The following is a 49,090-nucleotide window of genomic DNA, read 5'->3' on the forward strand; positions in this document are numbered from 1 at the left end:
ACCTGACCCCGTTCTAAAGCGAGGCCAGCGCAGCGTTGAGGGTGGCGCTGGGGCGCATCGCCTCGCTGGCCTTGGCCTGGTCCGGGCGGTAGTAGCCGCCGATGTCCACCGGCTTGCCCTGCACCGCCAGCAGCTCGGCCAGGATCGTGGCCTCCTCGTCCAGCAGGCGCTTGGCCAGCGGCGCGAACTTCGCCTTCAGCGCGGCGTCTTCGTCCTGCTCGGCCAGGGCCTTGGCCCAGTACTGCGCCAGGTAGAAGTGGGTGCCGCGGTTGTCGAGCTGGCCGACCTTGCGCGCCGGCGAACGGTTCTCGTCCAGGATGCGGGCGTTGGCTTCGTCCAGGGTCTTGGCCAGCACCGGCGCCTGCGAGTTGAGCCAGCGTTCGCTGACATGGTCGAGCGAGGCCGCCAGGGCCAGGAACTCACCCAGCGAATCCCAGCGCAGGTAGTTTTCAGCGGTGAACTGCTGCACGTGCTTGGGCGCCGAACCACCGGCGCCGGTTTCGAACAGGCCGCCGCCGGCCATCAGCGGCACGATCGACAGCATCTTGGCGCTGGTGCCCAGCTCCATGATCGGGAACAGGTCGGTCAGGTAGTCGCGCAGCACGTTGCCGGTGACCGAGATGGTGTCCTGGCCGGCGCGGATGCGTTCAAGCGACAGCTTCATCGCGTCCACCGGGGCCAGGATGCGGATGTCCAGGCCGTCGGTGTCGTAGTCCTGCAGGTAGCCCTTCACGCGTTCGATCAGCTGGGCGTCATGGGCGCGGTTTTCGTCGAGCCAGAACACCGCCGGGGTGTCGCTCAGGCGGGCGCGGTCGACGGCCAGCTTCACCCAGTCGCGCACCGGCGCGTCCTTGGTCTGGCACATGCGCCAGATGTCGCCGGCCATCACCGGGTGTTCGAAGATCGTGCGGCCGGCCTCGTCGCTGACGCGCACGATGCCGTCGCCGGGGATCTGGAAGGTCTTGTCGTGCGAGCCGTATTCCTCGGCCTTCTGCGCCATCAGGCCGACGTTGGGCACGCTGCCCATGGTGGCCGGGTCGAAGGCGCCGTTGGCCTTGCAGTCGTCGATCACCGCCTGGTAGATGCCGGCGTAGCAGCGGTCGGGGATGACGGCCTTGGTGTCCTGCAGTTCGCCGGCGGCGTTCCACATGCAGCCCGAGTCGCGGATCATCGCCGGCATGGAGGCGTCGACGATGACGTCGCTGGGCACGTGCAGGTTGGTAATGCCCTTGTCGGAGTTCACCATCGCCAGGCCCGGGCGTTCGGCGTAAAGCGCCTCGAGCTCGGAGCGGATCGCCGCCTGCGTGGCTTCGGGCAGTTCGCCCAGGCGCGCGTACAGGTCGCCGATGCCGTTGTTGCGGTCGAAGCCGACCGCCGCCAGCGCCGCCGCGTGGCGGTCCAGCACGTCCTTGTAGAACTCGCCCACGACGATGCCGAACATGATCGGGTCGGAGACCTTCATCATCGTGGCCTTGAGGTGCAGCGAGAACAGCACGCCCTTTGCACGTGCATCGGCGATCTGTCCGGCGACGAAGGCCGCCAGGCGCTGGCGGTTCATCACGGCGGCATCGACGATCTCGTCGTGCTGCACCGGCACCGACTCGCGCAGCACGGTGGTGACGCCGTCGGTGCGCAGCAGCTCGATCTTCAGGCTGCCGTCCTGGCCGATGATCGCCGACTGTTCGCTGCCGTAGAAATCGCCGCCGTCCATGTGCGCCACGTGCGACTTCGAGCTGGCGCTCCACTTGCCCATGCGGTGCGGATGCTTGCGGGCGAAGGCCTTCACCGACTTCGGCGCGCGGCGGTCGGAATTGCCCTCGCGCAGCACCGGGTTCACGGCGCTGCCCTTGGTGCGGTCGTAGCGGGCCTTGATGTCCTTCTCCGCGTCGCTCTTGGGTTCGTCCGGGTAGTCCGGCAGGTCGTAACCCTGCGACTGCAGTTCGGTGATGGCGGCCTTGAGCTGCGGCACCGAGGCGCTGATGTTGGGCAGCTTGATGATGTTGGCTTCGGGCTGGGTGGCCAGCTCGCCGAGCTCGGCGAGGTGGTCGCCGATGCGCTGGTCTTCGCGCAAGCGGTCCGGGAACTGCGCCAGGATGCGGCCCGACAGCGAGATGTCGCGCGTCTCGACGGCGATGCCGGCGGCGCCCGCGAAGGCCTTCACGATCGGCAGCAGCGACTGGGTCGCCAGGAACGGGGCTTCGTCGGTGAGGGTGTAGATGATCTTGGGCGAATCGGACATGGTGGTTTTATCCCGTGAAGTCAGCCCCGCATTGTCGCGGTTACGCGGGGCCGGGGAAAGCGCGCGCCCTACGGGCGCGTACGTGCGCGCCAATCAGGACAGCAGCGGCCCCGCGTCGGGCGAAGGCGGCTCGGCGCCGCAGGCCGGCGGCAGGTCGTCCACCGCCGCCGGAGACGTGGCCGCCACCGGCATCTGGTCCACGGCCGGAACCTGCACCGGAATCATCGCCCAGTCTTCCGGCGTCAGCGGCTTGAGCCCGTGGGCCATGCGGCCCTTGTCGCACTGCGGGCTGTGGCGGCCGAACTCCCAGCTCGGTTCGACCTGCCGGCAGACCGAGGGGCGGTTCGGATAGATGCCGCAATGGCCGTCCACGCCGATGGTGCCGCGCAGGCCGATGCAGCGCGGGTGGCTGCCCTCGGTGCCGCGCATGGCCAGCTCGTGCCGGCGCAGCGGCATCACCAGCTCGGCCGGCGGCCCGTCGGGATTGTCGGGCTGGGCTTCCGACCAGTGGAAGGAAACACGGAAGGTCGCGCAGCAGGCGCCGCAGCGCAGGCAGGGGTGGCTCATGGGCCGCGGAGGCTCGAAGGTGGGTTACTGGATGGTGAAGCTGCGGGTTTCGACGACGCGGTCGTTGATCGCGATTTCCACCTGGTAGGCACCGGCCGGCCAGGGTTCGGGCTGGGTGATGCTGAAGGTGGTGACCGTCGGCACTTCGGGAACCAGGGCCTGGCCGGCCTTGGCGACCTGGCTGCCGTCTTCGAACAGCCAGCGGGCCGACAGCGTCAGGCCGGGGCTGGTGCCGACGCCGACGACGGCGGCGTGGATGGTGTCGACCGTGGTGAAGACGTCCTGGGGGCGGGGCACGCGGCCTTCCTCGTCCAGCTCGGTGCCCAGCTCGACCGCGACCACGCGGAAGTCGCCGCCGGGCAGCGGTGCCTCTTCGGGCACGGCGACGGCTTCGGTGGTTTCGGCGGCAGTCTGGGCAGGCGCCTCGGCTTCGTCGGCCGGCGCAGCCTCTTCATCGCCACCGCAGGCGACCAGCAGCAGGGACAGCAACAGGGCGAGCGGCGTCAGGATCGGGCGCATGGGCGGCTTGTCTGGTGGCGTGCGGTTATTGGCGGTTGGTGCGCGGGTTGCCCGGCAGCGGCAGGCCCGGGGTGGCCCGGAACGGGTTGATGTCCAGGCCGCCGCGGCGCGTGTAACGAGCGTACACCGCCAGGCGGGTCGGCGCGCAGTGCTGCATCAGGTCCATGAAGATGCGTTCGACGCAGCTTTCGTGGAAATCGCTGTGCTGGCGGTAGGACACCAGGTAACGCAGCAGGCCGTCGCGGGCGATGCGCGGGCCGGCGTAGCGGATCTGCACGCTGGCCCAGTCCGGCTGGCCGGTGACCGGGCAGTTGGACTTGAGCAGGTGCGAGACCAGGACTTCGTCGGCCCTGGTTTCGGCGTCGCAGGACAGGAAATCCGGGCGCGGCGGACCGTAGTGGCTGATCTCGATCGGCAGGTCGTCGATGAGGTCGCCTTCGAGGTTTTCGATAAGCGCGACGTTGTTGGAACCGGCCGGCGTCAGCACCACGCTGACCGGCGCACCGGCCGCGGCCGACAGGTCGGCCACCAGCTGCGCGCGCAGGGCATCGGTGTCGGCGAAACGCGCCATCGCATAGCTGCCCAGGTACAGCTTGAGGCTCTTGGATTCGACGATGTTCGGCGACGTCGCCGGCACGCGCAGTTCGGCCAGCGCGACGCGCGGCTTGCCGCGGCCATCGAGCCAGCTCAGTTCGTAGGCATTCCAGAAATCGACGCCGCTGAAGGGCAGGTCGTCGGCCAGGCCCAGGGCCGCGCGCGACTGGGCACGGGTGATCGGGAACAGCAGGGAAGGATCGTAATCACCGCCGTATTCGACGGCTTTGCCCAGGGGGCTCAATTCAGGGGACGTCATGGGGCGCATTGTCTCACGCAGTCGGGCTTCGGGCGTATAAAACGTGGTCCCGGGGGACCGGCGGCCGCGATCGCCGGGCCGCCGGTTCAGGTTCAGAACGCGGCGTCGAAGGCAACGTCGCCCTGCACGCCCACCTGGTAGGAGGAAACGCGACGTTCGAAGAAGTTCGTCAGTTCCTGCACGTCCTGCAGGTCCATGAACGGGAACGGATTGCGGGCGCCGAAGTGTTTGCCCAGGCCGAGCTGCGCCAGCCGCTGGTCGGCGCAATACTCCAGGTACTGGCGCATGTCGCGCGGCGACAGGCCGGCGACGCCGCCGGAAAGCACGTCCTCGGAGAACGCGAACTCGCAGTCCACGGCTTCGGTGAGCATCTGCACGATCTGCGCCTTGAGTTCGTCGTCGAAAAGCCCGGGCTCCTCTTCACGCGCGGTCCGGATGACCTCGAAGGCAAAGGCCATGTGCCCGCTTTCGTCCCGGAACACCCAGTTCGTGCCGCCGGCCAGGCCGTGCAGCAGCCCGCGCGAGCGCAGGTAATACACGTAGGCGAAGGCGCCGAAGAAAAACAGGCCCTCGATGCAGGCCGCGAAACACACCAGGTTGAGCAGGAACCGCCGCCGCTGGGCCTGGGTGCCCAGGCGGCGAAGTTCCTGCACGCTGTCCATCCAGCGGAAACAGAACTCGGCCTTCTTACGGATGGAGGGAATGTTCTCCACGGCCGCGAAGGCGCGCGCCCGGGCCGCCGGGTCCGGCAGGTAGGTGTCGAGCAGGGTCAGGTAGAACTGCACGTGCAGCGCTTCTTCGTACAGCTGGCGCGAGAGGAACATGCGCGCTTCCGGCGCGTTGATGTGCTGGTAGAGGTTGAGCACCAGGTTGTTGGAGACGATCGAGTCGCCGGTGGCGAAAAACGCCACCAGGCGTTCGACCAGGTGCCGTTCGGCCGGCCCCAGCTTGTTCTTCAGGTCGTTGGTGTCGAGCGAGAAATCCACCTCCTCCACCGTCCAGGTGTTGCGGATGGCGTCGCGGTACATCTCGTAGAACTGCGGGTAGCGCATGGGCCGCAGCGTCAGGTCGAAGCCGGGGTCGAGCAGGCGGGCGCTCACTGGCAGGCCTCGCAGGATTCGGGGTTCTCGAGCGAACAGGCGATGGCCGCCGGTGCGTCGACGGTGGCCTTGGCGATGCGGGTGGCCGGGCGTGAACGCAGGTAGTAGGTGGTCTTGATGCCCTGTTTCCAGGCGTGCATGTACATCGACGACAGCGCGCCGATGTTCGGGCTTTCCATGAACAGGTTCAGCGACTGGCTCTGGTCGATGAAGGCGCCGCGCGCGGCGGCCATGTCGATCAGCGAACGCATCGGGATCTCCCAGACGGTGCGATAGACCGCGCGCAGTTCGGCAGGGATCTCGGCGATGCCTTGCACCGAGCCTTCGGCCAGCTTGATGCGGTCGCGCAGCTCCGGCGTCCACAGCCCCAGCTGCTTGAGCTCGCGCACCAGGTGCCGGTTCACCTGCAGGAAATCGCCCGACAGGGTTTCGCGCTTGAACAGGTTGCTGACCTGCGGCTCGATGCATTCGTAGCAGCCGGCAATCGACGCAATAGTGGCCGTGGGCGCGATGGCGACCAGCAGCGAATTGCGCAGGCCGTGTTCGCGGATGCGTTCGCGCAGGGCGTCCCAGCGGGCCGGGTCGGCGGGCGTGATGCCCCAGGCGTCGAACTGCAGCTCGCCGTTCGCGGCGCGGGTGTCCTCGAAGTTCGGGTGGCGGCCGCGCTCCTGGGCCAGTTCGCAGCTGGCCTCCAGCGCATGGAAGTAGATGTGTTCGGCGATACGTGCCGACAGCGCCCGCGCCGCCTCGGAGTCGAAGGGCAGGCGCAGGCGGAAGAACACGTCCTGCAGGCCCATGCAGCCCAGGCCCACCGGCCGCCAGCGCAGGTTGCCGCGCCGGGCGGATTCGATCGGGTAGAAATTCAGGTCGATCACGCGGTCGAGCTGACGCACCGCCAGGCGCACGGTGTCGGCCAGCTTGTCGAAATCGAAGCCGTCTTCGCCCAGGTGCTGGCCCAGGTTGACCGACCCCAGGTTGCAGACCGCGGTTTCCTCGGCGCTGGTGACCTCCAGGATCTCGGTGCACAGGTTCGACAGGTGGATGACGTTGCCGGCCTTCGCGGTCTGGTTGCTGGCGCGGTTGCACTTGTCCTTGAAGGTCATCCAGCCGTTGCCGGTCTGGGCCAGGGTGCGCATCATCTTTGCGTACAGCTCGCGCGCCTTCAGGGTTCGCACGGCCAGGCCGTTTCTCTCGGCCTGTTCGTAGGCGGCGTCGAAGGCTTCGCCGTACAGATCAACCAGGTCCGGTACGGCCTTGGGATCGAACAGCGACCAGGCGCCGTCGGCCTCGACCCGGCGCATGAACAGGTCGGGAATCCAGTTGGCGAGGTTGAGGTTGTGCGTGCGCCGGGCGTCGTCGCCGGTGTTGTCGCGCAGCTCCAGGAATTCCTCGACGTCGGCGTGCCAGGGCTCGAGGTAGACGCAGGCCGCGCCCTTCCTTTTTCCGCCCTGGTTGACTGCGGCCACCGAGGAATCGAGCGTCTTGAGCCAGGGCACGATGCCGTTGGAGTGCCCGTTCGTTGAACGGATAAGCGAGCCGCGCGAACGCACCCGCGTATAGCTGACGCCGATGCCGCCGCTGAACTTGGACAGCTGGGCGATGTCGCCGTAGCGCTGGTAGATCGCTTCGAGGCAATCGCGCGGCGAATCGAGCAGGAAGCAGCTCGAGAGCTGTTCGTGCGTGGTGCCGGCGTTGAACAGGGTCGGCGAACTCGGCAGGTAGTCCAGCCGGGCCATGCGCTGGTACAGCGCCAGCGCCTCGGGCACGTCCTGGCTGAGCGCGCAGGCGATGCGCAGGAAGAACTGCTGCGGGGTTTCGATGATCCTCCGCGCGGTGGGATGGCGCAGCAGGTAGCGGTCGTACAGCGTGCGCAGGCCGAAGTAGTCGAAGCGGCGGTCGAGCGAGGCGTCCAGCGCGTCGTTGAGCTTGCGGGCGTTGGCCTGCACGAAATCCAGCAGGCGCGCGTTCACCAGGCCAAGCTCGTGGCCGCGCGCGACCGACTGCGAAAAGGCGTGGATTTCCTGGCCGGTGACTTCCTTGGTGATGCATTCGGCCAGCAGGCGGGCGGCAAGGCGGCCGTATTCGGGTTCTTCGGCGGTCAGCAGCGCGGCGGTGCGGATCGACAGCTCGTCGAGTTCGCGCGTGCTGGCGCCGTCGTACAGGCCCGAGATGGTGCGCGTGGCCACGCGCATCGGATCGACGGCGTAGAGGTCGTCGCACTGGCGCATCACGGCGCGCACGATCTTGTTCAGGTCCACCGGCTCGCGGCGGCCGTTGCGCTTGGTGACGGTCATGCCCAGCGCGGCGGCGGGCGGGGTGAGGGCGAACTGCGGCACGTCGGCGTCGGCGGGCGCGTCGAGGATCTCGTGGTTCATGGGCTTCTCCGGTGCATGGCGCACGGCCGCCGCCCTTCCCTCGGAGGACGACGCGGGCGTTCAAGGCACCGGGAGAATGGAATACGGGTGTCGCAGGGACCGAGACGCGCCGCCACGACACCGGCGCCGTCTCCCCCCGGAGACCTCTGGGCCGGTCACCGCGCGTCGTGCTTCGCGCGGCTGTCGGCAGGTCTTCGGACTCGTGGACGCGAGGCGGGCGCCTCTCCTACTGGCCGTCGCTTCCCGGGGCCCAAGTCCCCAGTGCTCTATGACGGCGGTCGTTTCCACATACCGCTGCGGGGCAGTGCCGGATTCAAACCGGCTTCCCTATTAACCCAAGCACTTGTGGCGCCCGGGACCGACGGCCACAAGATAGTGTGGCCGGCGTCGCCGGTCAATCAATTGACTTCGTGCAGGTAGTCCAGCGCCACCTGCAGCAGCGTGCGGGTGCCGACCTTCAGCGCCTGCTCGTCCAGGAAGAATTCGGGCGAGTGGTTCGACGGGGCCTTGAGAGGGTCCTGGTCCGCCGGCGTGGCGCCGACGAAGTAGAAGAAGCCGGGCACTTCGTTGGCGTAGTAGCTGAAGTCCTCGGCGCCCATGGTCAGGTCCATCTCGATAACCTTGTCGGCGCCGACCACCTTCTCGAGGCTTGGCACCATGCGCATCGTCAGCGCCGGGTGGTTCACGGTGACCGGGTTGCCCTTGGTGTCGGGCACCTGGGCGACCGCCGTGGCGCCGTGCGCATGCGCGACCGATTCCGACACGTTCCTGAGGTCAGCGAACACCTGCTGGCGCATGTCCTCGTCGAAGGTGCGGATGGTGCCCACCAGCTCCACTTCGTCGGGGATGATGTTGTAGCGGATGCCGCCCTTGATGGCGCCGAAGCTGACCACCACCGGCTGCTTGGAAATGTTCTGGCGCCGGCTGACGATGGTCTGCGCCGTGCCGATCACGTCGGCGGCGGCGACGATCGGGTCGACGCCGCCCCAGGGCCGCGAGCCATGCGTCTGCCGGCCCTTGATGACGATGTTGAAGCGGTCCGACGCCGCCATCAGCGGGCCGCTGCGGTAACCGACCGTGCCGGCGTTGAGCGTGCTGAACACATGCAGGCCGAACACCGCCTCGGGCTTGAAGCGTTCGAAGATGCCCTGTTTCAGCATTTCCTCGGCGCCGCCCGCCTCGCCGTCCGGCGGGCCTTCTTCGGCCGGCTGGAAGATGAAGAGCACTTCGCCGGCCAGTTCGTCCTTCACGGAAGCCAGTGCCTCGGCCACGCCCATCAGGATGCCGGTGTGGGCGTCGTGGCCGCAGGCGTGCATCACCCCGGTGGTCTCGCCGCGGAACGTCGTCGTCACCTTAGACTCGAAAGGCAGGCCGGTGCGTTCGGTCACCGGCAGCGCGTCCATGTCGGCGCGCAGCGCGATGCGCGGACCGGGCTTGCCGCCGCGCAGCACGCCGGTGACGCCGGTGGTGGCGATGCCGGTGCGCACGTCCTCGAAACCCAGCGCCTTCAGGTGCTCGGCGACCAGCGCGGCGGTGCGGGTTTCGCGGTTGCCCAGTTCGGGGTTCTGGTGGATGTCGCGGCGCCAGGCCTGGACCTTGGCGTCCACCGAAGCCGCGAGCGTCTCGACGTCGGGTGCCTGGGCGAAGGCGGGGCCGCAGAAGGCGGCAGCGAGGGCGGAAACAAGCAGCAAACGGCGCATGACGGCTCCCCTGGATGGCCTGCCGGCGATGCTAGCACGCAGCCCGCGCCAGCCCGTGGCATGCTTCGGCCCGCCACTGCGTTCTGACAGACATCGGATCCGGGAGCCCGCCATGCGCCTGAACATGTTTCTGATCGTTCTGCTGATGATTCCCGTGCCCGGCGCGGTCCTGGCCCAGTCGGCGAAGGACAAAACGCAGGTGGAGGCGAAGAAGCCGCCCGCCGCGGCCACGCTGCGCCCCGGCATCGCGCGCCAGGTGAAGGCGCCGGTGACCATGCAGCAGGAAGCGTTCCAGCGCGCGCTCGGCGTGCGCGGCGGGGTGTCCTTCGAGAAGCTGCGGTCGATGCGCCTTCAGGCCGAAGCCGATGCCCAGCGCCGGCGCGCGGCACCGGAAGCCGTGGTGTCGCAGAACGACCGCGACTACCACCGCCAGCCCGCCGACTGCGACGACCGCGACCGCAGCGTGCATCCGGGCCAGGCCGAGGTCTGCAACTTCAAGGACGACAACTGCGACGGCATGGTCGACGAAGGGGTGGCGTGGACGGTCTGGCGCGACCGCGACGGCGACGGCTTCGGCGATCCCGGACAGCCCGTGCAGACCTGCCCCGTCGGCGAGGCGCTGGCCGACGTTTCATTGAACAACCGCGACTGCGACGACAGCGACCGCTCCCGCAATCCCAGCCTGGGGACCTGCCCATGATCCTTTCCATGCCTCGTTTCCTGCTGGCCGGCCTGCTCGCGGCGGCCTGTGTATCGGCCGTCGCCGCGGAGCGCGAAACCGTGAGGGTGCGCGTCGGCGACGGCAGCGGCGCCGTCGTGCGCCCGGCCATCGTGAAGTGCAGCAGCGACGCGCAGTGCGACGACGGCGTCTACTGCAATGGCGCCGAGCGCTGTGCGCCCACGGACCCGCGCGCAGCACGAAGCGGCTGCGTGGCGGGCGCGCCGCCCTGCCGCCTGGGCGAAGATTGCCTGGAGGCCGAAGACCGCTGCCGCCTGGGGTCCTGTGACCGGCCCGATGCCGACGGCGACGGCCACGCCGCCGCCGCGTGCGGCGGCAACGACTGCGACGATTTCGATGCCAACCGCAATCCAAGCCGCACCGAGATCTGTGATGCGGAGGGCATCGACGAGGACTGCGACCCGATCACTGTCGGCGACCGCGACGCGGATGGCGACGGCTACATCGACGCCATGTGCCGCTAAGACTCCCTGCAGACACCGTGGGAGGGACTTCAGTCCCGAGTGTTCGCAGGCCGGAAAGCCATCGGGACTGAAGTCCCTCCCACAGGGGGCGCGAGGCACAGCGGCAGCGCCATCAGGCTGGAGACGACCATCCACGCGAGGTAGCGGAAGTCGGCCGAAGGCGCCAACGGCAGCAGCGGCAGCGCCAGAAGCAGGCCAGAGGCGGCCAAGGTCGCGGCCAGGCCGTCACGGGGTCCGTTTCGACGAATCGCCGTGAGCGCCAGCACGCCGAAGCAAAGCAGCAGGTACACCCAGCCCGCGAACAGTGGCGTGTCCACCAGCGCGTCCAGGCGCGGCTGCACCAGGCGATGCAGCGTGCCCGACGGTGGCGCCACCGCGGGGTTGTCGCGCAGCGGCACGATCGTCGGCTGCAGCACCTGGAAGTCCGGCTGCGCCGACTGGCACAGACCCAGCAGGTAGGCCGAGACCGCGGCGCGGTGGCCGAAGTAGGCGCGCGGATGGTCGAGCGGCAGCGACAGCCAGGCGTGGCGAAGCTCGGCGAACTGCGCCGGCGTGTAGTCGTAGTAGAAGTTCAGCCGCAGCTGTCCGGACTCGAAGCTCGGCACGTTGACGAAGGGCGAAAAATCGCGGCGCAGGTCGTCGACGCTCAGGCCGGGTTCGACCCAGTCCGGCGGGAACAGCACGCGCTCCTCGGCGATCGACACCGCGGCGATGTCCCACATGGCGATCACCGGCCACACCGGCGTGTCGCGCGCGCCGGGCGCGAGGTTGGCAAGCGTCGCCGCAAGATGCAGGCCTGCCGCAAGCGCGAAGGTCGCGACCGTGATCCGCAGCCGGCGCCCGGGCCACTCCCGCCAGGCGACCCAGGCCAGCAGCGGCAGCGCCGCCGGCAGCGCGTTGTGGCGGAACGAACAGCCGGCGGCGAGCAGCAGCAGCGCCGACAAACGCCAGCCTCGGCGCGGCCAGGAAAGATCAGCGGCCAGGCAGGCAACGGCGCCGGCGAACAGCGCCATCATCCACACGTCCTTCCACAGGTGCGGCAGCAGGGCCAGCAGCGGTGGCCAGGCGCCAAGCAGCCAGACGCTGAGCACGCGTCGCCATGCTCCTCCACCCAGCGCATGCGCGAATCCCGCCACCGCCGCCCACCAGGCCAGCGTCTGCACCACCAGCATGCCGCCGGGATCGGGCAGCACAAGCCGCACCGCCTGCCAGACGCGCACCATCACCGGCGGGTGCCCGGGATCGAGTTCACCGTGGCGGGCCTGCCACCACTGCCAGGCCGAATCCCAACTCAGGTAGCCCGGCCAGAACGTCGCCAGCACCAGGCCCAGGCCCAGCGCCGCCGCCAGCCAGGGCGCCAGGCGCCTCACGGGCGGTGTTCGCGGGCCATGTATTCGGCGCTGCGCATCTCGACCAGGCGCGAGGCGGTGCGCTCGAACTCGTGGCGCAGTTTTTCACCGGTATACAGCCACATCGGCTCGGCCGCGGCGCTGAGCAGCAGGTTGACGTTGCGGTCGTAGAGCTCGTCGACCAGGTGCACGAAGCGGCGCGCGGCGTTGTCGGCCATCGTATCCATCACCGGCACGTTCGAAAGCAGCACGGTGTGGAAATTGCGCGCCACCTCGATGTAGTCCGCGGCCGCGCGCGGCCCTTCGCACAGCGCGGAGAACTCGAACCAGGCGATGCCCTCGGCCAGCGCCCGCACCGGGATCGGCCGGCCGTTCACCGCCAGCGGCCCGTCCTCGCGCGGCGCGTCCGCGGCCAGGCGCTCGTAGTGCGCGGACAGCGCGGACTCGGCCTGCGTGCCCAGCGGCGTCAGGTAGGTTTCGGCGCTCGTGAGCTGGCGCAGGCGGTAGTCCTGGCGGCTGTCGAGGTGGTGGATGACGCAGTTTTTTTCCAGCAGCGCGATCGCCGGCAGGAAGCGCGCGCGCTGCAGGCCGTCGCGATACAGGTTCTTCGGCTCGGTGTTCGAGGTCGTGACCAGCACCACCCCGCGTTCGAACAGGCGGTCGAGCAGGCGGCCCAGGATCATCGCGTCGGCGATGTCGGAGACGATGAATTCATCGAGCACCAGCAGGCGCAGCTCTTCGGCCAGCGCATCGGCGACCACGGCGACGGTGTCGGCGGTGTCGTCGGGCAGGGCCTGGATACGCGCGTGCACTTCGACCATGAAGCGGTGGAAGTGCCAGCGGCGGCGCGGCAGGTCGCCGAGCTGGTCGAACATCAGGTCGTTGAGGAAGGTCTTGCCGCGGCCGACGCCGCCCCACAGGTACAGGCCCTGCACGGGTTCGCCGCCGCGGCCGAGCCAGCGTTTCCAGGCGGGGGTGGATTCACGCGCCAACAGGCCGGCGTGGATGCGGTCGAGCTGGGCCAGCGCCGGACGCTGGGCGGGGTCGTCCTGCCAGCGGCCGCTGGCCACGCCGGCGGCATAGGCGGCCGACGGCGGCCGGGCCGCCGATGCTTCAGCCATGGCGCGGCGGCGGCAGGTTCTTGCGCACGCCGTTCTTGACCGCGCCGCGCAGGTCCATCAGCCGGCGATGGAAGAAGTGGCTGGTGTCGGGCATCTTCACCAGCGTCGGCTTTTCATCCAGGCCGTCGATCCACTCGTAGACCTTCTGCGGCTCCACCACCTCGTCGGCGTCGGGCATGATCACCAGCCACGGGCAGGCCGGCGGCTGCACGCCGGAAAAATCGCGGAAGCCGACCGGCGGCGCCAGCGAGATCATCTGCTTCACCGGCAGCTGGCGGGCACCCTGCAGGGCGACCCAGCTGCCGAAGGAAAAGCCGGCCAGCCACAGCGCGTCGTCCGGGCGCGACTTGCGCACCCAATCGGCCACGGCCAGCAGGTCGAGGATCTCACCGCGGCCCTCGTCCCATTCGCCTTCGGACTTGCCGACGCCGCGGAAGTTGAAGCGCACCGCGGCCAGGCCCAGTTCGCTCAGCGCGCGGGCGGTCATCGTGACCACCTTGTTGTGCAGGGTGCCGCCTTCCGGCGGATTGGGGTGGCAGATGATCGCCACGCCCGCCCGCTCCTGCCCTTCCTCGGGCAGGTCCACCATCAGTTCGATCTGGCCGGCGGGGCCTGGGACCAGCAGCGGGCCGGATTCGGTCGGGAAGTCGGGCAGGGCGTCCATGCGCGGATGATAGCCCCTAGCGGGCCAGGTCGAAGCCCAGCAGCAGCGGATCGTGGTCCGAGGCGCGCCAGGCGTCGGTGGCCTTGCCGTTGCGGTAGTCGAAGGCCGGGGCCTCGTCGGCGTTGGCATGCCACTCGGCGGCGCCGCGCAGGCGCGCGGCCAAGCCGGCGTCCACCAGGGCGTGGTCAAGCCGGCCGGACAGGCCCTGGAACACGAACGAATACGGGCGCTCGAGCTTCATCTGCTGGAAGGCGTCCTGCCAGCCCTGCGAGCGCAGCAGGCGCATCGGGTCTTCCTGCGCATAGGCATTGAAGTCGCCGACCAGCAGGTGGCCGGCGGGTTCGGTCCCGGTGGGATCCTTCGCCAGCCAGCCATTGAGCAGCCGCGCCGACTCCACCCGGGTGGCGTTGAAGCAGGCCTGGCCGTCGCGCCGGTCGGCGTCGCCGCCGCTGGCCTCGTCGCAGCCGCCCTTGGACTTGAAGTGGTTGGCCACGACCACGAACACCGGGCCGCTGCCGGCGCGGAAGGCCTGCGCCAGCGGCACGCGGCTGCGGTCGCGGAACGGGCCCTCGCCCAGCACCGCCGGCTTGCCCACCGGCGTCACGCGGCTGGCGCGGTAGATCATGCCCACGCGGATCGGGTTGTCGCCCGGGCCCCGGCCGGCATCGACGAAGCGCCAGTCATCGTGCGGGCCGGCGGCATTGAGCGCGTCCACGAAGCCGGCCAGCGACGATTCCGGGCCATAGCCGTCGTTCTCGAGTTCCATCAGCGCCGCCAGGTCGGGGTCGAGCGCCTGCACGGTGGCCACCAGCTTGGCCTGCTGGCGCACGAAATCGGCCCTGGTCGCCGCCCCGCGCGTGGTCGGGAAGCCGCCGCCGTGACCGTCGCCGTTGAACAGGTTGAGCAGGTTGAAGCCGGCGATGCGGCGATCGCCGGCGACTACGGGAACGGCCGGGCGCGGCGCCTGCTCGATATCGGTGAGCGGTGCGGTGAGCTGCAGCCGGTGGCCGCCGAAGCGCTGGTCGAGCACGCCGGTGACCCCGCGCAGCACGCTGCCCACGCGCAGCGGCTGGCTTGCCTGCAGGCCTTCGCCGGGCAGGAACCACAGCCGGTCCGGATCCCGGGCGCTGCGGCCGTCGTCGATGCGCAGCATCAGGCGCGTGTTCTCGGCGGCGATCGCCTGTGCGGCGGGGCCCGGCGGCGCCAGTTCGGTCGGCGAGAACAGGCGGCCGTCGAAACTCACGCGCAGTTCGCCGAAGCGGGCCAGGTCTTCATTGCCGGTGACCGTCAGCGGGCCCTCCAGCGTGAGCAGCATGCCTTCGTAACGCTCCCAGTCGCCGGCGCTGGCTGGCGCCGCCGTCACCACGAACGGCATGACGGGGGCCCGGCCAAGCTGTTCGACATCGCTGGCCTCCACGGCGGTCAGGGTGGCGCCGTCCTCGCCGATTTCGACCACGGTGCCGGTGATGCGCACGTGGTCGCCGGCTTTCAGCCGCGGCTGCGCGTCGCGGCTGCGCGGCAGGAACAGGCCCTCGGACGTGGCCGGGTCGGCATCGGGCTGCAGCGACTGCACGAATACGCCGCCGAGGCCACCGAACGGCGCCACGACGACCGCCTCCACCACCACCTGGCGACCCTCGAGCGGGCTGCGTTCGCCGCTGCCCTGGATGCGCGACACCGTGGTTTCGCCGCCTTCGGTGGCAAGCACCGTGTCGGGCGCCATCGGGCCGGGCGGGGTGCAGGCCGCCAGCAGCAGCGGGGCGAGAAGACACAGGCGACGGGGCATCGGGGAACTCCGGAAACGAGAACGCCGCCCGGAGGCGGCGTCGTCGCGAAAGGGCATGGCAGCCAAGCTTACTGCAGGTTGTCGACCATCCACTGCACGGCGGCGACGACCTGCTCGTCGCTGAGGTTGGGGTTGCCGCCCTTGGCCGGCATGATGCCCGCCGAACCCTGGTAGCCGTCGATGGCGTGGGTATTGAGCGTGTCCATGCCCTGGGCGATGCGCGCGGCCCACTCGGCGCTGACCAGCTTCGGCGCGCCGCCGGCGCCCGAGGTGTGGCAGGCGCCGCAGAGGTTGTCGTAGATCACCTTGCCGTCGAGCGTGCCGTCGTAGGCCACCTGGCCGGCGGAGGCCGCCGCGGCGGCGGCGGCAGCGGCCGCCTGCGCCGCCGCGCCGGTGGAGCCGGCGTAGACGCCGCCCGCGGGCTGCAGGCGCTGGGCCATGGCGGCTTCGGCCACCGGATTGGGTTCGGGCTCCTGCTGGCCGTTGATGTACAGCCCAAGGAGGATCAGCACGCCGGTGACCGCCACCAGGAAAACGATGACCATCGAGAAGTGCTTGAGGAAGACCAGATCGTGATTGCGCACGGGGTGTCCTGACAGAGGGCCGGGGCCCTGTGGATAAGAAGGCCGGGATTATATCGGCCCTGTCCCGCGCAAGGAAGGCGGCGATGCCGCTGCGGTTCCGACGCCCGCCTCGGGTAGCATGTCGGCAAGCCGGGATCCCGGCGAACAGGGGAAGTCACCAGGCATGGCAGGACGCGCGCTGGCGCTGCTGCAGGACGCCGGGCCGGGCCGGAACGGGCGCTGGGCCCTGCTGGCGCTCGGGGTGTTGGCCACCTGGCTGGCGCTCGAGCAGCTTTCGGCCCAGCTGTGGTTCCTGCCGGCGGGCCTGCGCCTGGCGATGCTCTGGCTCACCCCGACCCGCCGCTGGGGCTGGCTGGGCGCCGCCGAAGTGCTGGCCCAGGCCACCAAGTCGGCGGTGCTGGGCTACCCGCTGTTCACCTTCACCTTCCTGGCGGTCTGCGTGGCCCCGTGGCTGATCTACGCCGCGGTGGTCTACCTGCTGCGCGGATCGAGGCCGGCGCCGGCGCCGGATACGCCGACCCGCATGCTCTTGCTGCTGCTGGCCGGCCTGCTGGGCGCGGCCGGGGTGTCGCCGCTGCTGTGGATGTTCCTGGTCACCTACCCGATGACCACGGCCGATTCGCTGGCCAGCATGTTCGCCTTCATGTACGGCGACCTGATCGGCCAGATCGTGTTCGCCCCGCTGCTGATCGCCCTGCTCCACGGCGGCCTGCGCCGGCGCATGGGCAGTGGCCTGGTCCGGGACCTGGGCATGGTGCTGCTGGGCGCGCTGGGCGTTTTCCTGGTGCTGCAGGCGTATGCCGACCTCGCCATGTACGTGCTGCTGCTGGCGTTCGCGCCGCTCTTCTTCCTGGGTTTCCGGCACGGCTGGGAAGGCGGCGCGCTGGCGACGACCCTGCTGGGCGGGGTCATCCAGGGCCTGGTGCAGCTGGATTTGCTCACCGTGAACGTGACCATGCTGCAGCTGGTGCTGGCCGTGGTCGGCGGCGGCGCGCTGGTGCTGGGCGCGGCCAGTACCGCGCTGCGCCGGAGCCACGAGATCCTCGCCCAGCGCCACCAGGAGCTTGCGTCCAAGACCACCGAGCTCGAGCTGCTGGCCGCCGAACTGGGCCAGGTCGGCCAGCGCCTGGCCCGCCTCGAGGAGCAGGGCCAGCGCGAACTGGCCAGCGAACTCGAATACGAACTCGGCCACGCCATCCATGCCCTGGGCACCCGCATCAGCCTGGCCTTCCGCGACGTGCGCGACGAACAGGGGACCCGCCTGCTCGAGTCCCTGCGCGAACAGGTGCGCGAGATCCAGGACAGCCTGCGCCGCGCGCTGCGCCAGCTGCGGCCGCCCCAGCTCGACACCCACGGCCTGAAGCAGGCGCTGGAAACCGGGCCGCTGCACGAGATGCTCGACGACAGCGGCGTGGTTTTCGAACCGGTGTTCGAGGGCCCGGTGGACGCGCTGGGCGAGGACGCCCGCACCGCCGTCTACCGCATCTGCCAGGCGGCGGTCCGCGAGGCGGTGCGGCTGGAAATGGTCCGCCGCTTCGGCCTGCGGCTCGAGGTCGTTCCGCAGGACGCCGGCACCTTCGCCGTGGCCCTGGCGATGGACCTGGAATTCTCAACCTATGCCCAGCACCTGCCGACCCTGCAGGTGGTGCCGGCGATCAAGGACCGCGTGCTGGCCGTGCAGGGCAGCTACCTGCTTGAGCCGCTGGTGCACGGCCACCGCCACTCAGTGCGTTTCGTCGCCCCCTGAGCCCACCCGGCGCAGCGTCGCCTGCGCATAGTCGGGCAGGATGCGCTGGCCGTCCCAGGTGTAGACCAGGTGCCTGGCCTGCACGCAGGGCGCCACCCGGTCGGGATGGAACACGCCGACGCATTCGCCGCCGGCGTGGCGCACGCTGGGATAGACGACGCCGTCCGAACCTTCGGCCCGCAGGCGTCGCGCCAGCGCCTGCGGCGGGCCGTAGTCTTCCGGGTGCAGCATCTGCGGCCAGCCGCGGCGCAGGTCGTGCAGCCCGGCGCGGATGGCGGTGCGGTAGCAGCGCATCTCGATGCGCATCGCCGGCTCGGCGGTGGCGGCCATGAAGCGTGCGCGGTGGAACATGGTTTCCGCGACCGCCGTGTCCAGGGTCTTCGCGGCATAGAACACGCCGTAGCTGCCGTCGCTGAAGCGGCTGCCGGCGGGATTGAGGTGGGTGAACGCGGCCATCACCGGCTGGGTGCCGGGGCCGCTGATGCGCCGCTCGCGCGGCACCAGCTGCAGCTGCCCCAGCTCTTCGCGCAGGCGCGGGTTGGTCATGGACTCCAGCGCGAACAGCGCTTCCAGATCCTCCGGCCGCGCGATGCGGTCGAACACGCCCTGCGGCGGGAAGCAGCTGGGCACCAGCCGCCAGGCCTCGGCCCAGCTGACCCGGGTGGTGCGCGGCACGTTCACTGCCAGCCGCGCTGCGCGTCGAGGTAGCTGCGCACGACGTAAAGGTCGGCGACGTTGCCCGACAGCATGCGCTCAAGCGCCGATCCGCCGCCGAAGGGCAGCGCGGCGTTGGGCTTGCGCAGCCAGGCGTCGGCGCGGGTGGGGTCGGGGAACAGCACCTGCAGCGCCTTGAAGATGCCCAGCACGTAGCTGATGCGCTCGAGCACGTCGCGCCCCGGGCTGCCGTCCTGCTGCTTCTTCCACTTGTACCAGGTCGATTCCGGCGGATCCCCGAGCAGGCGCCGGGCCTCGGCGTTCTTCAGTCCCCAGGCCCGGGCGATCGCGAAATAGGCGCGCAGCGCGGGGCCGCCCAGGTCGGGCAGCGCCTGGGCGGCGGTGAGGCGGGCGGGACGGGTGGCCATGACGACTCTCCCTGTGGAGTACAAGCCAAAGATACTCCCAAAAAGAAGTAATTGTCTGGCCCGCCGGGGATCGCAGCCAGACGGGTGGCAGCCCGTTCAGGTTACATAAGTAGCTGATTAAATTATGGAACATGGGCAAAACGGCGACTGTTTAACGAAAAAGAAATATTTCCTTCAGTTTCGATTTCGCCGGGCCCGTCCAACCTCGGCCCCACGCTTGACGGCCGTGCTGGTGGATCCCCCGATCCCCCGTCAGCGAGGTCCACCGGACCGCCAACAAATAAGTTCGCAAGGAGAACCCCCATGAACGCCATCAAGTCTTCCCTGATCGCCTCTGCCATCGCCCTGTCCTTCGGCAGCACCGCCGCCTTCGCCGAGCACCATACCGGCGAGGACCACGCCGACAAGGTCAAGGCTCAGAACGACGCCAAGCCTGCCCGCACCGCCGCCCAGGCCACCACCGACGCCGCGATCACCGCCTCGGTGAAGACCCGCCTGTTGGCCGATGAGCGCACCAAGGGCTTCGACATCAACGTCGACACCTACAACGGCGTGGTCAGCCTGACCGGCGGCGCCGACTCGCTGGCCGACAAGATGGCCGCCACGGAAGTGGCCCATGACGCCGACAACGTCGTGCGCGTCGAGAACAAGCTGATCGTCGCCGGCGAAGACACCGAGGCGCGCGAGGACGCCAACACCGCCACCCTGTCCGGCGAAGTCCGCGAGGCCGCCGACGAAACCGGCGACGAAGTCGACGATGCCTGGATCACTTCCAAGGTGAAGACCCAGCTGCTGGCCGACGACCAGGTCCACGGCATGGACATCAACGTCGACACCGAAGACAACGTGGTCACCCTGACCGGCACCGCGCCGACCCTGGCCGCCCGCACCAAGGCGGTCGAGATCGCCCAATCGACCGAGGGCGTGCGCAGCGTGGTGGCGACCAACCTGATCGTTGGTCCGGACGAGGCCATGGACGAAGATGACGTCGAGGACATCAACGACTAAGCAAGAACGCCCATCCATGTCAGAGTGGACGGCAGCGGCCGGGCAGGACGCCCGGCCGTTTCCGTTTGGGCGGGCCCGCCGCCGCCCGGGATGAGCCTGGCCCCAGGGTCACTGGAGACCGAAATGAACGAACAGACCGAAAACCGCAGCGTCTTCGCCGTCGATACCCTTGCCCAGCTGGAGGATGCGCTGACCGCCGCCCGCGAGGCGGGCATCGCCGACGAGGACATGGCCCTGGTCGCACGCCACGACATCGAGCTCGAGCTCGATCCGGACGCCAGCGAACCCGACGAACATGGACGCGTCCGCGGCCTGCTGGCCGGCCTTAGCGCGGTGGCGGTGCCGACCCTGGGCGTCAGCCTGGCCGGTGCCGGCATGCTGAACCTGCTGGGCAGCAACCTCGCCGGCTGGACCGGCCATGCCGCCGGCGACCACGCCAACGACGACGTGCGCGATCGCTACAAGGCGCTGGTCGAGTCGGGCACCCTGCTGGTGGTCGTGCGGGCCGGATCCGCCGAGCGCCACGCCGCCGCCCACGCCGCGATGACCGCCGCCGGTGCCCGCCCGCTGCACGACGGCCAGGACTGAGCCCACCCTGTGGGAGGGACTTCAGTCCCGAAAGGAAACCCCATGCCCCCACGCAACAACAACACCCCGACGCCCTCCGAAGACGCCAAGCACCTCGCCGTCCTGATCGACGCCGACAACGCCCAGCCTTCGGTCATCGAGGGCCTGCTCGCCGAAGTGGCGAAGTTCGGCGTCGCCAGCGTCAAGCGCATCTACGGCGACTTCACCTCGCAGCGGCTGCAGGGCTGGAAGCAGGTGCTCCTGAAGCACTCGATCCACCCGGTGCAGCAGTTCGCCTACACCAGCGGCAAGAACGCCACCGACAGTTCGCTGATCATCGACGCGATGGACCTGATGTACACGGGCCGCTTCGACGGCTTCTGCCTGGTGTCGAGCGACAGCGATTTCACCCGCCTGGCGCAGCGGCTGCGCGAGGCCGGTCTCACGGTGTACGGCTTCGGCGAAAGGAAAACGCCGGATCCTTTCGTGCAGGCCTGCGACAAGTTCACCTACACCGAGGTGCTGCGCCAGGATGCCGCCGAGGCCGAAAAACCGGAGCCGGCGAAGCCGGCCGGGCGCGTGGCGAAAAAGACGGCGACAAAGGCCGCCGCGGCCGAAAAGCCCAGGCAAACCCAGCAATCGCAGCAGGCGCCGCGCAAGCTGCTCAACCAGGCCATCGAGGAAGCCAGCGACGAGGAAGGCTGGGCCCAACTCGGTGCGGTCGGCAGCTATCTCAACAAGCTGCGTTCGGACTTCGACCCGCGGCTGTTCGGCCACCGCAAGCTGAGCGACCTGTTCAAGGCCTATCCGAAGTGGTTCGAGTTCAGGGAGCTCGCCAGTCCGGCGGGCGGCAAGGATCTCTACGTCCGCGCGCGCGGCTGAGATGCCACGTTCGAATTGCCATCCGTAGGAGCGCCTTCAGGCGCGAAGCCCTTCCTTGCCGAAGGCAAAGGCAAAAGATTCGGGCCTGAAGGCCCTCCTACAAGAGCGGGGTCAGCCCTTGGGCGCTTCGGCCGGCCGCCACAGGTCAACGGCGAAGTCGGATTCGTAGGGCGGCACGTTGCACTCGATCACGTCCTCGGGCGCGATCTTCAGCGTAAGGCCGACGATGTCGGCGCGCACCGGCATGCGGTGGCGCTGGCGGTCGACCAGCACGGCGGCGTGCACGTGGGCCGGCTTCTGCGTCGCCAGCCATTCGAACACGCGCATCAGCGAATAACCCTGGTAGAGCACGTCGTCGACGACGATGACGCGGCGGTTCATCAGGTCGGCGCCGCGCGGCGCCTCGAGCGCGGTGTCGGGGTGCAGCAGCTCGAGATTGTCGGCGTAGCGCTTGACCTTCAGGTCGATGCGCTCGATCTCGGCCCAGGGCGCATGCACGCGGATGCGGGCCAGCAGCCGGTCGGCCAGCGGCGCGCCGCGGCGAAGCACGCCCAGCAGCACCGTCGGCGTGGCGTCGAGCAGGGCGGCGGCCTGCCGCGCCATGTCGTCCACCACGAGCTCCAGGTCCACTTCGGAATACAGGCGGAAGCGATCGGCGGGCATGCGGGTCTCCGGCGGCGGGGGCCGGCCTAGCCTAGCCGGTTTGCGCGGTGTTTCCATCCGCGAAGCCCCGTCGCACCCACGACGGCGCCAGGCCCATGCGGCGGCAGGCGTGCTGGGCCGGGCCGTCGTTCAGGCCGGCGCGGAACAGCGGCGCCGCGGCGGACAGCAGGCGAGCGGCCACTTCGGCGCCTGCGCGCTCGCGGCGCCCATGGCCGAGCCGCGCCCGCGCCCAGTCCGGCAGCAGCGCCATGCCCGCGCCCAGGAACACCTTGCGCGAGGGCCCGGCCATCGGCACCGGCAGGCGCATCGTGTCGAGCACGCGCAGCACTTCGCGCGAGCGGTCGGTGAAGGCGAGCCGCGGCTGTACCGCCCTGAAGTACTCGTCCACGTCGGACTCGCTGCGCGGCACGTCGCCGGCGCCCAGGGCTTCGGCGATGCGCCGGGTTTCGTCGTAGTAGCGGTCGGCGTCCGGGCCGGGCACCGGGCCAGCGAAACGCCGGTAACCCTGCAGGAAGCCGTAGGCCTCGGTGACGTGCACCCAGGTCAGCAGGGCCGGGTCGTTGGCGGAATAGGGTTCGCCCGTTTGCGTGTGGCCTCGCACCTGGTCATGGATGCGGCGCACCCGGGCGATCTGCGCCTCGGCCTGGGCGCGCGGCGCATAGCTGGTGCCGGCGACGAAGTGCGTGGTGCGGCGCAGCCGGCCCACGAGGTCGGTCCGGAAGTTGCTGTGGTCCCAAACCCCGGCCAGCGCGGCCGGGTGCAGGGTCTGCAGCACCAGCGCGCACAACCCGCCCGACAGCATGCCGGCGAAGTCGGCGTGCAGCTGCCAGGTGGCGCTGGCCGGGTCGAACAGGCCGGGGTCGCCCACGGGCTGGTCGTAGTCGAGGCCGCTTTCCCCACGAGGAAAGGCGCGCAGCACCCAGGTGCGCAGCGGTTGGGTCAGGGGCGAAGGCATGGCTGCAGTTTAGGCATCGCCCGTGAAGGGGCGGTGCTGGCGCCGGCCTCCTCGCAACGATACTGTCACCGGCGCAGGGGATTATCCGACGGTTCTTCGGGGAGATTTCTTACATGAGCAAGGGAAAGGTCGGGCTTTTGTCCGCGCTGTTGCTGTGCCCTGCGTTTGCGAACGCCGGGGTCTGGATCAACGAAATCCACTACGACAACGACGGCACCGATGTCGGCGAGTTCATCGAGGTCGCCGGCGACGCGGGGACGTCGCTGTCGGGCTGGTCGCTGCAGTTCTACAACGGCTCGGACCGGCGCGTGTACGCCACCCGTTCGCTGTCGGGCACGCTGGGCAGCCAGTGCGGCGCCTTCGGCTTCGTTTCGGTGGCGGCGGCCGGCCTGCAGAACGGCTCGCCCGACGGCGTCGCCCTCGTCAATGCCTCCGGCACCGCCGTGCAGTTCCTGAGCTACGAAGGTCGGTTCAAGGCCGCCAGCGGTCCGGCGCGTAACCAGACGTCGGTGGACATCGGCGTGTCCGAAGCCACCTCGACGCCGGCCGGCCAGTCGCTGCAGCTCAAGGGAAGCGGCACCGCCTACGCGGATTTCAGCTGGCATGCCCCGTCCAACGCCAGCCCGGGCACCTGCAATGCGGGCCAGGTTTTCCCGGTACCGGACGCGGCGCCCACGGTCAGCAGCACCTCGCCGGCGAACGGCAGTTCGGCCGTGCCGCTGGACGCCAGCATCAGCATCAGCTTCTCCGAGCCCGTCAGCCTGCAGTCCGGCGCGATCGTGCTGGGCTGCGACACCAGCGGCAGCGTGCCGGTGGTGGTCAGCGGCGGGCCGACCACCTTCACCGCCGACCCGCAGGCCAGCCTCGCCGGTCTGGAGGATTGCCTGGTGGACGTGCTGGCCGGCAAGGTCAGCGACCTCGACGGCGTCGCCACGCCGATGGCGGCCGACCACAGCTTCATGTTCACCACGGCGTCGGTGCCCGGCAACGACTACTACTCGGGCGTCAACACCAGCAGCGCCAGCGCCCTGCGCGCCAGCCTGCACGCGATCATCGACGACCACCAGCGCTTCCCGTACAGCTCGTCGGCCACCGACACCTGGGACGTGCTGGAATTCGCCGACGAAGACCCGATGAACCCCGGCCGCATCCTCGACGTCTACCGGAACGCCAGCTACCAGAAGTACGGCGCCGGCAACACCGAGTACAACCGCGAGCACACCTGGCCCAAGAGCTACGGCTTCACCAACGACGGCAGCACCAACTACCCGTACACCGACACGCACATGCTGTTCCTGTCGGACTCGGGCTACAACAGTTCGCGCGGCAACAAGCCCTACGCCGACTGCCTGTCGAACTGCACCGAGAAGGTGACCGTGGCCAACGGCGGCGAAGGCGGCGGCAGCGGCGTCTTCCCCGGCAATTCCAACTGGTACGACACTACGTACTGGCAGACCTGGGGCGACCGCAAGGGCGACGTCGCGCGCGCGCTGCTGTACATGGACGTGCGCTACGAGGGCGGCACGCACGGCGTCACCGGCGCCGCCGAGCCCAACCTGATCCTCACCGACGACCCGGGCCTGATCCAGGCTTCCAGCAACAACCTCGGCGTCGCCTACATGGGCCGCCTGGCCGACCTGCTGCGCTGGCACGCCGAGGACCCGGTGGACGCCAAGGAACAGCTGCGCAACGAGGCGGTGTATTCCTACCAGGGCAACCGCAACCCGTTCATCGACCATCCGGAATGGGCGGCGTGCATCTTCCAGAACCAGTGCAACTGATCACGCGCTGCGCGTGAGTTCGACGAACGGGCCCGCTGCGGCGGGCCCGTTCAGGGCTCGCCGAAGCGCCGGCGAAGCGATGCGAGGGTTTCGTGGTTGCGATCTGCGATGTCCCGGAATCCCGGGCTGGCGCGGTCGTCGCTGGCAACGTCCGCCCAGAATGCTTCCGCCAACGCGGCGGCTATCGACCAAGCCGCCGCGTGCCGCGGCAGCGGCGGCGATGGATTGAACTCGCGGGTCACCACGGCACCGCCCGCAGCGGGTGCATAAGCCATCGGAAGCATGTCGAATACCGGCGTCAGCGCCAGCGGCCTGCTGTCGCCCAGCACGAAGGCCAGGTTGCCGAAATGCATGTCGGTGTTGCCGATCAGGTTTCCGAACAGCCCCAGCACGCGGATGCAGTCGCGGGTTTCAGGGGTCGTCCAACCCTCCGCCACCAGGCGATCGGCCACGTCCACCCAGGGGGCTCGCGCCATTCCCAGGTAGGCCGCATCCAGCGCGCGAAGGGAGACCTGGCCGCGGCGCCCGAGCGACGGGGTTCGGTCATGACGCGTTGACTGGAGAAACCGTCTTCCCTGGCTTTCGAGGATCTCGGTCCCGGCCGCCGGAAAGCCGGCTTGCGCGAGCCGACGCTCCGCCAGGTGTTCGCACAGCAGCAGGTCGGACCATCGCTGGCTGGTCGGGGTCGTGATCGCGTCGCTGAACTTCACGACCACCGACCGGAAGCCCGCGGCGGCCTCGTCAAGCACGGCGGTGAACTTGGGTTGCTCACCGCCGGCCGACGATCCGGTGCGGTCGCCGGCAATGGCGGCGGCGGCCAGGGCCGGGTAGCGCACGCTGCGCTCCCCTGGCGCGAATGCCTGCGACCCTGTGCCGTCGAGCAGGGCCCGTCGCAGCGCCCCGTCGCCGAGTACCAGATCGCCGGGCAGGTCACTCCCGTGCAGGACCAGCGCGGCAAGCATGTGGCGGCTGTTCCACAGGTTCAGGTCCTCGGGGGCGCCCAGCGTGGCCGCGTGGGCCTGCACGAAACTGCGACCAAGGAACCCCTGCGGCCGTTGGTCTTCCAGGAACCAGGGCAGGTCCGGGTACAGGCCGGAGGAGAAGTCCCCGTGCATGAGTGCCGGGCGGGGTTCGGGGCTTTCGAAGTACCACTGGTCGCCCGCGAGCGAGTGCAGTTCACCCAGCTGCCGTGCTTGTCCCGAGGCGTCGATCCGATAGAGGGGCCATTGGCTGCCCAGGCCGGCGACCGGCTCGGGCAGCGCATAACGGGCGCCCCGGGTGCGACCCAGCCTGAGCACGCCCCGGCCCAGCTGGCTCAGCCCACGGGAGATCGTGGGTTGGCTGACTTCAAGCTTCGCCGCGAGTTCGCTGGCCGTCGTCACGCCAGCTGCCCGTAGCGCCGCCCGGAGGGCTTCCGGAGTTAGCAGGCGGGGTCTCATGGCGCCATGCTAGCGCATTTATTGAATAGATAAAATAGCTAATAAGAAATAGCAAATAGCAGATAAAACATATACATACAAAATTAATTACAAGTATAATGAATAGATAAAAGATCTATAAGCGCAAGGCAAATGCCGATTCGGCCACAACGGTTCCGTTGACCTGAAGCTCCACGCGATGCCGCCCCGGGTAATAGCGACGTGTGGTGATCGGTCGCAGCGAATGCTTTTTCTCCAGTCGCCGGACCTCGCCAGGCGCCAATTGCAGGGTCCAGCCCTTGAACACCTTGGCCGAGCAGTCGCCGTTGGCTTTCACGTGATGCACGACGTAATCCACGGCCAGGGTCTGTTTGCTGTTCGCGCCGGAGGCCAGGGTCGCGATCAGCTTCAGCGATTCGCCCACGGCCACGCGCTTGGGCGAAAGCGCCAGCGTGGCCTCGCCGCGGAACCTGCCGCCCAGGCCCCAGGCTTTCAACACGCGACGGTCGCCGCGTTTGACCAGGCTGCGGCTGGCGTGGCGAAGCAGCGCGACCCGCTCGGGCGGCGCCTTGGGCAGGTGCTGTTCCAGCCAGTCCGCGACAACGCCGGGGTGGTCCTTGGCGATGTCGTTCAAGTGGTTGGCGACGCTGCGGCGCACGTAGGGGCTGGCGTCGTCCTGCAGCGCGCGCAGCAAGGGCAGCGTGGGCGACGGGTCGGCGATCAGTGACCTGATCTGCAGCCCCCAGGGCAGGCGCGGGCGGCTGCCTTCGCTGGTCCAGCGGCGCACGTGCGGGTTGGGGTCGCTGCACCAGTGCCGTAGCTGCGCCAGGGTCAGGTCGAAGTGGTTGACCAGGAAAGGCTGCACCGCGAATTCGCTGGTGAAGCGCTGGGTGAGTTCGCGCAGGGCCAGCAGCGCGCGCTCCGGCTCGGCCTGGCCGCGACGGGCGAGGTATTCGCCGAGCGGCCAGCCGATCCAACCGGCAAGGCCGGCATCGGTGCTTTGGAAGGCCAGCTCGTCGGTCGTCGCCGGCGGTGCGAGGGCGGCTTCGATGAGGCCGGCGGCGCGGTCGAAGTCGTCGGGCAGGGTGGCTTCCAGCGCGTCGGCGATCTGCATCGCGCGCGCCTTCATTTCCAGCGCGTCCAGGCCGGCGAGCGCCTGGCGTTCGAAACCGCGTCGGTCGAAGTCGCGCCAGTGGCGCTGCAGGTGGTCGCCGCAGGCGCGCACCAGGTCGGCGTTGATCAGGTTCTTGAACGGCGCGGGCATGGCAAATCCTGGCCTGTAGGAGCGGCTTCAGCCGCGAAGTTCTTCTTTGCAGAAAGCAAAGTCAAAAGATTCGCGGCTGAAGCCGCTCCTACAGCGTGGGAACTACCAGGTGGGCCAGCAGCTGCATCAGGCTGCGCACGTCGGTGTGGTTGTGGGCCAGGACGCGGCGAAGGTCGGTGGCGGGGCCGCCATTGAGATAGTCGCGCCAGGCGCGGGGGGCTTCGCTGCCGGGCAGGTCGTCCTCGCGCAGGACCTTCAGCAGCTGGCGTTCGACCGTGGCGAGGCGGCAGTTCTCCCACAGGCCGCGGTAGCGGCGGCGCACCGGGTGCAGCAGGTCCAGGTGCGCCAGCGGCGTGATCGGGCAGGGCATCCGCGCAAGGCGGTATCGCGTCTTGAGCAGCGGCGCGTCGTAGCTGCGGCCGTTGTAGCTGACGAGCACGGTGTCGGGTTCCAGCCAGCGGGCGAAGGTTTCGAGCATGGCGTGCTCGGCCGCCATCGTCGCGGTCATCAGCTGGCGGATGCGCAGCTGGCCGTCCACGCGGTCGGCGCAGCCGATCATGAAGGCACGCGTGCCGGTGCCGCCGGCCAGGCCGGTGGTTTCGGTGTCGAAGCAAAGCAGCTGCGCCGGCTCGACCGTGTCGAAGTTTTTCGCGAACGACACGTCCACGACGGTCGGAAGCGCCGGCGCTTCGTGGCGGGATTCGAAGTAGCGCAGGCCCGGAGCGATTTCGTCGCCAGGCAGGTGGCGGTCGGGCGGACGCAGCGGCGTGACCGGACGAACGGCGGCACGGGCGCGCAGGCCGAGCAGGCGGCGGATGTTTTCGGGGACTTCGGGGCGGCGTGGAAGTGCGGAGTTGGCGGCCCCCTCTTCCCGGCCCTCTCGCGTAACGGGAGAGGGAGCAGAACAAAGCCCCTCTCCCGTTGCAGGAGAGGGGTTGGAGAGAGGGGTCGCCCTCCCAGCCTGGCCTTGCAACAAACGCAGCCGCTGCGCCAGCGCCGTCGCCGTGCTCACGCCACCGTCCCCAGCAACTCCAGCACCCGCGTCGCCAGCGCACGCGGCGTATTGCCGGTCTTTCCTTCGTCCGCGGCCAGCACCGGGCCGACGCAGGCCGGGCAGCCAGCGGCGCAGTCGCAGGCCGCCACCAGTTCGCGGGCGCGCTGCACGAGTTCGGCCTCGCGGCGCCACAGTGGTTCGCTCAGCCCGATACCGCCGGGGTAGTTGTCGTAGAGGTAAACCGTGGGCGTGAACCGATCGGCGGCGTCCGGGCTGCCGGGCTGGCCGTCGGCGCCGCGCAGCTGGCCGCGGCCGCGGCCGTCGGTGTGCGCGAACCAGGCGCCGTCGCCGCTGCCCACGGCCTGGCGCAGGTCGCGGCCTTCGGCCATCACCGCCACGGTGGCGACCACGTGCAGCGCATAGGCGGCGCCCAGGAAACCATCGAGCGCGTCCTGGCGGGAAGTGAATGCGTGCTCCAGCGCGTCCTGCGGCAGCTGCCACCACAGCGCCGTGGTGTGCATTTCCTGGTCGGGCAGGTTCACCGGCCCGTAGCCGATGTTTTCGTGCGTGTAGTAGCGGATCTTCTTGTAGCCTGGCACTCGGCGCACCACGTGCACCTCGCCGTGCTGGGCGCTGCCGTCGCCGGCGCGCACGCCCTCGAAGCGTTCGAGCACCTTGAGCTTGGTGTAGTCGATGGCGTCGGTGTAGTAATCGACATGGGTGCGGGTGACGTAGGCCTTGCGGCCCTCCCAGTCCAGGCGCTCGACCTGGAAGGGCACCGACTGGATCATGTGGATCGCGCCCTCGTACAGGGTGAGCGCCGCGGCGGAGTAGTCCACCTCGGCGATGATCTTCTGGCGGCCGTCGGTGCGGTCCACCACCACGAAGTTGCCGTCGGCCACCGAACGCAGCGACACCGCGTTGGCCGGGTAGCTGTCGGCGATCCAGTCCCAGCGTTCGCCTTCCGAATGCAGCACGCCGGTTTCGGCCAGCACGTCGAGCCAGGGCGAGGGGTCGAGTGGCCCGTAGGATTCGCCGCGCAGGAAAGGCAGCTCGAAAGCGGCGCAGCGCAGGTGGTCGAGCAGGATCAGCGGCTGGTCGGGCGCGATGCGCGCGTGTTCCGGATTGGCCTGTTCGAAGAAGTCCGGATGCCGCACCAGGTATTGATCCAGCGGATCGGACGACGCCACCAGCACGCCCAGCGACGGCTGCTGGCGGCGCCCGGCGCGGCCGACGCGCTGCCAGGTGGCCGCCACCGAGCCGGGGTAACCATTGAGCACCACGACGTCGAGCGCACCGATGTCCACGCCCAGTTCCAGCGCCGAGGTGCTGACGATGCCGTCGACCTTTCCGGCGCGCATGGCGCGTTCGGCCTCGCGGCGTTCGTTGGGCAGGTAACCGCCGCGGTAGGCGCGGATGCGCGGCGGCTTGCGCGGGTCGTGGTCGAAGACGTCCTTCAGGTATTTGGTGAGCACCTCGACCATCGTGCGCGACTGCGCGAACACCAGGGTCTTCAGGCCCGCACGGATCGCCAGCCGGGCGATGCGGTTGGACTGCGAACGCGCCGAGGCGCGCAGGCCGAGGTCGGGATTCACCACCGGCGGGTTCCACAGCAGCAGGTGTTTTTCGCCGACCGGCGCGCCCGATTCGGTGACCGCCTCGATCGGCGCCTCCACCAGCGCTTCGGCGTGCTGCCGCGGGTTTCCAATCGTCGCCGAGCACAGGATGAACTGCGGATTGGCGCCGTAGAACGCACACACCCGCTTCAGTCGCCGCAGCACGTTGGCCAGGTGCGAACCGAACACGCCGCGGTAGGTGTGCACCTCGTCGATGACCACGTAGCGCAGGTTCTCGAAGAACTGCGCCCACTTGGTGTGATGCGGCAGGATCGCCTGGTGCAGCATGTCGGGGTTGGACACCACCAGGTCGGCGTGCAGGCGGATGGCCTGGCGGGCGTCGCCGGGCGTGTCGCCGTCGAAGGTGTGGCAGCGCAGGCCCAGGTCGCCGGCGCGGTTGAGTTCGAGCAGGTCGGCCACCTGGTCCTGCGACAGCGCCTTGGTCGGGAACAGGAACAGCGCCTTGGCCTGCTGCTGCATGGCCGCCGACACCACCGGCAGCGTGTAACAAAGGCTCTTGCCCGAGGCCGTGGGCGTGACCACCACGAAATTCCGGCCGGCCTGCGCCGCGTCCCAGGCCTGGGCCTGGTGGCTGTAGAGCTGGCCGATGCCGCGCGCGCGCAGCGCCGCGGCCAGCGCCGGCGGCAGGTCGGCGGGCAGCGGCGCATAGCGGCCTTCGCGCGCGGGCTGGACGAAGTGGCCGGTCACCCGGTCGGCGTACTTGGCCTGCAGCCGGCTGGCCAGCTGCCGCGGGTCGCGCACGCGCGGCGCCAGAGGCGAATCTTCCGGTCCCGCGGGCGTTGCGCCGGAGGTGAGGGCAAGGTCGCGGGCATCGTGACGGGCGAGGGCGTTGGCGGACATGGGCGGGGGCGTGCGGCTAAGGGCCTCCATTAGCCGCCCCGGCCGTCTCATGACGTGAGACCCGGCACCGGCGTAGGCTTGACCCACGTCAACGCCACCGTGCGCCGCGGGCGTAGGGTGGTCCCAACCCTGCCGTCCCCCGAGGAGCCTGGCCATGATCCGCGACCTGTTCGTTTTCCTGCAGGGCACGCCTGCCGACGCCGCGGCGCTCGACGCCGCCATCGCCCTGGCCCAGGCCCATGACGCCCACGTCGCGGCGCTGGCCGTGGCGCATGCGCCGGTGCCTTTCGCCAGCGAGTGGGGCGTCACCGCCGTGGGCCTGGACCAGGCCGGTTTCGAAGCCCTGCGCAGGGCCGCCGAAGAGGCGGCCGCCGGCGCCCGCGGCAGGCTCGAGGCCGCCGGTGTCGCCCATGAAGTGCGGGTGGCCGACTCGCCGCTGGCCTGGCCCGAGGAAGTGGCCGCGCTGCATGCGCGCCACGCCGACCTGTGTGTCTTCGGCGGGCCGGCGCCCGATGCGCCGGGCTCGCGCTTCGGCACCAGCTTCGATGCCCTGCTGATGCATTCGGGGCGGCCGGTCCTGCTGGTGCCCGACGGCGTGAAGCTGATGGTGCCGCCGCGCCGCGTGGTGATCGCCTGGCAGCCGCGCCGGGAAGCCAGCCGCGCCGTGCACGACGCCCTGCCCTGGCTGCCGCGCGATGCCCGCGTGGACGTGCTGGTGGTGAACCCGCAGGCCACGGCCCTTGGCTATGGCGAGGCGCCCGGGTCCGACATCGCCCGGCATCTTGCCCGCCACGGCTGCCAGGCCAAGGTGGTGGAGGTCGACCGCGGGGGCCAGACCACCGGCCAGGCCATCCTCGAACACGCCAGGGAAAGCGTGGCCGACCTGGTGGTGATGGGCGGCTTCAGCCATTCGCGCTGGCGCGAGCAGGTGTTCGGCGGCGTCACCCGCACCGTGCTCGACGGCACCCGCACGCCCGTGCTGTTTTCACACTGAATCCCGCCGTCAGCTGGCCGCGACCCGGTTGCGGCCGCTGGCCTTGGCCGCGTAGAGCTGGCGATCGGCCGCGCGCACCAGCGAGGCGACGTCCACGCCCTGGTCATAGCTCCTGGCCAGGCCGGCGCTGACCGTCACCACGCCCAGCGGGCTGGCCGGGTGTTGAATGCCGGCGGCCACGATGTCCTCGAGGATGCGGCGCAGGATGCGTTCGGCATGCGGCACCGCGATCGAGGTGAACACGAGCGCGAACTCCTCGCCGCCGTAGCGGTAGCAGCGCACGTCGCGCCGCACCTGGCCGGCCAGGACATCGGCGACGCGGCGTAGCGCCTGGTCACCGGCCTCGTGGCCGAGGGTGTCGTTGTAGGGCTTGAAATAATCCACGTCCAGCATGCCCAGGGCCAGGCCGGAAAAGGGCTCGGGATGGGCCAGAAGGTCGGCCAGGTCGTGGTCGAAGGCGCGGCGGTTGGGCAGCGCGGTCAGGCTGTCGGTGCGGGTCAGCTGCTCCAGCCTGCGGTTGGCTTCGGCCAGTTCGCGGGTGCGGTCCTCGACGGTGCCTTCGAGTTCGACCTGGCGCTGTTCGACCTGGCTGGCCAGGTCCCGGAAGCTGCGCGACAGGCTGCCGATTTCGTTCTTCTCGGCCAGCGGGAGGTCGGCGATCGCGGCTTCGGTCTGCTCGCCACGCGCGATGCGGTCGGCGGCGTCGCGCAGCCGCTGCACCGGCTGGCTGACGCGGCGGCTGAGCACCGTGCCCACCACCACCAGCAGGATCAGCTGCAGCACCAGCCCCAGCGCCAGCATGATCGCGGCGCCGCGGTGCGCCGCGCCGGCCACCTGGTTGGCGGGATAGACGGTGGCGAGCCGCCAGTCGGGACCGTCGACGCGGGAGAAGACGACGTAGGCGCCGCTTTCTTCATCCTTCATCACGTGCGGCGCGTGCCCGCGCGAGAAGTGTTCCTCGGCCATGCGGTGGACGCGGGCGGGAAAGGGATCGTCCAGCTCGTCCACATGCAGCTTGCCCCGGGCCTGGTCGTTTTCGGCCAGGGCGCCGAGGCCTGCGATCAGGTGGCCGTCGGCGCTCATCAGCAGCGTGCGCGAGCCGGTCAGGCGGCTGCGGCCCAGGCGTTCCATGATGTCCTCGAGCAGGATGTCCTGGCTGGCATTGGCCAGGTGGCGGCCCGCATCGCCGTCGACCGGCAGCTGTACCGTCACCGCCCACTGGCGGGCGGTGATGTCGAAATACAGGCTCGACCACAGCATGTCGCGGCCGGGATTGTTGGCGGGCAGCGTGGCCTGCACCAGCGGGTCGCCGACGATGTCCAGCGCCGGATCGGCATCCAGGCCCCATGCCATGCCCGGCCAGAACATCACCGACGCGTTTTCTGGAAGCGTGACGTAGAGGTTGGCAAACGGCTCGCCCCAGGCCGGGCCCAGTTCGGCGACCAGGTCGGTGGCGATGACCAGGCGCCGCTGCATGTCCGCGTCCAGACCCGGCCGCTTGCTGCTGATGAAGCCGGTGGTATGGATGACATAGCGGCCGTCCGGCTTGCGGTGGCCGCGGAAGTATTCGGGCCGCAGGCGCAGGGTGTCGTTTTCCGCCGGCTGGAACATGCCGGCGAAGCGTTCGCCGTAGTCGGCCTGCGCATCCTCGTAGCGGCGCAGGAATTCCGCGCTGAATAGTTCCAGGTGCGCCCGGGCATCCCGGAACGCCTGTTCCTGCTGCAGGCCCTGCAGCTCCGCGTGCCGGCGCAGCTGGTCCAGCGCGCGGTCACGCGAGATCTGCCAGGCGTAGGCGTAGCCCAGGCCGGTGGCGCAAACCACGGCCAGGGTCGACCACAGGGCAACGCGCCCGAGGACCTGTTGGGCCAGCAGGCGCATGCCTTCAGCCGCAGCGCACGGTCAGCACGCGGTTTTCCGAATCCACGTCCAGGTTCACCCGGTCTTCCCGGTAGTCCATGGTGACGGCCATGCCGGGTTTGATCACCCGGATGCGGTCCGAGCCGGTGTCGGCCTTCACCTTCGCGACCAGGGCCTCGTCGGCCACCTTGCCCACGGCCCACTGGCCGGGTTTGGCGTCACAGCTCATGGCGGGCTCCTCGTTGGGGGTGGCTTCGTCCATCGCGGGCGGGGGCGGCGGCGCGGCGAAACCATCGGCGGCGTCTTCGGCCGGCGGCGGGTCCTGGGACGGGGTGGCGCAGGCGGAAAGGGCGAACAGGCCGGCCAGGGCCAGCGACAGGGGACGGATCAGGCGCATTCGGTCTCTCCGTATCAGGGGGGATGGCCTGAGCGTATCGCAGGGCGGGGCGGGCGTCTTCGGGCGAGGGGTCGCCTGGCTGAATGAACGAGCTGGTGCAACGATACGTGCCACGGGGCAGGCTTTGTTTCACCACTGAAGCCCTCCATGCTGGGTGCATCCCATCGGAGCATCCGCCATGAAACCTACCCTGCACTCCCCGACGGCCCTCGCCGGCCTGTCCCTTCGCAACCACATCGTGATGGCGCCGATGACCCGCTCCCGGGCCACCGGCAACGTGCCCAATGCGCTGATGGCCACCTACTACGGCCAGCGCGCCGGCGCCGGCCTGGTGATCACCGAAGGCACCTCGCCGTCCCCGAACGGCCTGGGCTATTCGCGCATCCCCGGCTTGTTCAACGCCGAACAGGCGCGCGGCTGGGCCGGCGTGGCGAAGGCCGTGCACGAGGGCGGCGCGCGCATCTCGATCCAGCTGATGCACAGCGGCCGCATCGGCCACCCCGCCAACCTGCCGGAGGGCGCCGAACTGCTGGGCCCCTCGGCGATCGCCGCCGCCGGCCAGATCTGGACCGACGCCCAGGGCATGCAGGACCATCCGGTGCCGCGCGAAATGAGCGACGCCGACATCGCCGCCACCCGCGACGAATACGTACGTGCGGCGCTGCTGGCGCGCGAAGCCGGCATCGACTTCGTCGAAGTGCATGCCGCCAACGGCTACCTGCCGGGCCAGTTCCTCAATCCCAGGTCCAACCAGCGCAGCGACGCCTACGGTGGCAGCGGCGAAAACCGCCGCCGCTTCCTGCTCGAGCTGGTGGATGCGGTCGTCGGCGCCATCGGCGCGGGCCATGTCGGCGTGCGCGTCTCGCCCTTCAATGCCTTCAACGACCTGGCCGCCAACTTCGACGGCGAGCGCGAGGAATACCTGGCCCTGGTCGATGCCCTGGCCGAGCGTGGCCTGGCCTACCTGAGCCTGATCGCCGCGCCGGGCGCGGTGCCCGACGACGTGGTGGATGAAACCCGCCGCCGCTTCCCCGGCACCCTGATCCTGGCCGGCGACTACGACGCCACGCGCGCCGAAACCGACCTGGCCGCCGGCCGCGCCGACCTGATCGCCTTCGGCCGCCCCTTCATCGCCAACCCGGACCTGCCGGCGCGACTGGCGGCGAAGGCGCCGCTGGCCGACATGCAGGCCGACAAGCTGTACACGCCGGGACCGGAAGGTTACGCCGACTACCCGGCGCTTTCGGAGTCGGCCGCGGCCTGAGCGCGGGCAGGACTTCCGGCGGTGTCGGTGTTCATGCGGGGCGTGTGAAAATCGCGCCCCTCATGAATACCTTCCTGCGACGGCTGCCCTGGCTGCTGCTCGCCAGCCTCGTGCTGGCGGGCTGCAGCGGCGCGCCCACGCGCCCGGACCTGGCGCGCCTTTACGAAGAAGACACCCGCAACCAGGCCCAGCCGCCGGTCATCCTGATCCACGGCCTGATGGGTTCGACCCTGGTCGAACGCGACACCGGCAAGGAGTACTGGCCGGGTGGCCTGGGCGCGCTGGCCTTCAGCGACTACCGCGAACTGGCGCGCGTGCGCGACGTCGAACAGCGCGGCGGTGGCCTCGTTCCCGGCGACCTGTTCTACGGCGTGGCCCGCACCGACTATTACGAGGCGCTGATCAAGGCGCTCGAGGACGTCGGCCGCTTCCGGCGCGCCGAACCGGGCCAGCCGGTCAGCGGCGAAGACGACCGTCGCCGTTACTACGTGCTGCTGTACGACTGGCGCAAGGAAAACATCCATGCCGTCCGCCAGCTCCATGAGCTGGTCGAGCAGATCCGCCGCGACTACGGCGACCCGAACCTGCCGGTGGACGTGCTGGCGCACAGCAACGGTGGCCTGATCGCCAGCTACTACCTGCGCTACGGCCCGCAGGACATCCTCGACCGCAACGAGTTCACGCCCTGGGACGAGGGCGCGCACCGCATCCGCCGCATGGTGCTGCTGGGCACGCCGAACCTGGGTTCGGTGATGAGCCTCGAGCGCCTGCAGAAAGGCGTGAAGATCGCCTTCCGCACCGTGCCCGTAGAGGTGCTGGCGACCTTCGCCACGCCCTTCGAAACCCTGCCGCATCCCGACGCGAAGGTCATCCACGGGACCGACGGCAAGCGGCTGGACCTGGACATTTATAGCGTCGACACCTGGCGCCGGAACCAGTGGGGCGTGTTCTCGCCCGAGGTCGAGGCGCGCGTCGCCGCCGCCGCGTTTGGCCCGGAAACCGGCGCGCTGCAGGTCGCCGCGCTGCACGCCACCTTTGCCCGCCACCTTGAGCGCGCCCGCAAGCTGCACCTGGCCCTCTCCGAACCGATCCAGAGCAACGGCGTCGAAGTCGCGGTGTTCGGCGGCGACTGCACGCTGACCCCGGGTCGCGCCGTGCTCGACCAGGACGACGGCGTGAAGAGCCTCGTGATCCGGCCCGAAGACGTGCAGGACAAGGTCGAAGGCGTGGACTACGAGCGCCTGCTGATGCAGCCCGGCGACGGCCTGGTCACCCGCGACTCGCAGCTGGGCCGGGGCCGCGTGGAAGGCATGGGCGCTGCCTACGACAGCTACCCCTTCGCGCAGAGCTTCTTCCTGTGCGAGAGCCACGACCAGCTGTCGGTCAATCCTTACTTCCAGAACAACCTGCTGCACTTCCTGCTGTCGCGTTGACGCACGGCCGGCCCCGGGCCGGCATAGAATGGCCGCATGAAGGACCTGCGCGCCCTGCTGATCGACTGCCGCATCGAGCTGCGAAAGCTCGCCCGCGACTTCCAGAAGAGCGAGCTGTGCGAACGCCTGGACCTGGCGATCCAGCAGGCGGCCAATGCCAGCCTGGCGCCGTCGCCCGCGCCCGCCACCCAGGCCAGCGACGCGTCGCCCGTGGAAAAGACCCAGACCGTCAGCCAGGTCGCCCTGGCCTGGCAGACCGCCGCGCGCGACCTGAAGTTCTCCGATCCGGCCATCCACGCCCGCCTGGGTGAAAAGGTGATGCGCCTGCTCGGCGCGAAATCGCTGTCCGACCCCGCCAACGAGATCATCCAGCTCGAGGGCATGGTCAAGGCGGCCGAAGCGCGCATCGCCCAGCTGGAAAAGGCCCAGCAGGCGCTGGAGGTCGAACGTGACGCGCTGCTCGGCGCCCTGGCCGACGCCGCCCCCGGGCTCAGGGACGGCGGCGACCGGCTGGCGGTGGGCCTGGCCCGCGTGACCTGGCTCAAGGCCGAGGCCGGCAAGGCCGGCAGCGGTCCGGCGCCGGGCAAACGCGCGCCCGAACCCCAGGACACCGTGCCCACGCCCGACCTGCTGCAGGCCGCGGCCGCCGGCGCCGCCAGCTTCAGCAAGGAACAGCGCGAGTGGTGCGTGGGCGAGGCCATGGTGGTCACCGGCTTCCAGTTCACCCCGGTCGAGCTGATTGAAAAGGGCGACGCCGCGATGGCCCGGCTGATCCTCGACGCCCGCAAGGGCGGCTGATCCCCCGTCACCTCGTTTGCGCGGATTTGCGGCAGACTGCCGCCATGGCCCGACGCTGCCTCGCCAGTCTGTTGATTGCCGCCGGAGGCCTTTTGCTGGCCACGGCCGGTACCGGTGCACGCGAGGTCCGGGTCGGCGTCTACGACAACCCGCCCAAGCTCGAGCTCGGCCAGGACGAGCAGCCCAGCGGCATCCTCGGCGACCTGCTTACGGAGATCGCGCGCGAGGAGGGCTGGACCCTGCGCGCCGTGCCCTGCCAGTGGGAGTCCTGCCTGGCCATGGTCGCCAGCGGCGAACTGGACCTGCTGCCCGACGTGGCCCACACCGACGAACGCGCGCGCCGCTTCGACATGCACGAGGTGCCGGCCCTGCGCAGCTGGAGCCAGGTCTATACGCGGCCGGGCCTGAGGATTGATTCCCTGCTGGAACTCGACGGCCGCCGCGTGGCCGTGCTCGCCGGATCGGTGCAGCAGGCCTACCTGGCCGAAGCGGCGCGGGACTTCGGCCTCCGGGTGGACTGGCAGGTGATGGAGTCGATGGACGCGGCGCTGGCCGCGACCGCCGCCGGCGACGCCGACGCGATGGCCACCAACCATTTCTTCGGTTCGCGCTTCGGCAGCGAGCGCGGACTGGGGGAGACGGGGATCCTGTTCGACGCCTCGCGGCTTTATTACGCCACCGCTCCCGGTGCCAACGCCGACCTGCTGCGCGCCATCGACGCGAACCTGACCCGCTGGCAGGGCACGGCGGGCTCGCCATATTTCAGCGTGCTGCAGCGGTGGGGAGCTCCCGGCATCGAACCCCGCTTGCCGGGCTACGCGTACTGGCTGTTCGGCGGCGCGGCCGGCCTGATCCTGCTGGCGCTGGCCGGCATCGCGCTGCTGCGCCGGGAGGTGGCGCGCAAGACGCGCTCGCTGCGCGCCAGCGAAGCGCGGCTGACCACCATCCTCGACAGCGTCGACGCGCACATCTACATCAAGGGCGCCGACCTTCGCTATCGCTACGTCAACCGCCGGGTCGCGCAGCTGTTCGGCGTGTCGCCCGAGGAGGTGGTGGGGCGTGCCGACGAGGATTTCTTCGACGCGGCTACCGTGCGCGAACTGCACGAGACCGATCTGAAAGTGGTGCGCGACGGCCGGCGGCTGACGCTGCAGGAAATCAACCGCACGCGCGCCGAAGGCGGCGTCGAACACGCCTACCTGTCGGTGAAGATCCCGCTGCTGGGTGCCGACGGCCGGGTGGATGCGCTGTGCGGCATCTCCACCGAAATCACCGACCAGCACGCGATGCGCCAGGAAATCGAACGCCTGGCGCTTTACGACCCGCTGACCCAGCTGCCCAACCGCCGGCATTTCCTCGAACGGCTGCGCGAAGCGATCGCCGCCAGCCGCAAGGACGGCTCGGCGGGCGTGCTGGTGGTGCTCAACCTCGACCGGTTCAAGGAGCTCAACGACACCCGCGGCCACCAGGCCGGCGACGAGTGGCTTCGCCAGGTCACGCTGCGGCTGCGGCCGCTGCTGGACGAAGGCCAGTCACTGGCACGGATCGGCGCCGACGAATTCGGCCTGCTCGCCGACGGGCTGCCGCCGTCGCCGGCAGCGGCTCAGAAGCTGGCGACCGCGCTGGGGCAGCGGGTGCTGGAAGCCGTCAGCGTGCCGGGCGACGTGGCCGGACAGCGATACCACGGCACGGCCAGCCTGGGCGCTACGGTGTTTGGCGGCGTGGGTGCCAGCGCCGATGAAGTGCTGCGCCACGCCGACCTGGCCCTGTCCGAGGCCAAGGCCGTCGGCGGCAACCGGATGCGCCATTTCATGGCGCAGATGCAGGAGGCTGCCGCGGCGCGTGCTTCGCTGGAGGCGGATCTTCGCGACGGACTCGACCGCGGCGAGTTCCTGCTGCACTACCAGCCCCAGGTCGACGGCGACGGCAAGCTGCTCGGCCTGGAAGCATTGGTGCGCTGGCAGCACCCGCGGCGTGGCCTGGTGCCGCCGGGCAGCTTCATCCCGCTGGCCGAAGCCTCCGGTCTGATCCTGCCGCTGGGCGACTGGGTGCTGCGCCAGGCCATCGCCCAGCTGCAGGTGCTGGCGGCGCGTCCGGAAACCGCGGGCCTGCGCATCGCCGTCAACGTCAGTGCACGCCAGCTGCATCGCCCCGAATTCGTCGACGGCGTGCTGGCCGCGCTGGCCGAATCGGGCCTGCCGCCGGGCCGGCTTGAGCTGGAGCTGACCGAAAGCGAGCTGGTCGACGACATCGACCAGGCCATCGCCCGCCTCGGGAGGCTGCGCGCCGGCGGCGTGCGCATCGCGCTCGATGATTTCGGCACGGGTTATTCGGCGCTCAACTACGTCAAGCGGCTGCCGCTGGACATGCTCAAGATCGACACCAGCTTCGTGCGCGACCTGCTGGTGGATCCGAACGACATGGCGATCGTGCGCACCATCATCTCGCTGGGCCACAGCCTGGGCCTGGAAGTGCTGGCCGAAGGCGTCGAGGACCCGGCCCAACGCGATGTCCTGCAGGAAATCGGCTGCCGCCAGTTCCAGGGCTACCACTTCGGCAAGCCGCGCCCGATCGGCGAGCTGCAGGACTGGCTGGCCTGATGCGTTGGCATGTCGCCCGATGCCTGACGGTGTGCCTGGCCCTGTCCTGGGCGGCGCTCACCGTGGCGGCGGGCCCGTCGCTGCGCCTGTTGCCCGGCGAATACCTGTGGACCCCCGAGCTGGCGCCGGTGGGCCCGGTGCTGGTGCTGGTCAGCCTTCCCGAGCAGCGCGCCTACGTGTACCGCAACGGCGTGCGCATCGGCGTCACCACCGCCAGCACCGGCAAGCCGGGGCATGAAACGCCGACCGGCGTGTTCAGCGTGCTGCAGAAAAAGCGCGAGCACTACTCGAACCTGTATGACGACGCGCCGATGCCGTTCATGCAGCGCCTGACCTGGGACGGCATCGCGCTGCACGCCGGCCGCATCCCGGGTTACCCGGCTTCGCACGGCTGCATCCGACTGCCCGAAGCATTCGCGGAAAAACTTTACGAGGTCACCGCCCGCGGCATGACCGTGGTGATCACCGACGATCCGGCGCGCGTGCCGATGCTGGCCGACCCGAGCCTGTTCCCGGCGACGCCGCTGCCGCAGAAGGTGGGCACGCGCGCAACCGACCTGGCGCTGCCGGTGCCGGCCGACGCCGGGTTCAGCTGGCAGCCCGGCCTGGCCCCGCCCGGCCAGGTGACCGTGGTGCTGAGCCTGGCCGACCGGGAGATGGTGGTGATGCGCGAGGGCGTCGAGCTGGGCCGCGCGCCGGTGCGTTTGCCGGGCCCGGTTCCGGCGGGCACGCGCGCCTACCTGATGCTCGAAGGCCTGCAGCCAGACGCGGGCCCATCCCTGCCCGAGCGCCCGCGCCGCCGCTGGCTGCGGGTGCTGGGCGACGGCGGTGACGACCCCGCCAGCGTCCTGGGCCCGGCCGGCCTGGACGCCGACCCCCGCTTCCTGGCCCGGGTCTACGACCTGCTGGTGCCCGGGGCCACGCTGGTGGTGACCGACGAGCCCCTGCGCAGGGCTCCGGCCCTGACCGTGCTGGAGGCAGGGGATGAAATCCAGCCCGGCAGCCCCCATGCTGAGGGGCAATGACCGTGGAGACCTCCTGATGGCCTTCCTGCGAACCCTGTCCTGCGCCGCCCTGCTGGCCGCCGGTCCGGCGCTGGCCGCGCCGACGCTGCTGGAAAAGCTGCAGGCCCAGGCACCCGAGGCCGACGCCCGGGTACTGGCGCTGGCACTGCAGGCGCGCGAATGCGCGCTGGCCAGTGCGCCCGCGGCCCGCCGGCTGGCGGTGATCGACTATTCACGGCCGTCCACCGAGCCGCGCCTGTGGGTGTTCGACCTCGAACAGGCCCGGCTTCTGTTCGCCGAACACGTGGCCCATGGCCAGGGAAGCGGCGGCAACGTCGCGACCGATTTTTCCAATCGCGAAGGCAGCCATCAGTCGAGCCTGGGGCTGTTCCGCACCGCCGAGACCTATCACGGCGGCAACGGCTATTCGATGCGCATGGACGGGCTGGAGCCGGGCGTCAACGACGCCGCGCGCGAGCGGCTGATCGTCATGCACGGCGCGCCCTACGTGAACCCGCTGGCCGCGGTGGCACAGGGCCGGCTGGGTCGAAGCTACGGCTGCCCTGCGGTGCGCCCTGAAGTGGCGCGCGACGTCATCGACACGCTCAAGCAGGGCCAGCTGGTATTCGCCTATTACCCGGACCCCGACTGGCTGCAGGGTTCGCGCTTCCTCGGCTGCGAAAGCACCGCCAGGGCGAACGGGAACGCCGGGGCCGGCAAGGGCTGACCCCGGCGCCGCTTCAGAAGCGGTAGTCCAGCACGAGGCGGAAGGTGTCGAAGTCGATGTCCTGGCGCACCGATTCCAGGTAGGGCGGCGAAGTGAAGCTGCTGCCCGGCAGATAGCCGGTGTCGTAGCGCAGGTCGTCGAGATCGGTCATCAGGTACTCGCCACGGAGCGACCACTGGTTGCCGAAGTCGTAGGCGTAACCCAGACCCCACTCGACGCCATCGACGGTGTCGCTTTGCTGGCCCAGCTTGAGGTAACCGCCATTGCTGGCCACCGACGCGCTGGCCGTGACGTCCACCTGCGCCCAGCCGGCGCTGGCGAAGAACAGGTGGCGGCCGCTGGCGAAGCCGAAGCGCGCGCGCAGGGACCACTTGTCGTCGAGCCCGATGCTGTTGCCGTAGTCGTAGCTGAGCGCGGGCGCGGAGGGCGCCGGCACCGGTCCGGTCGCACGGCTGTCGCTGATGTCCAGCGAGGCGTAATCGAGTTCGGCGCCGAGCACGAAGCCGCTGGCGAACTGGTGGTCGTAGCCGAACACCAGGCCGAAGGCGCTGCCGTCCGGCTCGAGGTCCGTGGACCAGCCGGCGACCACGTCGTCGCGCAGCGCCTGGCTTTCGATCGACCATTCGCCGCCGAGGCTGACGTCGGCACGGGAATCGCCGCTGGCATGGCCGGCGTGGCCACCAACGTGCCAGCCGGTCCAGTCGCCGTTGGCCGCCATCGCGGCGGGGGCGGTCAGGGAAAGTGCGATCAACAGGGAAAATCGGTTGTGCATGGCGGCTTCCTTTTGGGGGGTCATGGCCCTCCCGCAGGGGCGATCGCGGTGAGGGTGATGTAAAAAACGCAGCGCTGCCCCCGGTCGTGCCAGCCGTGGACAAGGGGGCGGATGAGCGGGCCCCCTCCCGGCCGCACGGCGGAATCATCGCCACCTGCTAATGTGCAGCCTCCCCGGACGTCGGGGTCTCAGCGGAAGACACTGTATGCATTCGATGAAGTCGATCCTGGCCACACCCCTGGGCCTCGGCCTTGCCCTGGCCCTGGCCAGCGCCCCGGCGCTCGCGGAAGACCTGGATTTCACCCTCACCAACGACACCGAAAGCGTGCTGGCTGAGTTCTATGCGTCGCCGGCCGACGTGGGCGAGTGGGAAGAAGACATCCTGGGCGACGACGTCCTGGGCTCGGGCGAGAGCGTGGAGATCACCATCGCCGACGGCCGCACCCAGTGCGAGTACGACCTGCGTTTCGTGTTCGACGACGGTTCCGAAACCATCGTCCAGGCCGAGGACATCTGCGAGACCGGCAGCTTCAACATCACCGAGTAACACCACCGGGCCGGAGCGCCGCCTGCTTCAGGCGGCGCCTTGCCAGGCAAGGTCATCACCCGGGGGCTGGCACACTATCGCCATGTCCATGACCCGCACCTGGATCCGCATCGTGCCGCTGGCCTTGCTGCTGGCCGCCCTTCCCGCCCTGGCCGGGCCGTCGGCTACGCCGGGGTTCGCGGACCGGCCCCCGAGGGAAACGCCGGAGCCAGAGCCGGGTGACGGCGGGCTGCCGGTCCTGGATACCCTGGTCGTCAGCGGCAACCAGCCGGGTCCCGGGCTCTGGAAGGTTTCGCGCGACGGCTACGTGCTTTGGGTGCTCGGCACCGTTGCACCCCTGCCCAAGCGCATGGAGTGGAGTGCTGACGAAGTCAGGGAGCGCATCGCGGCCTCCGGCGTCGTGCTGATGGCGCCGAAGGTCAGCTTCAAGACCAGGGGTGGCGTCCTTGGCGGCATGTTCCTGCTGCCCTCGGCCCTGCGCGCGCGTAACAACCCGGACGGGCAGACGCTGCAGGACGTGTTGCCGCCGCCGGACCATGCGCGCTGGCAGGTGCTCAAGGCGCGTTACATGGGCCGTGACCGCGGCGTCGAAAAGCGCCGCCCGATTGCCGCTGCCATGGAGCTGCGCGAAGAAGCCTTCGACCGCCACGACCTGTCCTGGCGCGACGTGGTGGGGCGGGAAGTGAAACGGGCGGCGAGACGCAGCGACGTGCCGGTGCGGGAGCCGACGGTGACCTTGCAGTTCGACAATGCCCGGGCTGCGCTGAAGGAGTTCAGCCGCAGTGCGGTGGATGACCTCGCATGCTTCCGGCTGACGCTCGACCAGGTCGAGAACGACCTCGAAACCCTGGCGACCCGTGCGAACGCCTGGGCCATGGGCGAGGTGGCGATGCTGCTGGACCTGCCCTACACCGACAACGGCCAGGCCTGTCTCGACGCACTGCTGCAGACCGGCCTGGCCCAAAGCCGCGGACTGGCCGACCTGCCCGCACGCGTCGAAGCCACCTGGCTGGCCGAGGCCAGGGCCGCGCTGGCCGCGCACGCCGAGAGTTTCGCGGTGTTGCCGATGTCCCGAGTGGTGGGCGAGCGCAGCTACCTGCGGGTGCTGGAGCGGGAGGGGTATGGCGTGGAGGCGCCGGCTGTTGACGCGCGATGAGAATTGATAACCAACGCCCTGATCCCGTGTCGGGACCCCGGCTCAGCCCCGTTCCGCCGGATGGCCCGACGCCAGCGCCCTGATCTGGTCGATGCTCATGGCCTCGCTTTCGCCTGGCGGCGCAAGGCCGATCTTCTTGCAGAAGGCGATGAATCGCGGGTTATCCCGGAAGCGCAGGACGAAGGGGTCTGAAAGGATGAAAAGGGCGGTGCCGCGGTGCTGCGCCCAATCACGCTCCAGCCATTGCACGGTGGGGCCGACATCACCGTTGAGTGCATGAAGTGCTACGACATCACGCGACGTGCAGCCCGTGCAGTCGTTGCGTTCCCTCATGAACTTGGCCAGCGCGGCATCCGCCGCGGCGCGGTCAGGCCCGATCTGGGCGGCCAGCGCCTTGTACAGGCCGCGGTCATCGGGCGCCGCTTGCATGGCGATCCCGAGCGCGGCGCTGGCATCGCCACGCAGCAAGGCAAGCACCATGTGCCGGCCAGGCTGGGGCTGTCCCGCCAGGGCCTCGCCCGTACGAAGGTATTTCTCCGCATCGTCCAGCCGCCCGGTCGCCATCAGCAATTCCGCGTACTGGAAATAGTTGATGGTGTACAACGGCTCGATCGAAAGGAGTCGCTCCCTCAGGTGGAGCGCCTCCCGCAGTTTTCCCATCCCGGCCAGCGTATAGCCGCAACCATTGAGGACCGTTCCATCGTCGGGCGCCAGCTGCACGGCACGGCGGCACTCGGCCAACGCGCTCTGCTGGTCGAACTCGTAGAAATGCAGGTAGGCACGGGCGGCATGCGCCGGTCCCAGCCCGGGCGCCAGTCGCAAGGCCTTGTCCGCCGCGAGGCGCGACTCACGCATGCGTTCGCGGGCAAGCTCGGGATCCGCTGTCTCGAACGTGGCGTAGGTGCTCAAGGACCCGGACAGGTGTGCCCATGCCACGGCATAGTCCTGGTCAATGGTCACGGCCTGGGTCATGTGCCCGGCGGCCTTGCCGAACTCTTCGTCGTGCCAATACTTCAAGCCTTGCAGGTATGAGTTGTAGGCGTCGATGCTGCCGCTGGGCGGCCGATCGTCGTGCCTTGCGGCGGCGTTCGCCGAAAGCAGCCTGGCATGCAGGGCGCCAGCAACGGCCTGCGCGATCTCGTCCTGCAGCGCGAACAGGTCCTTGTACGGGCGGTCGTAACGCTCAGCCCACAGCGTGCTGCCATCGGCGGCGTTGGTCAGCGATGCGTTGATGCGCACCAGGTCGCCGGCGCGCTGGACGCTGCCATTGAGCAGGTAGTCCACCCCGAGCTTTCGGCCAATCGTGGCGCTGTCGTCCTTGCTGTCGCGAAACTGGAAGGCTGAGATGCGGCCGATTACCCTGAGACCATCGAAGCGGGCCAGCGAGGCGATCAGGTTTTCCGACAGCCCGTCCGAGAAGAACTGCTGTTCCGGATCGTTGCTGGCATTGACCAGCGGCAGCACTGCGATGGCGCGCACATCCGCCCTGGCTTGCATGGCGGCCTCGCCCGTAGCCGCGGCTTGCGGGAGGGTCTGCGGCGCCGGAAGCCACTGTGCGCGCAAGAGCCATCCAAGCGCGAGGAGGGTGAACACTGCCGCGATCGCGAGCACGCGTTTGCCACCGGACTTGCGCGAGATCCCGGCGATGGCGGGTTTCTCCGACACGTTCCCGCTCGCTGCCTCCGGGCGCAGCGATTCCGCGACGGAACTTTTTGGCGCGGCCGTCACCCGATACACACGCACCGGCTCGGCGATGTTCTTGAACGTCTGCGCACCCATGTCTTCCATGGCTGCGCTGACCCGGCTCCTGACCTGCTCGTAGGCGCTGCCCGAGATGGCGATGCCGCCCCCCGGCGCGAAACTCTCCAGGCGAGCGGCGACATTGACGCCATCGCCGAACAGGTCGTCGTCTTCAACGATGACCTCGCCGAGATTGATCCCGATGCGCAGGACGATGCGCCGGTCCGGTGATAGTCCTGCGTTGGCCTCGGCCATTTTCGCCTGCAGCTCGAGCGCCGCTTCGACCGCATTCACGGCGCTGGCGAATTCGACGAAGAACCCGTCGCCCATCAGCTTGACGATACGACCGTCGTTGGCCGCCACCACCGGCTCGATGATTTGCTTTCGCCGCGCAGTAACCGCCGCCAACGTTCCCGCCTCGTCGATGCCCATCATCCGCGAATAGCCGACCACGTCGGCGATGGCGATGGCGGCTAGGCGACGCTGGACGCGCTTTTCAGTCACGGTGGTTAGTTCCGCTGGGCCCGGCCATCTTATCCGGCACAGGCGCCCGTGACCTGCGCACGGATCTCGGCCGCGGCCTCGCGCCTCCACTCAGTCGGGCCGGGGCGGCCAGACAGGGCTTGGCACTGCCAAGGCACAGATTTGTCACAGGCTTCGGAAGCCGTGAAATCCCAGCGACGGCAATGGATTGCAGACCGTCTCCTTTCACTCGAAGCGATCTGGCCGGCTTCCGCACGCGCCCTGCCCGACCCGCAAGAAGTTCGCTTGAGGCCATTTGGCGCCTCGCCTCAAAGCTCTCCGCGGCACAAGTAATTGAGTAGAGGCTACCTTCCGGGGCAAACCCCGGTGTTACAAAAGCACACACATAATTGACTTTGATAGCCGAATTGGAACACTCTTGCGGCATGGACCCCTACGCCAAAGCCAAGCACCTGCTCGAAGCTCAGGGTAGTGCCCGGGCCCGCGACCTCCGGGCCGCCGGGCTGGAGGGCACCCAGATCGCGCGCCTCGTGCAACGGGGTGAGCTGGTCAGGCTGGCGCGTGGCGTCTACTCACTGTCCGGTCGGGCGCCGTCGGCGGACGAGGGGCTGCAGATCGTCGCGCGCCGGGTGCCCGACGGCTTTTTCTGCCTCCTGACGGCCCTGCGCTACCACGGGCTCACGACACAGGCACCGCACTCGGTCTGGCTGGGTATCGCCGCCGGGCGGCACGCGCCCAAGCTGGACTGGCCTTCGCTGCGGGTCGTTCGGTATTCGGGTGCCGGCCTCTCGGCCGGAATCGAAACCCACGTTCGCGACGGCGTGCCGCTCCGGGTTACCGGAGTCGCCCGGACCGTCGTGGATTGCTTCAAGTTCCGCAACAGGATCGGCCTGGACGTGGCGCTGGAAGCGCTGGCCCAGGTGCGGCGCGAGCGTCGGACGAGCAACGATGAAATCTGGCGGCTTGCGAGCCAGCTTCGGATGGCGAACGTGATGCGTCCCTATCTGGAATCGGTGGCATGAGTGCGCCCTCGCCAGCCCGAATCGATTCGATCCGCCAGCGGCTGCTGAACCATGCGAAGCAGGCGGGGGAGGAGTTCCAACTCACACTCGACCGTTATGCCGTCGAGCGACTCCTGTATCGACTCTCGATATCGCACCATCGGAACGACTTCCTGCTCAAGGGCGCAATGCTTTTCCGGCATTGGTTCGAACAGGAGCACCGCCCCACGCGTGACGCGGATTTCCTCGGGTTCGGCTCGCCGGACTCGGCAAGGGTCGAAGCCATCGTGCGCGAGCTCTGCGCGATAGAGGCCGATGACGGCCTGGTGTTCGATCTCTCGGACCTCGGCGTCAGCGAGATCCGCGAGACGGCCCGCTATGACGGACTGCGCGTGAACCTGGGCGCCCGCCTGGGCACCGCCACGTGCCTGGTCCAGTGGGATATCGGATTCGGAGATGCGGTTACGCCAGGCCCTGAGGACGCCGAGTTGCCGACCTTGCTCGAGGACCTGCCCGCGCCCTCGCTGCGCATTTATCCACGCGAAACCGTTTTTGCGGAGAAACTGGAGGCCATCGTCGTGCTCGGCATGGCCAACAGCCGGATGAAGGACTACTTCGACCTGCTCAGCTTGGCCCGGGAGGGGCGTCTCGATCCGGCCGAACTGCGAAATGCCGTGTCCGCAACCTTCGAGCGGCGGAACACACCCATGCCGCCGTCCCTCCCGATAGGGCTGACGGCAGAATTCGCATCGGACAGCGCCAAACAAAGGCAATGGCGGGCCTTCCTCAAGCGGGGCCGCCTGGAGGCGCCGGGGCTTGCAGAGGTGGTGGCCGAGCTGGCTGGCGTCGTTGCGCCGCTTCTTGGAGCGCCGCAGACCGTCCGATAGCCGGCGGCGGCACTGATCGCCAGTATTTGATTGAGCGCCTTTCCTCACGGCAATCATGCAAGTCATCTGGCATCTGCGGACCTTATGCGATCGCAGGTGTTGCACTTCAGGTTTGAATCCGCCCTGCCGACACTGGCGTCGTAGAGGGTTAAGGGCGCAGGACGGTTCTCCGTTCTAGGTTCGCGCTTTGCGCATCTACGTTCCGAATTGGTTTGAGCGTCGGATCTCCAGCGCGGTGCGGCCAGTCTTTCGGCGTAACAGCGTGCGGAGCGTGGCCCCGTTGTCGTAGCCGGTACGTGTTGCGATCTCGTCAATGCTCAGCTGGGTCGTTTTCAGCAGATAAGTTGCTCGCTCAACACGAAGGTCTTGGAAGTATGCCAGGGGCGAACGACCCAAGATCGCGTGAAGCCGGCGAGATAAGGTCCGCTCGCTCGTGCCGACAAAGGTCGCAGCCCGTCCCAAGGAGAAGCCCGCATCGAGGTTTTGACGAGCCCACTTTTCGAAGAGCATCACCAACCGGTCCGTGTGACGC

General features: G+C 69.3%; 43 protein-coding genes and 1 riboswitch. Of the genes, 18 read left to right on the forward strand and 25 right to left on the reverse strand.

The genetic code is table 11. From position 1 onward, the window contains the following. Nucleotides 1–13 precede the first annotated feature (13 nt). From ACE3TE_RS10485 to ACE3TE_RS10515, 7 genes are all read right to left on the reverse strand, one after another. Nucleotides 14–2,239, reverse strand: a complete 2,226-nt coding sequence (locus ACE3TE_RS10485) for an NADP-dependent isocitrate dehydrogenase (protein ID WP_374604737.1) — start codon at nt 2,237–2,239, stop codon at nt 14–16. A 93-nt stretch (nt 2,240–2,332) separates the two neighbouring features. Then, nucleotides 2,333–2,806 (reverse strand): YkgJ family cysteine cluster protein, encoded by a 474-nt coding sequence (locus ACE3TE_RS10490; protein ID WP_374604738.1) that lies wholly within the window; start codon nt 2,804–2,806, stop codon nt 2,333–2,335. 24 nt (nt 2,807–2,830) lie between these two features. Further along, nucleotides 2,831–3,325: a hypothetical protein gene (locus ACE3TE_RS10495; protein WP_374604740.1), complete on the reverse strand. Its 495-nt coding sequence runs from the start codon at nt 3,323–3,325 to the stop codon at nt 2,831–2,833. A 25-nt stretch (nt 3,326–3,350) separates the two neighbouring features. Further along, nucleotides 3,351–4,178: an NADPH-dependent 7-cyano-7-deazaguanine reductase QueF gene (gene queF, locus ACE3TE_RS10500; protein WP_374604742.1), complete on the reverse strand. Its 828-nt coding sequence runs from the start codon at nt 4,176–4,178 to the stop codon at nt 3,351–3,353. Between the two features lie 92 nt (nt 4,179–4,270). Beyond that, the gene (locus tag ACE3TE_RS10505; RefSeq protein ID WP_374604812.1) at nt 4,271–5,230 is read right to left on the reverse strand and encodes a ribonucleotide-diphosphate reductase subunit beta; all 960 of its coding nucleotides are present in this window, start codon (nt 5,228–5,230) and stop codon (nt 4,271–4,273) included. Between the two features lie 44 nt (nt 5,231–5,274). Beyond that, on the reverse strand, nt 5,275–7,653 hold the full coding sequence (locus ACE3TE_RS10510; protein ID WP_374604744.1) for a ribonucleoside-diphosphate reductase subunit alpha: 2,379 nt from the start codon (nt 7,651–7,653) through the stop codon (nt 5,275–5,277). Nucleotides 7,654–7,820: 167 nt separating this feature from the next. Beyond that, nucleotides 7,821–8,031, reverse strand: a riboswitch (cobalamin riboswitch). Nucleotides 8,032–8,051: 20 nt separating this feature from the next. After that, nucleotides 8,052–9,353, reverse strand: coding sequence for an amidohydrolase (locus ACE3TE_RS10515; protein WP_374604745.1), 1,302 nt, complete (start codon nt 9,351–9,353; stop codon nt 8,052–8,054). Between the two features lie 124 nt (nt 9,354–9,477). Here ACE3TE_RS10515 and ACE3TE_RS10520 point away from each other — a divergent pair, with 124 nt between their 5' ends. Together ACE3TE_RS10520 and ACE3TE_RS10525 are read left to right on the forward strand one after the other, a co-directional pair. Next, nucleotides 9,478–10,053 carry a putative metal-binding motif-containing protein gene (locus tag ACE3TE_RS10520; RefSeq protein ID WP_374604746.1) on the forward strand — a complete coding sequence of 192 codons (576 nt, stop codon included), beginning with the start codon at nt 9,478–9,480 and terminating at the stop codon, nt 10,051–10,053. Continuing rightward, the gene (locus ACE3TE_RS10525; protein ID WP_374604748.1) at nt 10,050–10,556 is read left to right on the forward strand and encodes a putative metal-binding motif-containing protein; all 507 of its coding nucleotides are present in this window, start codon (nt 10,050–10,052) and stop codon (nt 10,554–10,556) included. The genes ACE3TE_RS10520 and ACE3TE_RS10525 overlap by 4 nt, the downstream gene beginning before the upstream one ends. 29 nt (nt 10,557–10,585) lie before the next feature. Here ACE3TE_RS10525 and ACE3TE_RS10530 read toward each other — a convergent pair whose 3' ends face one another. The 5 genes from ACE3TE_RS10530 to ACE3TE_RS10550 all read right to left on the reverse strand — a co-directional run bounded on the left by ACE3TE_RS10530 (nt 10,586) and on the right by ACE3TE_RS10550 (nt 16,060). Next, a complete protein-coding gene (locus tag ACE3TE_RS10530) occupies nt 10,586–11,926 on the reverse strand; it encodes a hypothetical protein (RefSeq protein ID WP_374604750.1) in 1,341 nt (446 codons plus the stop codon). Then, nucleotides 11,923–13,026 (reverse strand): cell division protein ZapE, encoded by a 1,104-nt coding sequence (gene zapE, locus ACE3TE_RS10535; protein ID WP_374604752.1) that lies wholly within the window; start codon nt 13,024–13,026, stop codon nt 11,923–11,925. The genes ACE3TE_RS10530 and zapE overlap by 4 nt, the downstream gene beginning before the upstream one ends. Further along, nucleotides 13,019–13,690 (reverse strand): alpha/beta hydrolase, encoded by a 672-nt coding sequence (locus ACE3TE_RS10540; RefSeq protein WP_374604754.1) that lies wholly within the window; start codon nt 13,688–13,690, stop codon nt 13,019–13,021. The genes zapE and ACE3TE_RS10540 overlap by 8 nt, the downstream gene beginning before the upstream one ends. Nucleotides 13,691–13,706: 16 nt before the next feature. Further along, entirely contained in the window at nt 13,707–15,476 is a 1,770-nt protein-coding gene (locus ACE3TE_RS10545; protein WP_374604756.1) for an ExeM/NucH family extracellular endonuclease, read from the reverse strand. A 68-nt stretch (nt 15,477–15,544) separates the two neighbouring features. Further along, nucleotides 15,545–16,060: a cytochrome c5 family protein gene (locus ACE3TE_RS10550; RefSeq protein ID WP_374604758.1), complete on the reverse strand. Its 516-nt coding sequence runs from the start codon at nt 16,058–16,060 to the stop codon at nt 15,545–15,547. 163 nt (nt 16,061–16,223) lie between these two features. Here ACE3TE_RS10550 and ACE3TE_RS10555 point away from each other — a divergent pair, with 163 nt between their 5' ends. After that, on the forward strand, nt 16,224–17,807 hold the full coding sequence (locus tag ACE3TE_RS10555; protein ID WP_374604760.1) for an MASE1 domain-containing protein: 1,584 nt from the start codon (nt 16,224–16,226) through the stop codon (nt 17,805–17,807). Here the strand turns inward: ACE3TE_RS10555 and ACE3TE_RS10560 are convergent. Together ACE3TE_RS10560 and ACE3TE_RS10565 are read right to left on the reverse strand one after the other, a co-directional pair. Next, entirely contained in the window at nt 17,784–18,482 is a 699-nt protein-coding gene (locus ACE3TE_RS10560; RefSeq protein ID WP_374604762.1) for an RES family NAD+ phosphorylase, read from the reverse strand. The two genes, ACE3TE_RS10555 and ACE3TE_RS10560, sit on opposite strands and share 24 nt — an antisense overlap. A gap of 2 nt (nt 18,483–18,484) precedes the next feature. After that, on the reverse strand, nt 18,485–18,889 hold the full coding sequence (locus ACE3TE_RS10565) for an antitoxin Xre/MbcA/ParS toxin-binding domain-containing protein (protein WP_374604764.1): 405 nt from the start codon (nt 18,887–18,889) through the stop codon (nt 18,485–18,487). A gap of 303 nt (nt 18,890–19,192) precedes the next feature. On the opposite strand from ACE3TE_RS10565, the gene ACE3TE_RS10570 reads away from it, so the two are divergent. From ACE3TE_RS10570 to ACE3TE_RS10580, 3 genes are all read left to right on the forward strand, one after another. Continuing rightward, complete coding sequence (locus tag ACE3TE_RS10570) at nt 19,193–19,897, forward strand: BON domain-containing protein (RefSeq protein WP_374604765.1); 705 nt, start codon at nt 19,193–19,195, stop codon at nt 19,895–19,897. 123 nt (nt 19,898–20,020) lie between these two features. Then, nucleotides 20,021–20,485, forward strand: a complete 465-nt coding sequence (locus ACE3TE_RS10575; protein WP_374604767.1) for a hypothetical protein — start codon at nt 20,021–20,023, stop codon at nt 20,483–20,485. Nucleotides 20,486–20,527: 42 nt separating this feature from the next. After that, the gene (locus ACE3TE_RS10580) at nt 20,528–21,346 is read left to right on the forward strand and encodes an NYN domain-containing protein (protein ID WP_374604769.1); all 819 of its coding nucleotides are present in this window, start codon (nt 20,528–20,530) and stop codon (nt 21,344–21,346) included. Between the two features lie 111 nt (nt 21,347–21,457). On the opposite strand, the gene ACE3TE_RS10585 is transcribed toward ACE3TE_RS10580, so the two are convergent. Continuing rightward, nucleotides 21,458–22,009 carry a phosphoribosyltransferase family protein gene (locus ACE3TE_RS10585; protein ID WP_374604771.1) on the reverse strand — a complete coding sequence of 184 codons (552 nt, stop codon included), beginning with the start codon at nt 22,007–22,009 and terminating at the stop codon, nt 21,458–21,460. 31 nt (nt 22,010–22,040) lie between these two features. Beyond that, complete coding sequence (locus ACE3TE_RS10590; RefSeq protein ID WP_374604772.1) at nt 22,041–22,964, reverse strand: oxygenase MpaB family protein; 924 nt, start codon at nt 22,962–22,964, stop codon at nt 22,041–22,043. Nucleotides 22,965–23,077: 113 nt separating this feature from the next. On the opposite strand from ACE3TE_RS10590, the gene ACE3TE_RS10595 reads away from it, so the two are divergent. After that, entirely contained in the window at nt 23,078–24,745 is a 1,668-nt protein-coding gene (locus tag ACE3TE_RS10595) for an endonuclease (RefSeq protein ID WP_374604773.1), read from the forward strand. 50 nt (nt 24,746–24,795) lie between these two features. Here ACE3TE_RS10595 and yjjJ read toward each other — a convergent pair whose 3' ends face one another. The 4 genes from yjjJ to ACE3TE_RS10615 form a co-directional block, all read right to left on the reverse strand. After that, the gene (yjjJ, locus tag ACE3TE_RS10600; protein ID WP_374604775.1) at nt 24,796–26,184 is read right to left on the reverse strand and encodes a type II toxin-antitoxin system HipA family toxin YjjJ; all 1,389 of its coding nucleotides are present in this window, start codon (nt 26,182–26,184) and stop codon (nt 24,796–24,798) included. Nucleotides 26,185–26,299: 115 nt separating this feature from the next. Then, the gene (locus ACE3TE_RS10605; RefSeq protein ID WP_374604777.1) at nt 26,300–27,427 is read right to left on the reverse strand and encodes a DNA alkylation repair protein; all 1,128 of its coding nucleotides are present in this window, start codon (nt 27,425–27,427) and stop codon (nt 26,300–26,302) included. A gap of 88 nt (nt 27,428–27,515) precedes the next feature. Then, a complete protein-coding gene (locus ACE3TE_RS10610) occupies nt 27,516–28,088 on the reverse strand; it encodes a ribonuclease H-like domain-containing protein (RefSeq protein ID WP_374604779.1) in 573 nt (190 codons plus the stop codon). A 347-nt stretch (nt 28,089–28,435) separates the two neighbouring features. Continuing rightward, nucleotides 28,436–30,898, reverse strand: coding sequence for a DEAD/DEAH box helicase (locus ACE3TE_RS10615; protein WP_374604781.1), 2,463 nt, complete (start codon nt 30,896–30,898; stop codon nt 28,436–28,438). A 154-nt stretch (nt 30,899–31,052) separates the two neighbouring features. On the opposite strand from ACE3TE_RS10615, the gene ACE3TE_RS10620 reads away from it, so the two are divergent. Next, complete coding sequence (locus tag ACE3TE_RS10620; RefSeq protein ID WP_374604782.1) at nt 31,053–31,892, forward strand: universal stress protein; 840 nt, start codon at nt 31,053–31,055, stop codon at nt 31,890–31,892. 9 nt (nt 31,893–31,901) lie between these two features. Here ACE3TE_RS10620 and ACE3TE_RS10625 read toward each other — a convergent pair whose 3' ends face one another. Both ACE3TE_RS10625 and ACE3TE_RS10630 read right to left on the reverse strand, forming a co-directional pair. Beyond that, complete coding sequence (locus tag ACE3TE_RS10625) at nt 31,902–33,770, reverse strand: diguanylate cyclase (RefSeq protein ID WP_374604784.1); 1,869 nt, start codon at nt 33,768–33,770, stop codon at nt 31,902–31,904. Nucleotides 33,771–33,774: 4 nt separating this feature from the next. After that, nucleotides 33,775–34,146, reverse strand: coding sequence for an I78 family peptidase inhibitor (locus ACE3TE_RS10630; protein ID WP_374604786.1), 372 nt, complete (start codon nt 34,144–34,146; stop codon nt 33,775–33,777). Nucleotides 34,147–34,324: 178 nt separating this feature from the next. Between ACE3TE_RS10630 and ACE3TE_RS10635 the strand changes: the two genes are divergently transcribed. The 6 genes from ACE3TE_RS10635 (at nt 34,325) to ACE3TE_RS10660 (ending at nt 41,972) form a co-directional block, all read left to right on the forward strand. Next, on the forward strand, nt 34,325–35,410 hold the full coding sequence (locus ACE3TE_RS10635; protein ID WP_374604787.1) for an alkene reductase: 1,086 nt from the start codon (nt 34,325–34,327) through the stop codon (nt 35,408–35,410). Nucleotides 35,411–35,472: 62 nt separating this feature from the next. Continuing rightward, a complete protein-coding gene (locus ACE3TE_RS10640) occupies nt 35,473–36,843 on the forward strand; it encodes a hypothetical protein (protein ID WP_374604788.1) in 1,371 nt (456 codons plus the stop codon). A 36-nt stretch (nt 36,844–36,879) separates the two neighbouring features. Beyond that, entirely contained in the window at nt 36,880–37,641 is a 762-nt protein-coding gene (locus tag ACE3TE_RS10645; RefSeq protein WP_374604789.1) for a hypothetical protein, read from the forward strand. A 44-nt stretch (nt 37,642–37,685) separates the two neighbouring features. Next, nucleotides 37,686–40,241 (forward strand): EAL domain-containing protein, encoded by a 2,556-nt coding sequence (locus ACE3TE_RS10650; protein WP_374604791.1) that lies wholly within the window; start codon nt 37,686–37,688, stop codon nt 40,239–40,241. Further along, on the forward strand, nt 40,241–41,266 hold the full coding sequence (locus tag ACE3TE_RS10655; RefSeq protein WP_374604793.1) for a L,D-transpeptidase: 1,026 nt from the start codon (nt 40,241–40,243) through the stop codon (nt 41,264–41,266). The genes ACE3TE_RS10650 and ACE3TE_RS10655 overlap by 1 nt, the downstream gene beginning before the upstream one ends. A gap of 16 nt (nt 41,267–41,282) precedes the next feature. Next, nucleotides 41,283–41,972, forward strand: a complete 690-nt coding sequence (locus ACE3TE_RS10660; RefSeq protein WP_374604795.1) for a murein L,D-transpeptidase catalytic domain family protein — start codon at nt 41,283–41,285, stop codon at nt 41,970–41,972. A 13-nt stretch (nt 41,973–41,985) separates the two neighbouring features. On the opposite strand, the gene ACE3TE_RS10665 is transcribed toward ACE3TE_RS10660, so the two are convergent. Beyond that, nucleotides 41,986–42,768: an outer membrane protein gene (locus tag ACE3TE_RS10665; RefSeq protein WP_374604798.1), complete on the reverse strand. Its 783-nt coding sequence runs from the start codon at nt 42,766–42,768 to the stop codon at nt 41,986–41,988. A gap of 181 nt (nt 42,769–42,949) precedes the next feature. Between ACE3TE_RS10665 and ACE3TE_RS10670 the strand changes: the two genes are divergently transcribed. Then, nucleotides 42,950–43,291, forward strand: coding sequence for a hypothetical protein (locus ACE3TE_RS10670; RefSeq protein ID WP_374604800.1), 342 nt, complete (start codon nt 42,950–42,952; stop codon nt 43,289–43,291). A gap of 82 nt (nt 43,292–43,373) precedes the next feature. Next, nucleotides 43,374–44,447, forward strand: a complete 1,074-nt coding sequence (locus tag ACE3TE_RS10675) for a TraB/GumN family protein (protein ID WP_374604802.1) — start codon at nt 43,374–43,376, stop codon at nt 44,445–44,447. A 42-nt stretch (nt 44,448–44,489) separates the two neighbouring features. Here ACE3TE_RS10675 and ACE3TE_RS10680 read toward each other — a convergent pair whose 3' ends face one another. Then, entirely contained in the window at nt 44,490–46,691 is a 2,202-nt protein-coding gene (locus ACE3TE_RS10680) for an adenylate/guanylate cyclase domain-containing protein (protein WP_374604804.1), read from the reverse strand. Nucleotides 46,692–47,095: 404 nt separating this feature from the next. On the opposite strand from ACE3TE_RS10680, the gene ACE3TE_RS10685 reads away from it, so the two are divergent. Beyond that, nucleotides 47,096–47,692: a type IV toxin-antitoxin system AbiEi family antitoxin domain-containing protein gene (locus tag ACE3TE_RS10685; protein ID WP_374604806.1), complete on the forward strand. Its 597-nt coding sequence runs from the start codon at nt 47,096–47,098 to the stop codon at nt 47,690–47,692. Continuing rightward, a complete protein-coding gene (locus tag ACE3TE_RS10690) occupies nt 47,689–48,558 on the forward strand; it encodes a nucleotidyl transferase AbiEii/AbiGii toxin family protein (RefSeq protein ID WP_374604808.1) in 870 nt (289 codons plus the stop codon). Before ACE3TE_RS10685 ends, ACE3TE_RS10690 begins: the two co-directional genes overlap by 4 nt. Before the next feature lie 195 nt (nt 48,559–48,753). On the opposite strand, the gene ACE3TE_RS10695 is transcribed toward ACE3TE_RS10690, so the two are convergent. Then, nucleotides 48,754–49,090: helix-turn-helix domain-containing protein (locus ACE3TE_RS10695; protein WP_374604810.1), on the reverse strand; the 337-nt coding region annotated here is incomplete at its 5' end.

The sequence above is a fragment of the Arenimonas sp. genome (assembly GCF_041919775.1).
Classification (GTDB): domain Bacteria; phylum Pseudomonadota; class Gammaproteobacteria; order Xanthomonadales; family Xanthomonadaceae; genus Arenimonas.

Coding starts and splice junctions, on each gene's coding strand:
- ACE3TE_RS10485 (WP_374604737.1), bottom strand. CDS start 2,239: ATGTCCGATTCGCCCAAGATCATCTACACCCTCACCGACGAAGCCCCG.
- ACE3TE_RS10490 (WP_374604738.1), bottom strand. CDS start 2,806: ATGAGCCACCCCTGCCTGCGCTGCGGCGCCTGCTGCGCGACCTTCCGT.
- ACE3TE_RS10495 (WP_374604740.1), bottom strand. CDS start 3,325: ATGCGCCCGATCCTGACGCCGCTCGCCCTGTTGCTGTCCCTGCTGCTG.
- queF (WP_374604742.1), bottom strand. CDS start 4,178: ATGACGTCCCCTGAATTGAGCCCCCTGGGCAAAGCCGTCGAATACGGC.
- ACE3TE_RS10505 (WP_374604812.1), bottom strand. CDS start 5,230: ATGCGCTACCCGCAGTTCTACGAGATGTACCGCGACGCCATCCGCAAC.
- ACE3TE_RS10510 (WP_374604744.1), bottom strand. CDS start 7,653: ATGAACCACGAGATCCTCGACGCGCCCGCCGACGCCGACGTGCCGCAG.
- ACE3TE_RS10515 (WP_374604745.1), bottom strand. CDS start 9,353: ATGCGCCGTTTGCTGCTTGTTTCCGCCCTCGCTGCCGCCTTCTGCGGC.
- ACE3TE_RS10520 (WP_374604746.1), top strand. CDS start 9,478: ATGTTTCTGATCGTTCTGCTGATGATTCCCGTGCCCGGCGCGGTCCTG.
- ACE3TE_RS10525 (WP_374604748.1), top strand. CDS start 10,050: ATGATCCTTTCCATGCCTCGTTTCCTGCTGGCCGGCCTGCTCGCGGCG.
- zapE (WP_374604752.1), bottom strand. CDS start 13,026: ATGGCTGAAGCATCGGCGGCCCGGCCGCCGTCGGCCGCCTATGCCGCC.
- ACE3TE_RS10540 (WP_374604754.1), bottom strand. CDS start 13,690: ATGGACGCCCTGCCCGACTTCCCGACCGAATCCGGCCCGCTGCTGGTC.
- ACE3TE_RS10545 (WP_374604756.1), bottom strand. CDS start 15,476: ATGCCCCGTCGCCTGTGTCTTCTCGCCCCGCTGCTGCTGGCGGCCTGC.
- ACE3TE_RS10555 (WP_374604760.1), top strand. CDS start 16,224: ATGGCAGGACGCGCGCTGGCGCTGCTGCAGGACGCCGGGCCGGGCCGG.
- ACE3TE_RS10565 (WP_374604764.1), bottom strand. CDS start 18,889: ATGGCCACCCGTCCCGCCCGCCTCACCGCCGCCCAGGCGCTGCCCGAC.
- ACE3TE_RS10570 (WP_374604765.1), top strand. CDS start 19,193: ATGAACGCCATCAAGTCTTCCCTGATCGCCTCTGCCATCGCCCTGTCC.
- ACE3TE_RS10575 (WP_374604767.1), top strand. CDS start 20,021: ATGAACGAACAGACCGAAAACCGCAGCGTCTTCGCCGTCGATACCCTT.
- ACE3TE_RS10580 (WP_374604769.1), top strand. CDS start 20,528: ATGCCCCCACGCAACAACAACACCCCGACGCCCTCCGAAGACGCCAAG.
- ACE3TE_RS10585 (WP_374604771.1), bottom strand. CDS start 22,009: ATGCCCGCCGATCGCTTCCGCCTGTATTCCGAAGTGGACCTGGAGCTC.
- ACE3TE_RS10590 (WP_374604772.1), bottom strand. CDS start 22,964: ATGCCTTCGCCCCTGACCCAACCGCTGCGCACCTGGGTGCTGCGCGCC.
- ACE3TE_RS10595 (WP_374604773.1), top strand. CDS start 23,078: ATGAGCAAGGGAAAGGTCGGGCTTTTGTCCGCGCTGTTGCTGTGCCCT.
- yjjJ (WP_374604775.1), bottom strand. CDS start 26,184: ATGAGACCCCGCCTGCTAACTCCGGAAGCCCTCCGGGCGGCGCTACGG.
- ACE3TE_RS10605 (WP_374604777.1), bottom strand. CDS start 27,427: ATGCCCGCGCCGTTCAAGAACCTGATCAACGCCGACCTGGTGCGCGCC.
- ACE3TE_RS10615 (WP_374604781.1), bottom strand. CDS start 30,898: ATGTCCGCCAACGCCCTCGCCCGTCACGATGCCCGCGACCTTGCCCTC.
- ACE3TE_RS10620 (WP_374604782.1), top strand. CDS start 31,053: ATGATCCGCGACCTGTTCGTTTTCCTGCAGGGCACGCCTGCCGACGCC.
- ACE3TE_RS10625 (WP_374604784.1), bottom strand. CDS start 33,770: ATGCGCCTGCTGGCCCAACAGGTCCTCGGGCGCGTTGCCCTGTGGTCG.
- ACE3TE_RS10630 (WP_374604786.1), bottom strand. CDS start 34,146: ATGCGCCTGATCCGTCCCCTGTCGCTGGCCCTGGCCGGCCTGTTCGCC.
- ACE3TE_RS10635 (WP_374604787.1), top strand. CDS start 34,325: ATGAAACCTACCCTGCACTCCCCGACGGCCCTCGCCGGCCTGTCCCTT.
- ACE3TE_RS10640 (WP_374604788.1), top strand. CDS start 35,473: ATGAATACCTTCCTGCGACGGCTGCCCTGGCTGCTGCTCGCCAGCCTC.
- ACE3TE_RS10645 (WP_374604789.1), top strand. CDS start 36,880: ATGAAGGACCTGCGCGCCCTGCTGATCGACTGCCGCATCGAGCTGCGA.
- ACE3TE_RS10650 (WP_374604791.1), top strand. CDS start 37,686: ATGGCCCGACGCTGCCTCGCCAGTCTGTTGATTGCCGCCGGAGGCCTT.
- ACE3TE_RS10655 (WP_374604793.1), top strand. CDS start 40,241: ATGCGTTGGCATGTCGCCCGATGCCTGACGGTGTGCCTGGCCCTGTCC.
- ACE3TE_RS10660 (WP_374604795.1), top strand. CDS start 41,283: ATGGCCTTCCTGCGAACCCTGTCCTGCGCCGCCCTGCTGGCCGCCGGT.
- ACE3TE_RS10665 (WP_374604798.1), bottom strand. CDS start 42,768: ATGACCCCCCAAAAGGAAGCCGCCATGCACAACCGATTTTCCCTGTTG.
- ACE3TE_RS10670 (WP_374604800.1), top strand. CDS start 42,950: ATGCATTCGATGAAGTCGATCCTGGCCACACCCCTGGGCCTCGGCCTT.
- ACE3TE_RS10675 (WP_374604802.1), top strand. CDS start 43,374: ATGTCCATGACCCGCACCTGGATCCGCATCGTGCCGCTGGCCTTGCTG.
- ACE3TE_RS10685 (WP_374604806.1), top strand. CDS start 47,096: ATGGACCCCTACGCCAAAGCCAAGCACCTGCTCGAAGCTCAGGGTAGT.
- ACE3TE_RS10690 (WP_374604808.1), top strand. CDS start 47,689: ATGAGTGCGCCCTCGCCAGCCCGAATCGATTCGATCCGCCAGCGGCTG.